This window comes from Streptomyces sp. NPDC058257 (assembly GCF_042881845.1).
Taxonomy (GTDB): domain Bacteria; phylum Actinomycetota; class Actinomycetes; order Streptomycetales; family Streptomycetaceae; genus Streptomyces.
The window spans coordinates 55,198-106,934 of the sequence record NZ_JBHVXJ010000007.1 but is presented as its reverse complement, the minus strand read 5'-3'; the positions used below and the strand labels follow the sequence as shown (position 1 = coordinate 106,934).

Below are 51,737 nucleotides of genomic sequence, written 5' to 3'. Positions count from 1 at the left end.
TGCCGGGCCGGGCGAACAAGGCGAACGCGACCACGTCGGCCGCCGTCGCCGCCGTCTTCGGAGTGCCGCCACAGGTCGCCCTGGAGCGGATGTACCAGGTGCAGGCGGTCGCCGGACGCTATGACGTCGTGCAGTTCCAGGGCCGCGATCTGCGTCTGCTGCTCGCGAAGAACCCGGCGGGCTGGCTCGAAACGTTTTCGCTGATCGACCCGCCGCCCACCCCGGTGGTGCTCTCCGTGAACGCCCGTGGCGCCGACGGCACCGACACCTCCTGGCTGTGGGACGTCGACTACACCCGCCTGGCGGGACACCCGATCTTCGTGCTCGGCGACCGCAAGCTGGACCTCGCCGTGCGTCTTGAGGTCGCGGGCCTGGACTTCCGGGTCTGCGAGTCCCTCGACGAGGCCGTGCAGCTCGCGCCGCCCGGACGGATCGAGACGATCGCGAACTACACCGCGTTCCAGGACCTGCGCCGCCGCGTCGGCAACTGACCCCACCGGACCCTCTAGACCCTCGTAGGGACGAATGAGCATGAGCGACAACAGCCTGCGGCTGGTGTGGGTCTACCCCGACCTGCTGAGCACGTACGGAGACCAGGGCAACGCCCTGGTCGTGGAGCGCCGCGCCCAGCAGCGCGGCCTCCAGGTCGAGCGCTACGACGTGCGCAGCGACCAGCCGGTGCCCACCTCCGGCGACATCTATCTGATCGGCGGCGGCGAGGACCGCCCGCAGCGACTCGCGGCCGAGCGCCTGCGCCGCGACGGCGGACTGCAGCGGGCCGTGGGCAACGGCGCGATCGTCTTCTCGGTGTGCGCGGGGTACCAGATCCTGGGCAACGAGTTCATCAACGACCTCGGCCAGCGCGAGCCGGGCCTCGGCCTGCTCGACGTGATCTCCACCCGCGGCGAGGGCGACCGGTGCGTCGGCGACGTCCTGGGCGACATCGACCCGCAGCTGGGCCTGCCCCCGCTGACCGGCTTCGAGAACCACCAGGGCATCACGCACATCGGCCCGTCGGCGCGGCCGTTCGCACGCGTCTCGCTCGGCCGGGGCAACGGCACGGGTGACGGCACCGAGGGCGCGTTCAACGGCACCGTCTTCGGCACGTACATGCACGGCCCCGTCCTCGCTCGCAACCCGCTCATCGCGGACCTGCTCCTGAAGCTGGCCCTCGACGTGAACGCGCTGCCGCCGACGGACGACCGCTGGTACGAGGCGCTGCGCGCCGAGCGCATGAACGCCGCACAGCAGCCCGCCTGATGCCCTTGCCGCACAGGTGAGCGGCACAGTCCAGCAGTCGGACGCCCGGTGCTGCCCCGCCCCCTCCCGCCTATAGGGTGGCGGGGTTCCCGCCGGACGACGTGGTCCGGACTTCGGCCCACGTTGCAGAGGGCCCCTCTCTATGAAAGACGTTGGCGGGCTATGCGCATTGGTGTCCTCACCTCCGGCGGCGACTGCCCCGGTCTCAACGCTGTCATCCGTTCGGTCGTGCACCGCGCCGTCGTCGACCACGGCGACGAGGTCATCGGCTTCCACGACGGCTGGCGTGGACTGCTCGAATGCGACTACCGCAAGCTCGACCTGGACGCGGTGGGCGGCATCCTGGCACGTGGCGGAACGATTCTTGGCTCATCCCGTGTCCAGCCCGCGCATCTGCGCGACGGCGTCGAGCGGGCCAAGGGCCACCTCGCCGACCTGGGCCTGGACGCGGTCATCCCGATCGGCGGCGAAGGCACGCTGAAGGCGGCCCGGCTCCTGTCGGACGCGGGTCTGCCGATCGTCGGGGTGCCCAAGACGATCGACAACGACATCGCGGTGACCGATGTGACGTTCGGCTTCGACACCGCGGTCGGCGTGGCGACCGAAGCCCTCGACCGCCTCAAGACGACCGCCGAGTCGCACCAGCGTGTGCTGATCGTCGAGGTCATGGGCCGGCACACCGGCTGGATCGCGCTGCACTCGGGCATGGCCGCGGGCGCGCACGCGATCGTCGTGCCTGAGCGGCCCTTCGACATCGAGGAACTGGCGCGGAAGGTCGGCGAACGGTTCTCCGCGGGCAAGAAGTTCGCGATCGTCGTGGCCGCCGAGGGCGCCAAGCCCCGCGAGGGCTCCATGGCCTTCGACGAGGGCGTCAAGGACATGTACGGCCACGAGCGGTTCGCCGGCATCGCCCGGCAGCTCTCCATCGAACTGGAGCAGCGCCTGGGCAAGGAGGCGCGTCCGGTGATCCTCGGGCACGTCCAGCGCGGCGGCACCCCCACCGCGTACGACCGCGTGCTCGCCACCCGCTTCGGCTGGCACGCCGTGGAGGCCGTGCACCGCGGCGAGTTCGGCAAGATGACGGCGCTGCGCGGCACGGACATCACGATGGTCCCGCTCGCCGAGGCCGTCGAGACGCTGAAGACGGTGCCGGACGAGCGCTACGCCGAGGCGGAGTGCGTCCTCTAGACCAGGCTTCAGACCGGACGTCAGGTCAAGACTGATCGAGCTTTAGATCAAGACTCAACGAACGGCCCCCGGACGCGTCGGCGTCCGGGGGCCGTTCTAGTCTGGTGCGGACACACAGCGCACAACCGCACGAATCAGGAGCCAGCGGATGGATCACAGCGGGCACGGCATGAACATGGATCTGCCGCCGTTCACGCTGGGGCGCGGGCTCGAACTCTCGGCCGACCCCTTCTTCCTCATCGGCTCCCTGGTGGCCCTCGCCCTCTATGCCTGGGGCGTGGTGCGGCTCGTGCGACGCGGTGACAAGTGGCCGGTCGGCCGCATCATTTCCTTCGTGGTGGGCGTGCTGACCATCCTGCTCGTGATGTGCACCAAGCTGAACGACTACGGCATGGTCATGTTCAGTGTGCACATGGTGCAGCACATGGTCATCAGCATGCTCTCGCCGATCCTGCTCCTGATGGGCGCCCCGATCACCCTCGCCCTGCGCGCGCTGCCGGTCGCGGCCCGTCGCGGTCACAAGGGCCCGCGCGAGTGGCTGCTGTGGGTCCTGCACAGCCGCTACATGAAGATCATCACGCACCCCGCGTTCACCATCCCGCTCTTCATCGCGAGTCTGTACGCCCTGTACTTCACGCCGATCTTCGACACCCTGATGGGGTCCAAGGTCGGCCACATCGGCATGATGCTGCACTTCCTGGCGGTCGGCCTCGTCTTCTTCTGGCCGATCATGGGCGTCGACCCGGGCCCGCACCGGCCCGGCTACATCATGCGGATGCTGGAGCTGTTCGCGGGCATGCCCTTCCACGCGTTCTTCGGCATCGCCCTGATGATGGCGTCCGAGCCGATGGTCGGCACCTACAAGAACCCGCCCGCCTCGCTCGGCATCGACGCCCTCGCCGATCAGACGGCCGCGGGCGGCATCGCCTGGGCGTTCAGCGAGGTGCCGTCGGTGCTCGTGCTGCTCGCGCTCCTCTTCCAGTGGTACCGCTCCGATCAGCGCCAGGCACGGCGTACGGACCGGGCCGCTGACCGTGACGGTGACAAGGAGCTGGAGGCGTACAACGCCTATCTCGCCTCACTGGCCGCGCGCGGGCGCTAGCGGCGAAGGGTATTCGCGGGTCAGGATGGCCTTAGGCCGCGGTCCTGGCGTCAAGGCGTCGGGGCTGCCGGGAGGAGGCAGGGCGATGCCTGATTCGACGAAGACGATGGGTGTGTTCACCATCGGAGGCTTGGTGGCGGTGACCGCCTACACGGTCGCGCTCGGTAGCAACGGCTGGCTGTGGTTCGGCTGGGTCGTCATCGGGATGCTCACGCTGGCGATGGTGCTCTCGCGCAGCACCCCCTGAGGGGCGCCGCGCGGCAGCGAGGAGAGGTGCGGGGCGCGGCGACGCCCGCCCGGAAACGGTCAGAAACGGAAGACGGCGCCTGTCGAGAACCCCATCTCGCAGGCGTTGCCGTACGTCTTCTGCCAGCTGACCGGCTTGCCGCGGTGGGTCCCCGTCGCGCTCACGGTGACCGGGGCGTACTGCTTGGTGCAGATCCCCTTCTTCGCCGGCAGCGCGTCGAAGTCGCCGCCCGCCGCGTCGATCGCCGCGCAGGCCTCGGCCATGTGCGGATGGTGTCCGGGCTGCTGCGTCACGCAGTCGAGCAGCACCCCGCGGACCCAGGCGTTGTGGTCCCCGGTGACGGTGAGGAAGACGCCGCTCGACCGGGCGGGGGCCGTCTCGTCGGCCGCGTGGGCGGGCGCGGCCGCGGCGAGGGAGATCAGCGCGGCGGCGGTGGCCAGGGCCGGGTTCAGGCGGGACGTGGGGCGGGACCTCATGGGACCTCCTGGGACGGTGACGTGCTGCGTCGGAGAGAGGCCAGGCCACCCCCGCGGCAGCCGCTCACCGAGCCGGCACGCCGGGCGGTCACCCGTACGAGTCCGGCGCGGGGCCCGGATGGGCCTTCCGCCGGGCGAAGGGTCCGGGCCACTGGCTTCGTCGCTCCCTTCTCCCGTCGGGACGGCGCACCTAAACTGACCGCTGCGCGAGGACCCGTGACCTGCGACGACGCAGCACCCAGGCCGGTCCACCTACGTCAAGGAGCAACGGGTGTTCTACTACCTGCTCAAGTACGTCGTCCTGGGGCCGCTGCTGCGGCTCATGTTCCGGCCGCGTATCGAGGGGCTCGAGCACATACCGGATTCCGGCGCGGCGATCGTGGCGGGCAACCATCTCTCGTTCGCGGACCACTTCCTGATGCCCGCCATCATCAAGCGGCGGATCACCTTCCTCGCGAAGGCCGAGTACTTCACGGGGCCGGGACTCAGGGGCCGTCTCACGGCCGCGTTCTTCCACAGCGCCGGGCAGATCCCGGTGGACCGTTCCGGCAAGGAGGCGGGCCAGGCCGCGATCCGCGAGGGCCTGGGCGTGCTGCGCAAGGGGGAGCTGCTCGGTATCTATCCGGAGGGCACCCGCTCGCACGACGGGCGCCTCTACAAGGGGAAGGTCGGCGTCGCCGCGATGGCGCTCAAGGCGCAGGCACCGGTGATCCCGTGCGCGATGATCGGCACGTTCGAGGCGCAGCCGCCGGGTCAGAAGGTGCCCAACTTCCAGCGTGTGTCCGTCCGCTTCGGCGCCCCGCTGGACTTCTCGCGCTACGCGGGCATGGAGAACGAGAAGGCGGTCCTGCGGGCGGTCACCGACGAGATCATGTACGCCATTCTCGGGCTCTCCGGGCAGGAGTACGTCGACAAGTACGCAGCGGTCGTCAAGGCGGAGGAGGCCGAGCGGGACGCCGCGGCGAGGAGGCGGAAATTCCCCCGGATGCCGCTGAGTTGATGCCCTGACATACGGCCCTGCCGACATCGGGGGCGAGCACGGGCCGGCACGGGCGAAGAAGCGGACGAGCGAAGACAGCTCCAGGCGGCACAGCGAAGGGGCGACCGGGTGGACCCGGTCGCCCCTTGCTGAGATGCCTAGCGGCGGGCTGTCACGGCTTGGGCGTGGCGTGCGGGGTGCACGTCACGTCCTTGCTGTCCAGCTTGCCGGTGAGCAGGTAGGCCTCGACACGGTCGTTGAGGCACGGGTTGACCAGGTTCGTGATGCCGTGCGAACCGGCGTCCTTCTCCGTGATCAGACGCGAGCCCTTGAACCGCTTGTGCAGCTCGACAGCGCCCTCGTACGGCGTGGCGGCGTCACGGGTCGACTGGGCGATGAGGACGGGCGGCAGGCCCTTGCCGGTCTTGACCTCGACCGGCTCGTGCTGCTTGCTCTTCCAGGTCGCGCAGGGCAGGTTCATCCAGGCGTTGGACCACGTCATGAACGGGTTGTCACGGTGGATGCGGGTGTTGTCGCGGTCCCACTTCTTCCAGCTGGTGGGCCACTTGGCGTCGGCGCACTCGACGGCCGTGTAGACGGCGTTGCCGTTCTCCGACGCGATGTTGCCCGCGGTGTCCGACAGGTCGGGGCTTGCTGCCTCGATCAGCGGCTTGGCGTCACCGGCGACGTACTTGCTGAAGTTCGTCGCGATCCCCACCCAGGCGGAGTCGTAGTACGGAGCGCTCTGGAAGTAGGCGGTGAGCTCGGCGGGGCCGACGACCCCGCCAAGGGGCGCCTTCTTCGCGGCGGCACGCAGCTTGTCCCAGTTCTTGCTGACCTTCTCGGCGGTGGTGCCGAGGTGGAAGGTGGCGTCGTACTTGGCGACCCACTCCATCCAGTCCTTGAGACGGATCTCGAAGGCGACATCCTGGTCGAGGTTGGCCTCGTACCAGATCTTCTTCTTCGACGGGTTGACCACCGAATCGACGACCATACGACGCACGTGCGACGGGAAGAGCGTCCCGTAGACCGCGCCGAGGTAGGTGCCGTAGGAGACGCCGAGGAAGTTCAGCTTCTTCTCGCCGAGCGCGGCCCGGATGACGTCCAGGTCACGTGCGGTGTTCGGCGTCGTCATGTGCGGCAGCATCTCGCCGCTGCGCTCGGCACAGCCGTCCGCGTACTCGGCGGCCAGCTTGCGCTGGGCGCGCTTGTCCGCCTCGGAGTCCGGCACAGGGTCCTGCTTGGGGGCCTTGACGAACTCCTGCGGGTCCATGCAGGAGATGGGCGCCGAGTGACCGACACCGCGCGGCTCGAATCCCACGAAGTCGTACGCCTTCGCCGTCTTCTCCCAGAGCTTGGCCTTGGTGACCACGCGGGCGGGGAAGCGGAGGCCGGAGGCGCCGGGGCCGCCCGGGTTGTAGAGAAGGGCGCCCTGACGCTCCTTCTTCGTCCCGGTGTTGCCGATGCGGTCGACGGCAAGCTTGATCTTCTTGCCGTTGGGCTTGGCGTAGTCGAGCGGGACGCTGACCCAGCCGCACTTGATCGCCTTGTCCAAGCCCCAGTCGTCGGGGCACGCCTGCCAGTCGATACCGGCCTTGGCGGCACGCTGCGCGGCGAGCGCGACACCGCGCGCCTCCGAGCTGGTGCGTTGGCGGGCGTCAGCGTTTCCGCCGCTCCGGCGGGCGTCGGCACTGGCGACGGGCGCCAAGATCGCGCCCGCTATGAGCGAGCCCGTGATCAGCGTGCCGGCTGCGCCGAATGCTGTGGTGCGTCTCAACTGGTTCCTCCCCCTGTCGATTTACCTGTCGATTTTCGAACAGTAGGAGGATCCTGTCGTTCAACAGGTTCAGTGCGACAGACTGGGCGGGTATTTCTTTACCAATCCGATAGACGGTGCACGGAACCCCGCTGAGCGGTTATGCCCCTGTTCAGGTGAGTGTGCGCAGCGCCTGATCGAGAGTGCGCCGTACGCGCAGCGCGTCGGGAGCGACCGCGGTGACGAGCACGGCGGGTCCGGCGAGCGGGGTGAGCGCGGCCGCTTCGCCGAGCAGCGCGGGCTCGGGACGGCTCTGCTCGAACTCAGGGCGTACGACGACGAGCTGCCCGATGGCGCGATTCCCCGCCAGGACAGCGGGGCCGTCCCATCCGCCGGGTGCGCCGGGACCGCAGGAGAGCTCCTGATCCAGGAGCAGCCGGCCGGCACGGCGCACGGTCAGGCGGCTGGTGAGACGTCCCGATTCCTCACCGGTCCGGCCGAGCACCTGCTCCTCCCGCAGCACGAGGCTCGCGCTCCCCGCGAGCTCGGCCCGCGTGGTGACCCGCAGATCGCTCTCGCGTACGGAGATCAACTGCTCCGGAAGCCAGCACAGTTCGGCGTCCTCACCGACCGTGAGCCGCACGTCGTACCGCGCCTGCTCCTTCGACTGCCCCGGCAGGGCGAGCGTGGCGGCGGCCGAGCCGATACGCAGCCGGGCCCCTTCGTGGGCGGCGGCCTCGACAGTGAGGTGATCACCCCCGAGGGGGCCGCTCATCGCCCCGACGAGGGTGACGTGGGCGCCTGCTCCGGCCGACCGGGTGCGGCGCGGGACGATCGGCCCGTGACCGTCGAGCACGGGCAGGGCGGTGCCGCCCCGCCCGTCACCTCGCGCGGTGATGCGGGCTGTGCCGCGCACCCCGGATGCCGCGACGGCGTGCACGGTCATGCGGACGCGGTCCAGGCGGCGTACTGGGCACGCACCCAGGCGGCGACGGGGGCGATGCCCTCGTCGGACCTCAGCGACTGGAAGATCACGGGCAGTTCGGCACGCTGGGCCTTGGCGTCCGCGGCCATCCCTGCGAGGTCGGAGCCGACGTACGGGGCGAGGTCGGTCTTGTTGACGACGAGCAGATCGGCGGTGGTGACGCCGGGGCCGCCCTTGCGCGGGATGTCGTCGCCGCCCGCGACGTCGATCACGAAGATCTGCGCGTCGACGAGTCCCTTGGAGAAGGTGGCGGTGAGGTTGTCCCCGCCGGACTCGACGAGGATCAGGTCCAGCGGCCCGACCTCGTCCTCAAGGTCCTCCACGGCCTCCAGGTTGGCGGAGATGTCGTCACGGATCGCGGTGTGCGGGCAGGCGCCGGTCTCCACGGCGGTGATCCGCTCGGGCGGCAGCACGGCCTCGCGCAACAGGAACTCGGCGTCCTCACGGGTGTAGATGTCGTTCGTGACGACGGCGAGGGCACGCTCGTCCCGCAGCTCCTTGCAGAGCGCGGCGACGGTGGCGGTCTTGCCGGACCCGACGGGCCCGCCGAGCCCGATCCGCAGGGCACGACGGCGCCCGTCGGGGCGGTGGGCGTCGGCGCTCACGGCGGCGGATTCGTCGTGGGAGTGGTTGAGGTGCATGGTGCGACTCCTATGGTTCAGCAATTCGTTTCGCCCTGTACGACAGGGCATTGCGGCGGGTGCCGCGCGAGGGGAGCCGGAAGCTTCCCTAGGACGCGAACAACCGCGCGGGCCACCCCGCATGCGCTTCCGCCCCGACCTCGAGCAGCGGCGCGGAGGCCGCGGGCAGCGCGTCGACCCCGTCGACCAGCGCCTCTCGCGCCGCGTCCGCCGCGGCCCGCGCCACGAGGTCGAGCTCGGGCGCGAGGCGGGCAAGCACGCCCGTCGCGTCGAACGGGTCGAGACTCAGCAACCGGACGGTCGCCGTCGCGGGCCCGCTGACGCACTCGTACACCGAGCAGTAGGCGGCGTCCTGCGCATCGAGCCCTGCCGCCCGGGCGGCGAGCCCGAGAACGACGGGCTGATGCGCTCCCTTGGGCCGGGCAGCCGCCAGCCGGTCCAGCGAGGGATCGGGCCACGCGGCTCGCGCGGCCCGCATCATCTGCCGCCCGAGCCGCCGCCCGGCGACCCGCAGCGCGGCCGAGGGTGTCCGCGCGTCGGCGGCCTCGTCAAGCTCCAGCGGGTCGGACCCGAGCGCGGCCGCCGCCGCCAGTGAGGCCGACACGAGCCCCGTCGTGTGCAGCCGGCCCCGGCAGAACTCCTCCAGGTCCCCGCCGCCGGTGATACGCCCTGCCTTGACGGCTTCCTCGGCCCCGCCGGAGTGCGCGTGCCCTCCGGCGGGGAACCGGCCGTCGGCCAGCACGAGTAGTGCGGCTCTGGACATAACGGCGCCCGTCAGAACAGGAAGTACCGCTGCGCGAGCGGCAGTTCGGCGGCGGGCGACGGCTCGACCAGCTCACCGTCGATGGCGACGGCGAAGCTGTCGGGAGCGACCTCGACCCTCGGCAGAGCGTCGTTCTCGCGCATGTCCGCCTTGGTGCGCCCGCGCGTCGAGCGGATCGCGGTGAACTCCTTGGCCAGACCGAGCCGTTCCGGCAGCCCGTCGTCAAGCGCCGACTGGGTCACGAAGTTGAACGAGTTGAGCCCCGGTGCCTTGCCGCGCGCACCGAACATGGGCCGCGGAAGGACCGGCTGCGGCGTGGGGATCGAGGCATTGGCATCGCCCATCTGCGCGTATGCGATCTGCCCGCCCTTGATGACCACCAGCGGCTTGACGCCGAAGAAGACCGGGTCCCACAGCACCAGGTCGGCGAGCTTGCCGCTCTCCACCGAGCCGATCACGTGGTCGACGCCCTGCGCGACGGCCGCGTTGATCGTGTACTTGGCGACATAGCGACGCGCACGCCGGTTGTCCGCACGCGAGTCCCCCGGCAGGAAGCCACGCCGTCGCTTCATCACGTGCGCGGTCTGCCACGTACGCATGACGACCTCGCCTATGCGCCCCATGGCCTGCGAGTCCGACGACATGATCGAGATGGCACCGAGGTCGTGCAGGATGTCCTCGGCCCCGATGGTGGTGGGCCGGATCCGCGACTCGGCGAAGGCGAGGTCCTCGGGGACCGCCGCGTTGAGGTGATGACAGACCATCAGCATGTCGAGGTGTTCCTCGATGGTGTTGACGGTGTGCGGCCGCGTCGGGTTGGTGGAGCTCGGCAGCATGTTCGGCAGGGACACCGCCGTGATCATGTCCGGGGCGTGCCCACCGCCCGCGCCCTCGACGTGGAAGGCGTGCAGCGTGCGGCCCGCGACGGCGTCGAACGTGTCGCCGACGAAGCCCGCCTCGTTGAGGGTGTCGGTGTGGACGGCGAGCTGGGCCCCCGTGTCCTCACAGACGTTCAGGCACGCGTCGATGGTGGCGGGTGTCGCGCCCCAGTCCTCGTGGATCTTGAAGCTGACGGCTCCGGCCCGCAGTTGGTCGTGCATGGACTCGGTGGAGACCGTGTTGCCCTTGCCGAGGAAGCCGATGTTGACCGGGCTCGACTCCATCGCCGCGAACATCCGGGCCAGGTGCCACGCGCCGGGGGTGATGGTGGTGGCCTTGCTGCCCTCGGCCGGTCCGGTGCCGCCGCCGATGAGGGTGGTGACTCCGGAGGCAAGCGCCTCGTCGACGATGGTCGGCGAGATGAAGTGGATATGGGTGTCGATGGCGCCCGCGGTGAGGATCTTGCCGTTGCCCGCGAGCACTTCGGTCTCGGGGCCGATGACGAGATCGGGGTGTACGCCGTCCATCGTGTCCGGGTTGCCGGACTTGCCGATGCCGGTGATCCGGCCGTCGCGTATGCCGACGTCGGCCTTGACGATGCCCCAGTGATCGATGATCACGGCGCCGGTGATGACGGTGTCGGGGGCTCCTTCGGCGCGCGTCGTGCGCGACTGCCCCATCGATTCACGGATGACCTTGCCGCCGCCGAACACCGACTCGTCGCCGGAGAGTCCGGGGCCGCCGGAGCGGTCCTCCTCGATCTCGACGAGGAGATCGGTGTCGGCGAGCCGGATCCGGTCGCCCGTGGTGGGGCCGAACAGGTCCGCGTACGCGGCACGGGACAGCTCAGGCATCGAGAGCACCTCCGGTCTCGCCGCGCAGGCCGGGCACGATACGCAGACCGGCCAGGGGGACGAGTTCGACGTCGACGGGGATTCCGGGCTCGAAGCGCACGGCGGTGCCGGCGGCGATGTTGAGCCGTTTGCCGTGCGCGGCGGCACGGTCGAAGTCGAGACCGGGGTTGGCCTCGGCGAAGTGGTAGTGGGAACCGACCTGGACAGGGCGGTCGGCGGCGTTCAGGACGGTGAGGGGGGTGACCTCGCGGCCTTCGTTGTAGGCGACGGGCTCGTCGGCGAAGAGAATCTCGCCAGGGATGACGGGTTGCGCGGAACTCATGTCTGGGCCCCCGTCAGACGATCGGATCGTGGACGGTGACGAGCTTGGTGCCGTCCGGGAAGGTGGCCTCGACCTGGACGTCGTGGATCATCTCGGGGATGCCGCCCATGACGTCGTCGCGGGTGAGCACCTTGCGCCCCGATGACATGAGTTCGGCGACGGTGCGGCCGTCGCGGGCGCCTTCAAGAATGTGGGACGTGATGAGAGCGATCGCCTCGGGGTGGTTGAGCCGCAGCCCCCGCGCCCTTCGCTTCTCGGCCACATCCGCGGCCACATGGATGAGCAGTCTCTCCTGCTCGTGCGGGGTCAGTTGCACGCGTCCCACCTCACAGTCCTCGCTCCGGACCGTGCGGGGTCCGGCTGCCGCGGCCACCGCGACGGGTATAGATGTAACACACAGGCAGTACGCTTGATCTTGCGCACCCCGGTTACGAAAACCCCTGGTGGCGTGGCTTTGCAGGCTAGTTGGGAGGAGTTTCAACGAGGTTAACCAGCGCTTGACCGCTTCATGACCATCAGCTGGGCTCCCCCATACCTACCGGCCGGGCTTCCCCATGCTCATCAGGCCGCGCAGACCGTCCGGCAGGGCTTCCGCCGGCACCTCGTCGAACAGCGCGAGCTGCGCGACGAACCCCTGGGCCGCGGCGACCATCATCCGCGCGACATGGTCGGCCGGGATGTCGTCACGCATCATGCCCGCCGCCTGATACCCCTCGACGATCTTCACCCAGGCCACGCGCACCCGTGGCGTACCCCTGCCTCATCAGGGCGGCCAGCTCTTCGTTGCGCAGAGTCTCCGCCCACACCTGGACGATCAGCCGCGGGAAGTACGAGGACTCCCCCCTCCTCGCCCCCCCCGGCCTCCGACTGAGCACCTGAGTCAGGGCGCGACCGACCAGCACGTCCGGCGGTGGCGGCGGGGCCTCCTCGGCAGCGGCCTCGAAAGTCGCCTGGATCCACTCCAGAACCTCGCCGACGATCGCCCCGATCAGCTGACCGCTGCGTGCTTACTCCGTCGGCGAGGACCGTCGCCAGAACAGGTGGTGCGTCACGCCGCTCGGGCTTGGTACGACCTCCAGGTGGAACCGGTCGAGCAGCTCATCGGGGGAATCCCAGAGGCGAAGCCCGGACCCGAGCTTCACCGGCGAGACCGCCACATGCAGGGTGTCAACGAGGTCGGCATCGAGGAACTGCCGGATGGAGGTGACCCCGCCGCCGAGCCGTACGTCCCTGCCCTGTGCCGCTTGCCGTGCCCGTTCGAGGACCGTGGCCGGGTCGCCGTCGACGAAGTGGAACGTGGTGTCGGAGAGCGTGAACGACGGACGCTCGTGGTGGGTCATGACGAACACCGGCGTGTGGAACGGGGGCTCCTCCCCCCACCAGCCCCGCCACTCGTGGTCCGGCCAGGGCCCGCGCTGCGGCCCGAACTTGTTGCGGCCCATGATCTCGGCGCCGATGTTGCGGGCGAAGTCTCGCGTGAAGTAGTCGTCGAGGCCCCGGCTTCCTCCGGAATCCGTGCGCATGGGCCAGCTCGCTGTGGCTCCGGCCCAGGCGAAGAGCCTCTCGGCATGATCGAGGCCGAACGGCAGGTCGAGCCTCTGGTGCTCACCGGCACCGATCCCGTCGGCCGAAACGTTGAAGTTCATGACTCTCAGCAGTTGATCCACGTGTTCCCTCGTCAGGTCCTGTCGCGTCATGGTGTGCGGCGGGGCGCCACACACCATGACGTCGAACGAGAGGTGGCCGGATCGACAGCGGCCCACAACTATTTTCCACAGCGCGCCGAAAGCGGCTCTCTTCAGGGCATGAGGGGGAGCTTGCCGACGATCTTGTCGACCGGGTTGCGGGGGCCGACGATGCTGACCGCGCAGTAGTCCATGTCCTCGGTCCGGGTCTCGCCCACGGCCGCGACGAAGTCGCTGTAGACGCGGGTGCTCTGGGCGGCGGCGGGCACGTCGGCCATGAAGGTGTCGGTGCGGGAGGCCGCCTTGGCGCGGATGGTGCGCAGCGTGGCGGAGTCGGCGACGAGCACGGAGCAGCCGGCCCAGGGCAGGCCCGGGTGGATGGTGCCTTCCTCGTCGGTGGCGTCGGCGCCGAGGAGGCCGGGTACAGCGGTCACCGTGGGGGCGGCGGCGCAGATGGCGGCGTTGGCGGCCCGGCCGGGAGGCAGGTCGGCGTTGACGACCACGACCCACTTCAGCCGGGCCTTGCGGGTGGACAGACTGAAGTCCACCTCTTCGGGCGAGAAGCCCACTGTCGCCGCGCTCGGTGCGTTCATCACAGACATGCAAATCCTCTTTACTCATGCGGGAAGACGCGAGAATGCTAGGCAGAAATGCTGGACCGAGGCGTCGTATCCGGATTTTGTTCGGCCTGAGAGGCGCTGGCGGGGGATCCGGCGCACGTGATGCGGCGATCGGGCACAAACTCCGTCGCTCGTGTGGCGGAGCGACCCCGCGGCATCGCGGGCAGGCAGGTGGTGATCATTCCGGCGAGGATCAGTGCGCAGCCGGCCCACGCCGGCGGCGGAAGGTGCTCGTTGAGAAGCAGCACGCCGATCAGAGCCGCGGCCAGAGGCTCGGCGAGGCTGAGCGTCCCGGCCACGGTCGCCCGCACTCTGACGAGACCCGCGGTGAAGAGCCAGTACGCGGCAGCCGTGGTGGCCACACCGAGCCAGCCGATCAGGGCGAGCGTGGAGCCGTCGCGCAGCGGGGTGGTGTCGGTGATCATCCAGGGCAGCAGCGGGAGCGAGCCGAGGAGCAGGGAGAGCGCGGAGAGCGTGGGCAGGTCGGCGGCGCGGTTGGCGGCGGCCATCTGCTTCGCGAAGACGGTGTACAGGCCGTAGCAGGCACCCGCGGACACCGCCAGAAACAGGCCGAGCAGATCCACGCGGCCTCCGCTGCCCGGTGCCAGCAACAGGGCGCAGCCTGCGACGGCCGCGACGGTGCCGGCCATCCAGCCGGCGCCCATCCGCTCGCCGACGACCAGCCGGGCACACACGCCGGTCACCGCGGGCGCGGTGCCCAGGGCGATCACCGTGGCCAGAGCCGCCCCCGTCCGCGACACCGAGGAGAGGAAGGCCGCCTGGTAGACGCCCGTCGAGACCGCGCAGACCAGGAGTGGGCGCAGGACTCTGCCCTCGGCGAGAATCCGGAGCTTCCCCGGGCGGAGCGCGGTGAGCGCTCCGAGGATCAGCCCGCCCACGACCAGCCGCCAGCCGCCGAGGGCCGCCGGCTCCATGGGATCGTCCGCCAGGACCTGAGCAGGGCCGACCGTGCCCCACAGCACCGCCGCCGCAAGCACAAGACCCGCGCCGAAGGCCGGGCCGTTCTTCCGTGTATCCATGGCGGCGAGACTAGGCAGGAATCCGGCAGGTAACGCCGCTTGCCGAACTTCGTCCGACATACAGTGGATTTCATGGAACTTGATGCACTCGACCGGGCCCTGCTGCGGGAACTGCAGAACGATGCACGGCAGACCAACCGCGAGCTGGCGGCCAGGACCGGGGTCTCCCCCTCGACCTCACTGGAACGCGTCAGGCTGCTCCGCGAGCGCGGCGTCATCACCGGATACCACGCGGCCTTGGACCTCGACGCCGCCGGCCGACCCGTCCAAGCGCTCATCTCGGTGCGGATCCGGCCGCCGGCCCGCCCGGTCATCGAGGGATTTCGCGAGTGGGCCGCCCGACTGCCCGAGGTGATCGGCCTGTTCGTCACCTCCGGCGCTCACGACTTCCTCATCCACATCGCCGTCCCGGACGTCGACAGCGTGTACGCGTTCGTCATCGACCGTCTCACCGAACGCCGCGAAGTCGCCGACGTACAGACCACGATGATCTACGAGCACGTCCAGTCCCGCCGCATCGAGCCGACCAGCCCCGATCGGCCCCGCTCCTCGCACAGAACCCGCTGACGTTCTCAACATGCGTACAGCTAGGTCGCGTTGGGGCCCCGGTGTTCGGCGGCGATACCGAAGCGCTGCCGCTCCCCCGCGCCGGACGACGGGGCGGAGGTCGAGCGCAGCGACGAGACGGAGCTGACCACCTGCTCCTCGTCGGCCTTGGGCAACTGCTCGAGTCGCTCCAGGTCGGCGGCGGAGACAAGGGCCACGAGTGGCTTGCCATGACGGGTGACGACCACCCGCTCATCGCCGTAGACGACGCGGTTGATCAGATCGGCGAGCTCTGCCCGGGCTTGCGTCACCGGAATCTCGTAGGCCATGTTCCCCAGCTTAACCGGCACCCGGCACGGCCATCAGGCTCGCGCGGAACGGATTCGCCGCAGGTCAGAGGGGGGAGCACGACCCGTATCGGGAAAGTCGCTACCGCCTCGGGCCCTCGCCGTTCTCGGCGTCGTGCTGGGCCAGGAGCGTGAGGAGTTCCGCGACGGCGAGGCCTGATTCGGCCGGGTGCCGCAGGATGGTTCCCGCTTCGATGAGATACGCGTTGGAACGGCCCTGCCGTGTGTGGGAGAGATAGCCACCCCCCTCCAGATCAGCGACGATCTTCTGCACGGCCCGCTCGGTGAGCCGACAGCGTGCGGCGATGTCCCGGATGCGGGTGGCGGGATCGTCGGCGATCGCGGCAAGGACACGGGCGTGGTTGGTGAGGAACGTCCAACCGCTGTGTGGTTCAGGTACTTCACCCATCGCTCCAAGATAGGGCGTTTGATTCACGCATTCAAAAGGACGAACTACATTTCCGGTATCTCTTGACGGGTGAACCTCGACGGGCCGACTCTTGGTGAGGTGATGACGCACGGACGCCTACGGAGCTGCCGCCATGACAGAACGTGCACTTCCCGCGCGGCTGGCGCGGGACAGCGAAGCCGCTCCGGACGGCGAGACCGCTCCGGACGGCGAGGTCGCTCCGGACGGCGAGGTCGAGCAGTGCCCGAGCGCCGAACTGTGTCAGCTGCGGCGGGCCATGCAGACGCGGCCCGTCATCGACATGGCCCGCGGAGTGCTGATGGCCTCCTTCGGTCTGAGCCCCGAGCACGCGTGGGACGTCCTGGTCTCCGTCTCCCAGAACACGAACACCAAGCTGCACCTCGTGGCTGATGAGCTGGTCAGCGCCGTCACGGGAGGGGGGATTCCGAAGCCGTACCGGCGGCAACTGGCCGCGACCGTCGCCGAGCTCCACGGGCCACCGGCGGCATCTGGCACGGACGAGGGATGAGCCCGGCACAACACCGGCCCCTTCCGCCTCCCGGCACTCCTCGGTTTCCGTCCGCGTTGCGGGGGCACCCGTGGCAACTCCACCCCCGAATGGAGGCGTTGATGGAGTGGGTACACGGCGCGCTCTGCGCGCGCGAGGACCCCGAGTTGTTCTTCCCCGTCAGCGCGACGGGACCCGCGCTGCGCGAGGAGCTGGCCGCCAAGCGGATCTGCCTGCGATGCCCGGTGCTCCGGCCGTGCCTCGCCTGGGCTCTCGACAGCGGTCAGGCGTTCGGAGTCTGGGGCGGAGCCAACGCGGAGGAACGTGCGGTGCTGCGCCGAAAGGCTGACAGCTCCGCACGCGCACACCTCAGTTCCGCGGAGTCGCGGTAGCCCGCGGAGTCGCGGTAGCCCCACGGATTCACGGCAGTGCCGCGGGGCCGCGACCCTGCTCGGCGGGGCCGCGAGGATTCCGTCGAGCCGCGCCGCTGTCCAGCAGGGCGGCGACAGTTCCGCACCGCCGCGCCTCAGTTCCACAGAGCCGCGCCTCAGTTCTGCAGAGCCGCGATCCGCAGTGCCACTGCCGGCCGCGCCACCGGCCCGGCCAACCCCTCCCGCGCGCTGGCCTCCGCCCACCACGCCCCGCCGTCCTCCATGTGCCGCAGCAGGACGCCCTCACGGATGGCCCAGGGGCAGATGGTGACCGCCTTCACGCCCGTCAGCTTCATCGCCGTGTGCCCCACGATGGCCCCGGCCAGACTCTGCACGGCCCGTGGCGCCGAGACCCCCGGCAGCGCGGCTCGTTCGGCCGCCGGCAGTTTGGCGAGCCGGTCGCGGCACTCGCGCAGGTCCGCGCGGCTCAACTGACGTGCCATGAACGGCCCGTGGCGACCGGGTGCCGCGCCTCCGAGTCGCGCCAACTGCTGGAACGTCCGTGACGTCGCCACCGCGGTGCGCGGCCCCTCCCAGCGGATCCGCGCGGCGACGTCACGCAGCTGGTGGCGCACCTTGCGCCGCAGCTCCTTCACGCTCTGCTCGCTCGGCGGATCCTCGCCGTCGAAGAACTCCCGGCTCAGCCTGCGCGCGCCGAGAGGCAGCGAAGCCACGTAATCCGGCAGCCGCCCGCGCCCGAAGGCCACCTCGAGCGAACCGCCGCCGATGTCGAAGAGAGCGAGCGGTCCGGCCCGCCACCCCATCCACCGGCGGGCCCCGAGGAAGGTGAGCTCGGCCTCCACCTCTCCGGGCAGCGTGCACAGTCGTACGCCGGTCTCCTCGCCCACGGTCCGCAGCACGTCAAGACGGTTGGGCGCGCTGCGTACGACCGTCGTGGCGAAGGCCAGTGGCTCGGCCGAGCCCCACCGCCGGGCGGTCTCGGCGGCGGCGGTGACCGCCGTGACGAGCTGTCCCACGGATTCCTCGGGGATCACCCCGCTCGGCCCGACCTCCTCGGAGAGTCTCACCTTCCACTTGGCGGTGTGGACCGGCAAGGGCACACCGCCCTCGGCGTCCACGACGACCAGCCGGACCGCGTTGGCGCCCACATCCATCACACTCATTCGCATGTGACTCTGAGTACCCATTTGGCCACTGGTCAGTCACGGCGACCACTTTGGTTGACCTTGGTGGGACCAGGGAACCGGTGATCCGACCGTGCAACGCGCCACGGACGTGACCGTCCGGGGCCCGCGAGGAGAGTGAGCAACCATGCGTGTCGCATTCCTGATGGCGCCGGAGGGCGTCGAGCAGATCGAACTCACCGACCCCTGGAAGGCGGTGACCGACGCGGGCGGCGAGCCCGTCCTCGTGTCGACGGAGTCGGGCCGCGTCCAGGCCTTCGACCATCTCGACAAGGCCGACACGTTCCCCGTGGACAAGGTCGTCGGTGAGGTGTCTGCTGACTCCTTCGACGGGCTCGTCCTGCCGGGTGGCGTGGCCAACCCGGACGCCCTGCGCCTCGACGAGAGTGCGGTGTCCTTCGTACGCGGCTTCTTCGACAGCGGCCGTCCGGTCGCCGCCATCTGTCATGCCCCGTGGGTCCTCATCGAGGCGGACGTCGTCTCCGGCCGGGGACTCACCTCGTTCCCGAGCCTGCGCACGGACATCAGCAATGCCGGCGGCACCTGGGTGGACGAGCAGGTGAAGATCTGCCACGACGGGCCCAACGCCCTCATCACAAGCCGCAAGCCGGACGACCTGAAGGCGTTCTGCGAGGCGTTCCTGGCGGAGTTCGCGAAGCCGACCGCCTCCTGAGAGCTGACTGGCGGCCGAGGCGAGCTACTCCCTCGGGAGCAGCGGACCCAGCGGCCCGAGGTCCAGATTCAGGTCCTCGGGCCGCAGTCCGTAGCGCTCGCGCAGTTCGGCCATACGGTCGTCGAGGAGCATCAGCGTGAGCCCGATGCGCTCCTCCTGGTCCTCGTCGAGCTCCCCGGTGTCGAATCGGCGCACGGCCTGCCGCTCCATGAGCTGGCGCAGCAGTTCCACGACGGTCAGAACGAGTTTGATCAGGTCGCGTTCCACCGTGTCCGGTTCGAGTTCAAGGCGGTTCTTGCCCGGCGTCCGCTCGCTCACAGCAACTCCTCGAAGGGTGAGGGGACTTGCTCGTTCACCGAGCTGATGAGGGCGTTCAGGTCGATACGGACCAGATCGACGTCCGCGATGCGCAGGGTGAGGTCCCCGGTGATGACGACCCCACCCGCGAGCAACCGGTCGAGCAGGTCGACCAGGGCGACCTCCCGGCGTTCGACGACTGTCACAGTCCCGCCTCCCCCGCCACGGCGTCCCCGTCGGCCTCCAGGCCAGCGAAGGAGTACGCGGCCCACGGCCCGGTGAGCTCCACGCGCAGTCCGGACCCCTCGCCCTGGACGCCCTGCACCAGTTCCACGAAGGCCTCCGAGTCCGAACGCGGCACCAGATAGGACGCGTTGAGTACGTTGCGGCCCGATTCCCGGGAAAGCGCGGAGTTCTGAGGCGCGTGCAGTCGGGCATCCTCCGCGTGCCCGCGGAGCATGTCGTGCAGCCGGTCCGCGAACTTCTCGGCGCTCTGCCACCTCTCTTCATGGGCCCTGTTGCGCTGTCGGCGCTGGCGCAGGTAGTCCCGCCCCGTCGCGGCCTTCTCCGGCTCCTCGGCCGGGCGGGTCGTCTCGGCGTCGGCATGGATCTTGACGCCCCATTCCACACGGCCGTCGAGTCGGTCGAGCGTCCGGTGGAGCGCATCCTCCCGCTCCTCCATCATCGCCCGCACACCCGCGTCGTCCCGGAACACGGTGGCGAGCCGCAGCGGCAGCGGAGTGGTGACCACGGTGAGCGCGTCGATCACGGCCTGGTGGGCGCGCGCGGTCGCGCTCAGCCAGTCCAGGTCCTCCAGATGACGCCGGAGCGGCTCTTCCGCGAAGTCCCGCTCCGGCACGGTACCGACCACGGCGATCAGGCCGTGGTGCGGCAGCTGGCCGGGGGGCGCGCCGTCCACCCCGGCCACCTGGGTCTTGAGCGCGGCGTCGAAGGGGCGGCAGATGGCGTAGACGTACCGCAGTCCGCTCATGTGCTCTCCTCCGTGCTGCTCCGCTTCGCCCTGCCTTGAGCTGTTTTACCCTGAGCCGTTTCACCCTGTGACGTCTTACTCTGTTCCGTTTTACTCTGTTCCGTCTTTCCTCGCTCCACCGTGCGTCGCTCCGTCGGGCCTTGCTCCAGTTCGGCAACCTGAGCACGCAACTCGGCGTTCTCACGGGCGAGTTCATTACGGCGCGCACCTGAGGACAGCGCGGGGTCGTCCTCCCACCAGTCGATCCCCATCTCCTTCGCCTTGTCGACGGAGGCGACGATGAGCCGCAGCTTGATGGTCAACAGTTCGATGTCGAGCAGGTTGATCCGGATGTCCCCGGCGATCACGATCCCCTTGTCGAGCACTCTCTCCAGAATGTCGGCGAGGTTCGCGCCGCCGCCCTGCCCGTACGGCTCGGGCATCCGGCTTGGCATCGTCATCGGCGACTCCCGCTCACAGCGGGCTCTTCGTCGTTCGCCTCGTCCTCTTCGCCCTCGTCGTCCTCAGCCTCGTCGTCCTCGTACCTCGCCTCGTCCGCGCCTTCGTCCTCCTCGTCCTCTTGCTCGTCCTCATAGGACTCCTCCGGCTCCTCGGACTCCTCGGACTCCTCGGGCTGCTCCTCGTCGTCGCTCTCGTACTCGTCCTCGGCGACGTTCTCCGATTCGCCCGCCTCGCTCTCCTCGCCCTGCTCCTCCTCGAGCGCGTCCTCATGGCTCTGGACGACCTCGCCGTCGCGGATCTCGCCGCGCCAGCCGTCCTCCGCCTCACCCTTGATGGTGATGAACCGTGCGAAGTTCTTCAGGTCCAGCCGGGCCCGGCGGCCCTGCGCGCGCCAGATGTTGCCGGTCTTCTCGAAGAGCCCCTTCGGGTAGTACTCCAGGACCAGCAGGACGCGCGTGAGGTTTTCGGCCAGCGAGTGGAAGGAGACGACGCCCTTCGTCGTGCCCTTCGCGCCCTCCGAGGTCCAGGCGATCCGGTCGTCCGCCACCTGCTCGGTGGTGTGGGCCTTCCAACTCCGGTTGGACCAGAAGACCTTGGCCTGCCAGTCGGAGGTGGTGTCGTCGGCGCGGTTCGCGCTCTTGACGCCCTTGGCGAAGGTGCTGAACTCCTGGTACTGGGTCCACTGGTCGTACGCCGTGCGCAGCGGCACGCCGACGTCCACGAACTCCATGATGACCGTCGGCTTCTTGCCGGCCCCGCCCTTCCGGCGGCCCTTGCCGCCGGTCATGTTCTTGAAGGCGCCGACCACATTGTCCTTGGCCCGGCCCGCACCGACCTCGATGGCGGACCGCAGCGGGCCCTTGCCCTCGGCCATCTTGCGTCCGCCGTCGAGGGCCAGCTTGGCGAAGCCCGGACTGTTGCCCTCGGCGATGTCGTTGAGCTTGCCCGTCGTCTCGCCGAGCTTGTGGCCCACTCCGACCAGCAGACGCTGGGCCTGGGCACCGAGGTACTCCTGGACCTCCGACTTGAGCCGGTCGGCGGCTTCGCTCTGCGCGATGCCTGCGAGCGGATTCTCCTTCGCCCCGTTCTTCGCGGACTTCAGGGTGTCACTCATCACGACCGCCCTCCTTCGGCACCCGGGCTCCGGTGGCGCGGCGCGCGGATGTCTTCGCCGCGGCCCTGGCCGGAGCCTTGTCCGCCGTCTTACGGGCGGGGCTCTTCTGCGCCGCCGTCTTGCGGGCGGGGCTCTTCTTGGCCGGCGCCTTCTTGGGGGCGGCCCGCTGCTCGGGCGCCTTCTTCCGCGGCCGGGGCTTCTTCTCGGGCTCCTCGCGCTCCGCCTCCGCGGACTCTTCGTGATCCTGGTCGTCCTGGTCGTCCTGGCCGTCGTACGTGTCGTCCGGCTCTTCGGCCTCGTCCTCGCTGCCGCGTCCGGGTATGTCCGGTGTCACGCCGTCCAGTTGGTCACGCACATCCGCCGTACGTCCGTGCAGCCGGTCGGCGAGACCCGAGATCTGCCGCTCGACCAGTGCTCCGGTGGCGGCCTTTCCGACGCCGCGCAGGTCCCCGCGCAGCTGGTCGCCGATCTCCTTGAACTGCGGATTGTTCTGGAGCTGTTGGGACAGCAGGTCCCCAAGGGCACGCGGGCTGAGATTCATCCGCTTGCCGGCCACCATGGTGCCGACCGCGAAGGCCAGCTTCATCTTCTTCGTACGTCCCAGGACGTATCCGGCCCCTACGGCGAGGCCCAATCCAAGTCGATTCATCGTGTGGTCCCGTTGTCGGTTCCCGCGCCGGTGCGCAGGCCTATTTCCAGTCGGTCGAGCAACTCGTCCTCCTGGCTGTCGAATTCCTCCTCGCCGATCTCCCCCGACTCGAGCCGCTGCTCGAGAAGGGCGAGTTCGGAGCGGACGGTGGCCGGGTCGTAGTAGAGGCGCTCGGCCTCGGCGAGTACCTGGTTCACCGCCCAGAGGCCGCCACGCACGGGTGCGAACGGCAGCATCAGCACTTCGCCGATCAGTCCCATGTGCTTACTCCCGGCCGCTCTGCGAGCCCATGGCCTCCGGCGTGGCTCCCGCCGGCTCGGAGGGCCCGGGCTCCACGAAGCTGTAGGGCGGCAGCGGGCCGTTGACGCGCAGTTCGACGTGCGGATGGCTCTTGCGGGCCTCCTCGACGGCGGCGAGGAACACCTCGGCCGACTCGCGCTCCACCAGGAGCGACAGATTGGCCAGCCATCCCGTGGACTCGGGGCCCACGCTGACGGCGTGCGCCGTAGGCTCCAGGATGCGGTGCAGTTCCACCGCGTCCTGGGCCTCCCGGCTCTGGAGCGCGGCCACCACCATCTCGCCGAGCTGCAGCTTCTGGTCGTAACTGCCGCCGCCCGACTGCCGGTTGGCCTCGGCGAGATCCTGGACCTCGGGGTTGTCGGCCATCACACGGTGCAGGGCGGCCTGTTCGTCGTGACTGGCCTTGACGTTGTACTCGACCTTGCCCGCCAGCGTCGTGATCCGCTCCCGGTAGTGCTCGGCGCGTTCCGCGAGCACGCTCGCGACGGCCGTGTCGTCCGGGGCGATGTTGCCGAACCGCATGGGCAGGACCGGGCCTGCCGCGCCCGCCTCGTTCAGCACGTTCTGATGGGCCAGCAGGTCGTTGCGCTTGGCGCGCAGTCCTTCGGGCGCGTCGCTGACAATGGCAGCGAGGTCGCCTTCCTTGATGACGCGCACGGGCCGCGCCGGCTTTCCCACGCCGCCCATGCCTTCGGGGAGCGAGGGGTGCGAACTCTCGGTGATGCCATAGACGTACGTGCTCATTCCTGCTCCTCCTTCCTGCGCGCGGACGTGCTCTTGCGTGCGCGCGGGCGGGGCTCCGACTGGCCCTCTTCACGGGACTGCTTGAACGCGTCGGAGATGGTCTCTGCGGCACCGGACAGCGCGCCCTTGGACTTGCCGCGCGCACCGGATTCGGTCATCTCGCCCACCAGGTCGGGGAGTCCGGGATCCCGGTGCGGTCCGGCCTCCAGGTCGAGGCGGTTGCACGCCTCGGCGAAGCGCAGATAGGTGTCGACGCTGGCGACGACCACACGCACATCGATCTTCAGGATCTCGATGCCGACGAGCGAGACACGCACGAAGGCGTCGATGACGAGCCCGCGGTCGAGTACGAGCTCCAGGACGTCGTAGAGGCCACTTGTGCCTCCCGATCCGCCCGATTGCTGTGCAGGTACGACGGTCATGCCGACCGGCCCTCCTTGTCTGGGAAGTCTGGGGAGAGAGCCGCTCCGTGGAGAGAGCCGCTCTGTGCGAAGAACTGCGGAATCCCGCGTGGAACGGGCTCTAGCGGCCGCCGGGCTTGGGCGAGTCGGCGCGCCCGCGTTCGTAGCGGCGGACGCGCCGGTAGCCAAGGAGCTCACCCTGCGGGTCGCACTCCACCTGGTAACTCGCGAGGAGACTCATCGTGTCCGGGACCCGGGTGAGTTCCAGGACCTCGATCTCCAACGTCCAGCCGGCCTCGGTCTGTTCGAAGGACGACACGGACTCGGCGGTCATTCCGGTGAGCTCGGCGAGCTGGGTGCGCGCCGTGCGCAGCACCTCCATGGGGCCCGGCCGACGGTTCGCCCTGCCGTTTTCCGCGCGGTGGGTCTTTTCGCTCTCCGCGCGGTGGCTCTTGTCGCTCTCCGCGCGTTCGGTTGAAGTCCTCGAGTTCTGCGAACTCGTCTTCCTCTTCGCTGAATCTGACGGTGTGTTCAAGTTGGCCACCTCGTCTTCACGAGTGGCCCGCAATCCGTTGGCCAAACATCCACAGCGAGATGCCGCGGCTCACTGGCCCCAGCGGTGTGGCATCTCGGGATCCACGCCCGGATCCGCCGCGTCCACGGTCGGCTGTGTCACCGGACGTTCAGGGGTCGGCGGCGACATGGGCGGAGGGGTCGCGGACGGACCGGCAGTCGACGGACCGTCCGTGGAAGGGCGGGCCGTGGAAGGGCGGGCCGCGTCGCGCAGCAGATAGGCCACGCCCCCCAGTACCACCGCGGTGATCAGCGCGGACGCCCAGCCGGGCAGGCCGAGGGCGAGAGCGAGGCCGAAGGCGAGCGCCAGCGCGGCACCCGCGTAGAGGCCGACGGCCCCGGCCCCCGCGTACAGTGCCGCCGTCCGGCGCTGCTTGCGCGTCTGCTCTCTCAGCTCGTCGCGTACGGCCTCTCGGGCGGCACGCGTCAGTTCATCGACGAGGCCCTTGTCCAGATGATCCAGATGGTCCAGATGCTCCAAGCGATTCATGGCGCCCGAGTACCCGGCCGTCCGGACGCGTAACGCCACCCCACTCGGGCCTGCGCTCGCCGTGCCGAGTGGCCCGCTCGAAGGCGTGACCGATCTGCAGGACCCGTAGATCGGCACGGTGCGGCCCGACGATCTGCAGCCCGACCGGCAGTCCGGCCGGGGTGAATCCGGCGGGCACCGAAAGCGCCGGGCTGCCGGTCGCGGACACCAGATACGCCGAGCGCATCCATTCCAGGTAGTCGGACATCGAAACCCCGTCGACATCGGCCGGGTACTCCAACTCGACGGGAAAGGGCGCCACTTGGCTGGTCGGCAGGACCAGGGCGTCGTACCGCTCGAAGAACTCCCTCACCCGGTGGAACAGTTCGCCGTGCAGCACGGTGGCCCGCTCCAAGTCGATACCGGTGAGCGTTCGTCCCTGCCGTACGTTCCGCACCAGGCTGGGCTTCATGCGGTCGGCCGCGGTCTCCACGAGCTCGCCGAGCGCCAGGTGGAACTGCCAGGCGCGGAAGGTCCGGAACACCTCGTCGGCGCCGGAGAGGTCGGGGCAGGCCTCCTCGACCGAGCACCCCAGGTCGGCGAAGACCGTGACGGCGGGCGCGAACACGTCGGTGACCTCGCGGTCGACCGGCACCGCTCCCCCCAGGTCCGGCGACCAGGCGATCCGCAGCCCCGTCAGATCCCGTTCCAGCGATCCGCCGAACGCGCTCCCCGGCGTCTCCAGGGCGATCGGCGAGCGTGGGTCGGGCCCTGCGACGACGGACAGCAGCAGGGCCGCGTCGGCGACCGAGCGCGCCATCGGCCCCTGCACGGCCATCGTCGACCACGGGGTGGTGTCCGGCCAGCTCGGCACCCGCCCCGGCGAGGGGCGCAGGCCGACCACGTTGCAGAACGACGCGGGGTTGCGCAGGGAGCCGCCCATGTCGCTGCCGTCGGCCAGCGGTTGCATGCCGCACGCGAGCGCAGCCGCCGCTCCCCCGCTGCTGCCGCCCGCCGACCGCCGAAGGTCGTACGGGTTGCGGGTGGCGCCGAAGAGCGGGTTGAAGGTGTGCGAACCGGCTGCGAACTCGGGCACGTTGGTCTTGCCGACGGTGATCGCCCCGGCGGCACGGATGCGCTCGACGATCAGTTCGTCGCGGTCCGGGACGTTGTCGGCCAGGAGCGGCGTCCCATAGGTGGTCCGTATGCCACGGGTGTCGTGGGTGTCCTTGTGCGCGATGGGCAATCCGTGCAGCGGGCCGAGCGGTTCGCCGCGCGCCGCCTGTTCGTCGGCGGCGTACGCCTCGTCGAGCGCGCGCTCCGCCGTAAGGGTCACCACGGCGTTCACGGCGCCGTTGACCTGCTCGATCCGGTCCAGATGCGCCTGGACGACCTCGCGGGCGGACAGTTCGCGGTCGCGGATCCGGGCGGCGAGTTCGCGGGCGGTCAGGTGGACGAGCTCCGCGGCATCGGGGACTCGGTGGGCTTCAGGGCTCATACGACGCTTTCGGCTCGGGGCGGTTTTCGGGGCGGTCGGCGGTCGGCGTTCGTGGCCGCGTTCTCGGCATGCGCTTTCAGCGAGCGGCTGAAACGCGGTCCGTCTGTTGACTCCGGCGGATCACTCGAACATGCCCCCCATCACGACGTTACGTACGTCCTGTACATTTTTTACAGACACCTTGGGGGCAGCCGCCCCGCCGGAGGAGAGACGTGCCATGAACCGACCGTTCGCCCGCCATGTCCTGCCCAAGTTCACCGAGCGCACCTCCACGGGGCAGCGGACCCTCGATCCCTACTCGAAGCTGCTCGATGAGCGCATCGTCTTCCTCGGGACGCCGATCGACGACACCTCCGCCAACGACGTGATGGCGCAGTTCATGCACCTCGAATACCTGGCGCCCGACCGCGACATCTCGCTCTACACCAACTCTCCCGGCGGCTCGTTCAGCGCGATGACGGCCATCTACGACACGATCCGGTTCGTCACCTGCGACGTGGAGACGACCTGCTTGGGCCAGGCCGCGTCGGCGGCGGCCGTCCTCCTTGCCGCGGGCACCCCCGGCAAGCGATGCGCGCTGCCGGGCGCCCGGATCCTCATCCATCAGCCCTCGCTCGCCGAGCCGGTCCACGGTCAGGCGACCGACTTGGCGATCCAGGCCGACGAACTCCTGCGCACCCGGGCGCAGCTGGAGAGGCTGCTCGTCCAACACACCGGCCGGAGCCCGGAGCTGGTCGCGGCCGACATCGAGCGCGACAAGATCCTCAGCGCCTCCGAAGCGGTCGAGTACGGCCTGGTGGACCGGCTCATCACGAACCGCACATCATCCCTGCGCACCCCGGACGCGAGGTGAGCCACCGGTGTTGCCTCCCGAGCTTCCTCCGCTGCCCGCACTCACCCGCGCCGAGGGCGAGTTGATCGACCGGTATCTCGAAGTGGTCGACCTGGTCGGCCGGATCAATCCCGCCCGCGCCTCGGACACCTACGGCGGGCTGCGCGCCGCTCAGGCCTTGGTGAGCAGCGCGACCGCCTTGCGGGACGCCCTGACACTCATGCACCAGCGGGGCGAGAGCGCCGTGCACGCGCCGACGCTGGCCCGAGCGCTCCGCGTGCTGGACGGGGAGCGGCGAGCCGGACGGGTCACCGTGCCGCCTTTGTCGGCGTCCTGAGCCTCCATCACCCCGGCTCCGGCGTCCGAACCGTCCGGGGCAGGACTCAAACGAACCAAACGGGCTACCTCGTTCGGCGTAGACATTGGTAGTCATTCGGGCCGTCCGCGGTTGCGTCAGATGTGTACGCGATGGCCGGAATTCCTCGTTCCGGTGCTGGTCGAACGATCGTCGGGTGCCTCGCTCCGCTCCCGAATCAGACCTTGTCCACCCGAACGGTTCAGCCGTGAGGAGCCTCACAAAACGCCGTTTCGGCTCGGAATTCGCACCCTTGACGGGTCAAGATCCCTTCCGACGACAAGCCCCCGCCACAGCGGCGGGGCGGTCCGGGCGGACGCCGAGTCCTGCCGCCACCCGGATGACCGGTCGACATCGGTGCATCGGCAGGAGTGGAGGACCCAGGCATGACGGGTCGGTCCGGAAGGTCCGGACGCCGACCCTTGGGGTGAAGCCGCACACCGCGGCCGGGCAACTTCGCCAGCCCGAATCCGACAGGTCATCCTTCACAGGCGGCTGACGAAGGGTTGCGCATGACCGCGCTGAATCATGTTCCGTCGCTGCTGACCAGGGCCGGCTCCGTATCGGCCCTCACACTCGCCGTCGTAGGCGGCACCCTCGTGGGCCCAGGGCTCACGACGGAAGCAGAGGCCGCCACTCACGGGACCAAAGCGCTCAAGATCGCCGCCTCGAAGAAAGGCTCGCCGTACCGCTACGGAGCGATGGGGCCGCACAGGTTCGACTGCTCGGGCCTGACCCTCTACTCCTTCAAGCGCGCGGGCAAGAAGCTGCCTCGCACCGCCGCACAGCAGTACAACAAGACCCGCCACGTCTCGGCGTCGAAACGCTCCCGCGGCGACCTCGTCTTCTTCCACTCCGGCCGGAACGTCTACCACGTCGGCATCTACGCCGGTAAGGGCCGGATCTGGCACGCCCCGAAGTCGAACACCGTGGTGCGCCTCGAGAAGATCTGGACGAAGAGCGTCTGGTACGGCAGGGTGCGCTGATCACGCGCCACCGAACGTCGACTGTCGGACGGCGGCGGGAGCCTCACGGCTGCCGCCGCCGCTCGGCCGCCCCCGGCCGGGTCTCCGCCCGCCCCCGCCCGGCCCTCTGATCGGCGCGTCCGCCGGGCGTGGAAGGCGTCCACGCGGATACTCGTGCGCCATGGCCGAAAACAACAGTGCTCCCACCCCGGGCAACCCCCCGCCGCGCGACGAAACGAGCTTCGAGCGCGCCGACCGCAACTTCTCCGAGATCCTCCAGGAGCTGCGCGTCACGCAGGCCGGGGTGCAGATCCTCTTCGCGTTCCTGTTGACGCTCGCCTTCACCGAGCGCTTCCCCTCGCTGGACACCGTGCAGCGCGCCACGTACGTCACCACACTGCTGCTCGCCGTCCTGTCCGCCGCGCTGTTCACCGCGCCGGCCGCCTTACACAGGTCGCTGTTCGGGCAGCACTCCAAGCCGCGGATCGTGCGGGTGTCGTCCCGCCTCGCCGGTATCGGCATGGTGGTCCTGGTGTTCGCGCTCGCCGGTTCCGTGCTCCTGGTCGTGGACGTGGCGGTGGGCCGCACCGGCGGGATCATCGCGAGCGCGGGCACGCTGGTGGTGTGCGCGGGCCTCTGGGGCCTGCTTCCCGTCCTGGTGCGCGGCGCGGGCAAGGACGACCAGGCCGCCGGCACCGGCACCGGCGGGCCGGGCGGCGTCACGCCATCAGCGCCTCGGTCAGGAGCGCCAGACCGAGGACGCTGAGCGCGACACCCGTACCGCCCTCGATCGCACGGGCCGTACGCGGCCTCCGCAGCCAGCGGCCGAGCCGGTCCACCAGGAGCGCGACGACCGGGAACCACACGAGGGCCAGGGCCACGATGATGGACGCGAGCAGCAGGGTCCTGGGCATCGCGGGGCTGCCCGCGGGGACGAACTGGGGCAGCACGCTGAGGAAGGTGATGGGCGCCTTGGGGTTGAGGGCGTTGGTGAGGAAGCCCTGTCGCAGACTGCCCCCGGCCGCCGCCTCCACCTCACCGTCCGGTGCGCCGAAGCTCTCCGGCGCACGCGCCGCCGAACGCAGCGCGCGGTAGCCGAGGTACAGCACATAGGCGCCTCCCATGATCTGCAGGGCCCTAAAGAGCGTGGGAACCGCCGCCAGGACGGCCGCGACCCCGGCCACCGCGAGCACCGTGTGCACCACGAGCCCGCCCGCGACACCGATCGCGCAGGCGACTCCGGCGCGGCGGGAGGTGAGGGCGTTGCGCACCACCACGGCGAAGTCGGCGCCCGGCATGGCGACCATGCCCGCGGCGACTCCGGTGAAGGTGACCAGTTGTGCGTCCATGGCCTCCAGGCTGCCGCCCTTCTGCCTTCAGCAGGTATGTGGAATATCCTGGGTCTGCCTTAAGCAGGCGTTTACCCCCACGCCGACGGACGGCACCACACGCCCTCACGGCGCCCGTCGGCTCCCGCACGCTCCTGAACCGGGAGACTTCCATGTACGACCCGACGCGGCTCGCCGCACTGGTGGCGGTCTCCGAGGCCGGGTCCATCACCCGCGCCGCCGAACGCCTTGGCTACACCGTGCCCGCTCTCTCCCAGCAGCTGGCCAAGCTCGAACGGGAGGCGGGCACCGCGCTCCTGGTCCGGCATCACCGCGGGGCACGCCTCACCGGCGCGGGCGAGCTCCTTCTCGCGCGGGCGCGCCGGGTCCTGGACGAGATGGAGCAGGCCCGCAACGAACTGGCCCGGCTCACGGGCCTGTCCGGCGGCAGACTGCGCGTGGGGACCTTCACCACCGCCGGGATCCATCTGATGCCGCCCGCGCTCACCGCGTTCCGCCGCGCCCATCCGGACATCGAACTGACGGTCCGGGGCTATGAACCGCCGCTCGGCGTCGCGGCCGTGGCCGCGGGCGAGGTCGACCTGGCCCTCACCCACACCTACGAGCCCGCGGACGCGCAGCCGCTGCCCGCCTCCGTGTCCGCGGAACCGGTCCTGGTCGAGGAGCTGGTCCTGGTGACCTCGCCCGGCCACGCGCTCGCGAGCGCCTCGTCACGGCTGCCGCTGAGCGAGCTGGCAGGTCAGCCGCTGATCAGCATGGCGCCGACGCATCCACCCCGGCAGGGCGTGGAGTCCGCACTCGTCCGGGCCGGGGCGACGCCCTCGGTCCTGGTCGAGACTCCGGGTTACGCGCTGGTGTGCGCCCTGGTCAGCGCCGGTCTCGGGGTCGCCGTCGTACCGGAGATGGTGGCGCGGACGGCGGTCACCCCGGTGGGAGTCAGGCCGCTTGAGCCGGGGAATCTGCGCCGTACGATCTCGGTCGTCCACCGCTCCGACGAGTCACATCCCGCGGCGGACACCTTCCGGGCGCTGCTCCGGGGGGCCTTCGGACGCTCGGCGGGGTGAGGGCGAAACGCTCAGCGGGGTGAGCGCGAGCGCGAAGCCGAGGGAGCCGCTGTCGTGTCACCGCGGATCGTCGCGGTCCACGGCAGCGCGATCCAGACCGTCTTGCCGCCCTCGGGGGTGGGCGTGACCGACAGCCTGCCGCCGCACTCCATGGCCAGCCAGCGGATGATCACCAAGCCGCGGCCGTTGTCCTGCTGGACCGCGGCGGGCAGCCGCTTGGGGTAGCGGGGGTGGCTGTCGGTGACGCCGATGCGCAGCTGCTCCTCCCGGTCGAGCTCCATCTCCACCGTGAAGGTGGGCGACTGGCCCCGGGTGTGCTGGACGGCGTTCGTGGCGAGTTCGGAGACGATGAGCCGGACTGTGTCGGCCACCTCCGTGTCGTCCGGGAGGCCCCACTCGGTGAGGACGGTCAAGACGTACTTCCGGGCCGCGGAGACCGAGGCAGGATCGCTCGGCAGGGTGACGGATGCTTCCTGAAGGTCTGCCATGGCGACGCTGTCCCTTTCCCACCGGGGCTCGGCTCCGACTCGTAACGGAAGGCACGAGGACAGTCCCGGAATGGTGCTTTGCGCCAGCCTGCCACTCTCGGGGCGCTCACAGGTGGCCATCCAGCAAGATGTGCATATATCTGTCGCTCGAAGCGGTGAACTCTGCTACGGAAGACCGTATTTGGGCGCGAGGACGACGCTTCCTCTACTGTCGCCGGTGAAAGGCCTGAGGAGTCCGGGAAAGAGGCTCCGTCGGGAAGGAGACGGACATGCGGTACGGCCCCGCGGTGCGCCGCCGGAAACTCGGTGCCGAGCTCCGTGCGCTGCGCACGCACGCCGGACTCACCAGCGGCCAGGCGGCGGACCGGGTCGGCTGGCATCAGTCGAAGGTCAGCCGGATCGAGACGGGGCGTAGCGGTGCCAAGGCGACCGACGTACGCCTGCTGCTCGAGGCGTACGAGGTGAAGGACCCGCACCTGCGCCAGTTGCTGGTCGCGCTCGCGGGCCCGGAGGACGAGGGCGGGCGCCGCCACTGGTGGCATGCCTACCGCGAGCTGCTGCCGCCCGCCTACCGCGACTTCATCAGCCTGGAGTCACAGGCCTGCCGGGTCCGCACTCTGGAGACCACCGTCGTGCCGGGCCTGCTGCAGACCCCGGACTACGCGCGTGCGGTGACGCGGGCAGCGCTCGGCGGAAGGCCGGACGAGCTGGTGGACGCGCTGGTCGAGGTGCGTCTGGCCCGTCAGGACGTGCTGCGCGCGGCTCCTCCGCTGCACCTGAGCGTGGTCCTGGACGAGGCGGTGCTCCACAGGCCGGTGGGCGGCAGTCAGGTCCTCGCGGGTCAGTTGAAACGGTTACTGGAGGCCTCACAACTGCCCCACGTGCGGATTCAGGTGCTGCCGTTCGCCGCCGGGGAGCACATCGGCCTTATCGGCTCTTTCGTTATCTTCTCCTTTCCGAACATTGCTGATCTGGATGTGGTTGTTCTCGACCACTTGACGAGTAGCCTCTACCTCGAACGGAGAGAGGACCTCCAGGCGTACACGGATGCCTTCAACTCCCTTCGAAGACAGGCACTTTCACCCGAGGAATCAACGGATCACATCGCCGGGATACGTGACGGCGCGTAAGGGGGCACCATGACTGCACTGCCTCGGCACGTACCTTCAAGCACGTCTCTGCACGACGCACGGTGGTATCGCAGCAGCCGCAGCAACGGCATGAACAACTGCGTGGAAACAGCTCCGCTCGCTTCGGGGCCGAAGCGGGGGCTGCTCGCCGTGCGCGATTCGAAGAACACGGCAGGGCCCGCCCTGCTTTTCTCGCCCGCCACCTGGGAGGCCTTCGTCCACGGCCTCCGGTGACTATCGCGGTGCGGTGCGGCTGATCACTCGGACGGCATCGGCGATCTGCGCGCCGGTGAGATCCGCCCGTGCGGTCAGCCGCAGCCGCGAGATGCCGTCGGGCACCGACGGCGGACGGAAGCAGCCCACGGCGAGGCCCGCGCCCCGGCAGTCGGCGGCCCACCGCACGGCCGTTTCTGGCGACGGCGCGCGCACGGAGACGACGGCGGCGTCGGGCCGGACCGCCAAGAGGCCTTCCGCCGTGAGGCGTTCATACAGTTCGGCCGCGACCTCGCGAGCACGTGCGGCGCGCCCGGGCTCCCCGCGCAGCAGGCGCAGAGCAGCGAGAGCCGCACCCACGGCGGCCGGGGCGAGTCCCGTGTCGAAGATGAAGGTGCGGGCCGCGTTGACCAGGTGGTCGATGACCTTGGCGGGGCCGAGGACCGCGCCGCCCTGGCTGCCGAGGGACTTCGACAGGGTGACCGTGGCCACCGTGCGGGCGTTGCCCGCGAGCCCGGCCGCCTGCGGGGCACCCCGCCCGCCGTCGCCGAGCACCCCGAGCCCGTGGGCGTCGTCGACGATGAGACCGGCACCGAACTCCGCACAAACGGAATCCAGTTCGGTCAGTGAAGCCGCGTCACCGTCGACCGAGAAGACCGTGTCCGACACGACGACCGCGGGACCCGCGTGCCCGTCGAGCGTCTTGCGCACCGCTGCGGGATCGGTGTGCGGCACCACCTGCGTCGTACCGCGCGCGAGGCGGCAGCCGTCGATCAGCGAGGCGTGGTTGCCCGCGTCCGAGACGATCAGCGAACCGTGCGGAGCGAGGGCGGTGACCGCGGCGAGGTTCGCCGCGTATCCGGAGGAGAGGACGAGGGCCGCCTCGAAGCCGCAGAACCCGGCGAGTTCACGCTCGAGTTCCGCGTGCAGCTCGGTGCTGCCCGTCACCAGGCGGGAGCCGGTCGCTCCGCCGCCCCAGCGCCTGGCCGCGGCCGCGGCGCCCTCCGTGATCACGGGGTGTCTGGCGAGGCCCAGATAGTCGTTGCTCGCCAGGTCGAGGAGGCCGCCGGCGTCGGCGGGGCGGGGGCGCAGGGTGCGGACGAGTCCGGCCCTGGCGCGCAGGCTCGCCTGCTCGTCGATCCAGTCGAACGGCGAGCTCGCCATGGCGGTTCCTCCGGGTCGTCATCACTGGCCGATTTGTAGACAGTGCACAGACCCTAGCCGTCCGACCACCGGGCCAGGATGTGGCAATACCCACACCTCTCAGCGTTTCTGTTGTGCGAAGTCTCCTTGGAAAGGGAGGCTCTCGTACGTAAGGATCAGCGCCATGGATCTGCTGAACACGCTGGTGGACAAGGGGCTTCGGCGCGAGCTGCCGACCCGCGAAGAGGCGCTGGCCGTGCTGGCCACCTCCGACGACGAGCTTCTCGACGTGGTGGCCGCCGCCGGGAAGGTGCGGCGGCAGTGGTTCGGGCGGCGGGTGAAACTCAACTATCTGGTCAATCTCAAGTCAGGCCTCTGCCCGGAGGACTGCTCGTACTGTTCGCAGCGCCTCGGCTCGACGGCGGGCATCCTCAAGTACACCTGGCTGAAGCCCGACGAGGCCTCGCAGTCCGCGGCGGCCGGGGTCGCGGGCGGCGCCAAGCGCGTCTGCCTGGTCGCGAGCGGCCGCGGACCGACCGACCGTGACGTCGACCGGGTCTCGCGGACCATCGAGGCGATCAAGGAGCAGAACGAGGGCGTCGAGGTGTGCGCGTGCCTCGGGCTGCTCTCCGCGGGCCAGGCGGACAAACTACGCACGGCGGGCGCGGACGCGTACAACCACAATCTCAATACGTCCGAGGCGACGTACGGCGAGATCACCACGACCCACACGTACGCCGACCGCGTAGACACCGTGCAGCAGGCGCAGGCCGCGGGCCTCTCCGCCTGTTCGGGGCTGATCGCGGGCATGGGTGAGACGGATGAGGACCTGGTGGACGTGGTCTACGCGCTGCGCGGCCTCGACCCCGATTCCGTGCCGGTCAACTTCCTGATCCCCTTCGAGGGCACCCCGCTGGCCAAGGAGTGGAACCTCACGCCGCAGCGCTGCCTGCGCATCCTGGCGATGGTCCGCTTCGTCTGCCCCGACGTGGAGGTGCGCATCGCGGGTGGCCGCGAGGTGCATCTGCGCACGATGCAGCCCCTGGCCCTGCACCTCGCCAACTCGATCTTCCTTGGCGACTATCTGACCAGTGAGGGCCAGGCGGGCAGGACCGACCTGGAGATGATCGCGGACGCCGGTTTCGAGGTCGAGGGCGCGGGCACGGTGACGCTGCCCGAGCACCGCGCGGACGCGATCGCGGCGGCGGGATGCGGGTCGCACGGGGACGGCGGGGGCGGCGGGGGCGGCTGCGGGCCGTGCGGCTCGTCCGAAGCGGCGCCCGCGCCCACTGACGCCACGGAGACCGGGGCGCGCACGGATCTGGTGGCGGTACGCCGACGGGGCGCGGGAACGGATCTGGCGCCCAATGCCTGACCCTTCCGGCCTCTCCGTGCCCGAACTGCTCGACCTGGACCGACGCCACGTGTGGCATCCGTACGGCCCCATGCCCGGCCGCCAGGAGCCCCTGGTCGTCGAGTCGGCGAGCGGCGTACGGCTCCGTCTCGCGGGCGGCGGGGGTGAGTTGGTCGACGGCATGTCGTCCTGGTGGTCGGCGATCCACGGCTACAACCACCCCGTGCTCAACGACGCGGCGCGCGGTCAGCTGGACCGGATGAGTCATGTCATGTTCGGCGGGCTCACCCATGAGCCCGCCGTGCGCCTCGCGAAGCACCTTGTCGACATATCTCCGGACGGCCTCGAGCATGTCTTCCTCGCGGACTCCGGTTCGGTGTCGGTCGAGGTCGCGATCAAGATGTGCCTGCAGCACTGGCGTTCCCTGGGCCGCCCGGCCAAGCGGCGGATGCTGACCTGGCGCGGCGGCTACCACGGGGACACCTGGCAGCCCATGTCGGTGTGCGACCCCGAGGGCGGCATGCACGAGCTGTGGCAGGGGGCGCTGCCCCAGCAGGTGTTCGCGGACATGCCGCCCGCGGGGTACGAGGCGTACGACGACGCGTACGCCGACCACCTGCGCGAGGTGATCGGACGCCACGCCGACGAGCTCGCCGCGGTGATCGTGGAGCCCGTGGTGCAGGGCGCGGGCGGTATGCGGTTCCACTCCCCCGCTTATCTGCGGGTGTTGCGGGAGGCCTGCGACGAGCACGACGTGCTGCTCGTGTTCGACGAGATCGCCACGGGGTTCGGCCGCACGGGCGCGCTGTTCGCCGCGGACCACGCGGGGGTCACGCCCGATGTGATGTGCCTGGGCAAGGCGCTGACCGGCGGCTATCTGACGCTGGCGGCCACGCTGTGCACGCCTCGGGTCGCGGACGGCATCTCTCGGGGTGAGGTGCCTGTGCTGGCCCACGGGCCGACGTTCATGGGCAATCCGCTCGCCGCCGCGGTGGCCTGCGCCTCGATCGAGCTGCTGCTCGGGCAGGACTGGCGGACCGAGGTCAAGCGCATCGAGGCGGGCCTGCGCGGCTCGCTGGCCGAGGCTGCCGGACTGCCGGGCGTACGGGACGTACGCGTGCTCGGCGCGATCGGCGTCGTGCAGCTTGACCACGACGTGGACATGGCGGCGGCCACGCGCGCCGCGACGCGCGAGGGGGTGTGGGTGCGGCCGTTCCGCGACCTCATCTACACGATGCCGCCGTTCGTCACGAGCGACGACGACGTGGCACGCATCGGGCGCGCGGTGTGCGCGGCGGCGAGGGAGGGCTGAGCAGACATGACAGTCATCGTGGTGTCCGGGACCGGCACCGAGATCGGCAAGACGGTCACGACGGCCGCCGTCGCCGCCCTCGCGCTCGCCGCGGGGCACAGTGTCGCGGTGCTCAAGCCCGCGCAGACGGGGGTGGTGCCAGGCGAGCCGGGCGACGCGGAAGAGGTGACGCGTCTCGCGGGGGACGGGATCACCACCCTCGAACTCGCCCGCTTTCCCGAGCCGCTCGCGCCGAACACCGCCGCGCGGCGGGCAGGCATGGCGCCGGTCCGGCCTTACGAAGTGGCCGAGGCGGCGCAGAAGTTGGCGGCCGGGCATGACCTGGTCCTGGTCGAGGGCGCGGGCGGCCTGCTCGTGCGCTACGACGACGAGGGCGCCACCCTCGCCGACGCCGCACGCCTCCTCACGGCCCCGGTCCTGGTGGTCACGCCGGCGGGCCTCGGCACCCTGAACACGACGGCGCTCACCGCGGAGGCGCTGCGGGCCCGCGGCCTGGAGCCGCTGGGGGTGACGATCGGCAGCTGGCCCACCGCACCGGATCTGGCCGCACGCTGCAACCTCGCGGACCTGCCCCAGGCCGCTGGCGCACCGCTTCTCGGCGCGGTGCCGCAGGGCGCGGGCGCACTCGCGCCGGGCGACTTCCGCACCCGAGCCGGGGCCTGGCTGGGACCGGAGCTGGGGGGCGCCTGGGACGCTGCGGCTTTCACGGCACGGGAGACCGCGGGGGCTCGGGAAACTCCGGGGCTCTGAGGACACCGGAGCACTGAGCCCGCCGGAGCGACACCGGCGGGCTCCGCTGCCGCTCCTCCAGGGGGCCTCCCGCAGTTCCCGTGCGGCTGACTCCTCATAGGGGCCTCCCGCATTTCCTGTGCGGCTCCCCGCAGATCCCGTGCGGCTCCCCGCAGATCCCGTGCGGCTCCCCGCGGGTCCGTGCGGCTCCCCCGCGGTCCTTGGCCCCGCTCCCCGCAGCCCCCGCGCAGTTCCCCGCAGCCTTCGTGCGGCCCCGGCGCGGCGAACCTCAGCGCTCCCCCGTCGCACCACCGCCCGACACGCCGCGCACCGGCACCTCCGGCACTCCCGGGAAGGCCCCGGAGCGGTCGACTCACGCGCGTCCGTGTGGGGGAAAGCGGCGCTGCCTGGGCACCATTGCGGTATCCGCTCGCCCCGTCGAGGAGGGCCCATGTCACCTCGTTCCGCCAAAGCCGCGTCCCGGGACACCGTGCACCACCCCGTCTTCGCCCGCTTCTACGCCCGCCAGAGCGTGGCCGCCGAGCGGGTGATCGCCGCGTACCGCAAGGAGCTTCTCTCCGGTCTCTCCGGTCGTGTGATCGAGGTCGGCGCGGGGAACGGTCTGAACTTCGCGCACTATCCGTCGGCGGTGTCCGAGGTCGTGGCCATCGAACCCGAGCGCACCCTGCGGCACCTGGCCGCGTCCACGGCCGTACGGGTCGACGTACCGGTCGACGTCGTGCCCGGCGTCGCCGAGGCACTGCCCGTCAAGAGCGAGGCCTTCGACGGCGCCGTGACGTCACTGGTGCTGTGCAGCGTGCGCGACGTGCCCCGCGCCCTCGGAGAGCTTCGGCGCGTCCTGCGCCCCGGCGGCGAACTGCGGTTCTTCGAGCACGGCGTGGCTCCGGGTGCGGCGATGGCGACCGCGCAGCGCGCCTTGGACCGCACGGTCTGGCCCCTGCTCTTCGGCGGCTGTCACGTCGCCCGCGACACGGTGGGCGCCCTGCGCGCCGCTGGATTCGAAATCGGCCCGTACCGAAGGCTGTTGGTGCCCCCTAAAGGCCCGCGGCTGCCCTCTTCGTACTGTGTGCTCGGTACGGCCCGGCGGCCCGAGAACGACTGACTCCCCCGTACCCACGGGCGCCCGGCGCCAGGCGTCAGATCGCCTGCGTGAGGTTGACCGCGTTGCCGTCCGGATCCTTGATGTGCGCGACACGCTGCCCCCACGGCATGTCGTTGGCAGGACCGAGCGCCTCGCCGCCGAGTGCGTCCACCCGCTTGAGGAGGTCGTCCACCGCCTCCACCGCCACGCTCAGCACAATGCGCTGCGGCGTGCCGAGCGGCACGCTCGCGTCCGAGACGACGCCGAGCTGCGAGTCGCCGATGCGCAGGTCCACGAAGAAGGCGGGCCCCTCCTCCGGACTCCTCGACACCTCCCGCGCCCCGAACAACTCCTGGTAGAACCGCAACAGGCGGTCGAGCTCCGGGGTGATGATCATCGGCTGGATGGCGGCAGGCATGGACGTCCTCCTGGGGTGCGGCTCTCTCACCCCGAACCTATCCTCGCCGCATGATCAGTTGTGGGTGAACTGACCTCAGGGGGCCAGGAGTTCACCCACCCGGGCACCGGCTGGGAGTTCACCCACCCCGGCACCGGCTCCGGGTGACGGTCAAAGACTCCATCTCCGCAGCTCCTCCGCGATGGTGTGCACGCTCGCCCCGTCCTCCTTCACGAGCCGGGCCAGTTCCCGCACCTGCTCGGGCGAGGTGACGACCTTCATGCCGCTGGCGACCAGATAGGCGTAGGCGACGGACGAGGCGAAGAGGGCGTTGGAGCGTTCCAGGGCGGGGATGTGCAGGAGTACCTGGAGCAGGGCGGCGGCGCGGTCGTGGGGACTTTCGTAGACGGGCACGCCGAAAATCTCCGCCTCGTGCCGACTGACGGCGGCCACCAGGGCACCCCAGTCGGTGACCTGCGGGTCTCCGGGCGTCTTGTGTTCGGCGATCATCAACAGCCAGGCAAGATCGATTCTGAGGTTCAAAGGCTCAACGACGACCCTCGCGCTCGGGACCGAACTCTTCGGCGAAGACGGATTCGTACTGCTTCATAAAGTCGGCGGCGGCCTCGACGAAGGTGTGCCCGATCTCGCCGGCGTCCTGTTTGACCAGTTCCTCGATGTAGCGGTTCACGCTCATCCCGCGGGCGAGCGCGCGCTCACGAGCGGCCCGGGCGGTGCCTTCGTCCACCCGCACGTTCAGCTGAGTCTTCGCCATGCTGTCAAGCTAGCGCCGCAGCGCTAGCACCGACAAGAGGGCGCGGCAGGGCGCGGGAGGGCGCAGGAAGGCTCAGGGGCGCACGGGAGAACCGGGGGACGACAGGGCCAGTGCCCCTTACATACGTATCCGGTCCACGACCTCGGAGGGATACCGGCGCCCGCCCCAGCCCTCTACTCTCGGCAGAATCAAGGGAGTTGGGATTACGGGAGTTGAACAGCCACGACCCAGGAGGCGGCCTTGCCCACACCTGCTTCGGTATCGGCCACAGGCCTTGCGGAGCCCGCCGGGGTCGCCGCCCGCGCCCGCGCTCTGACCAAGGCCTACGGCTCCGGCGAGACCACCGTGCTCGCCCTCGACTCGGTCGACGTGGACATCGCACGCGGCCGTTTCACGGCGGTCATGGGCCCGTCCGGTTCGGGCAAGTCCACGCTCATGCACCTGCTCGCCGGGCTCGACACGGTCTCCGCGGGGCAGGTGTGGATCGGTGACACCGAGATCACGGGGCTCAAGGAGCGGGAGCTGACGCGGCTGCGGCGGGACCGCGTCGGGTTCATGTTCCAGTCCTTCAACCTCATCCCCACCCTGAACGCCGTCGAGAACATCACGCTGCCGATGGACATCGCGGGCCAGCGCCCCGACCGCGAGTGGCTCGAGTACGTCATCGACACGCTCGGCCTGCGCGACCGCCTGAAGCACCGGCCCGCCCAGCTGTCCGGCGGCCAGCAGCAGCGCGTCGCCTGCGCGCGGGCGCTCGCGGCGCGCCCCGAGCTGATCTTCGCGGACGAGCCGACCGGCAACCTCGACTCCCGCGCGGGCCTCGAAGTGCTCGGATTCCTGCGCGAGGCCGTCGACAAGCTGGAGCAGACCGTCGTCATGGTCACCCACGACCCGGGCGCGGCCGCCCACGCCGACCTGGTGCTCTTCCTCGCGGACGGCAGGATCGTCGACCAGATGCCGCACCCGACGGCGGAGTCGGTCCTGGAACGCCTCAAGCGGTTCGACGCGGCTCACGCGCTGCCGCGGGAGAGCCGTGCCGAGTCCGACGGGGGTCCGGACCTCGACAGTGACGGCAAACCGGACCGGGACTGAGGCGGTCAGGGGCCATGCTGAAGGCGACCCTCAGGAGCTTCCTCGCGCACAAGGGCAGGCTGCTGCTCTCCGCACTCGCCGTGATCCTCTCGGTGGCGTTCGTCGCGGGCAGCCTCATCTTCTCGGACACGGTCGCCCGCACCTTCGACCGGCTCTTCGCCTCGACCTCCGCCGATGTGACCGTCGAGCCGAAGGAGAACCTCGACGAGGCGGTGCCCTCGGGGCAGACGCCGACGATCCCCGCGAGGCTCGCCGGCCGCCTGGCCGAGGTCGACGGGGTGGCCCGTACCCGTGTGGACGCGGCCGTCGAGAACATCACGATCGTCGACAGCGAGAACGACTCCGTGGGGCCCACCACCGGCGCCCCCACCATCGCCACCAACTGGCAGGTCACCGACCGCAGCCCCGTCGATCTGACCTCGGGACACACCCCTCGCGGCAAGCACCAGGCACTGCTCGACGCGGACACGGCCGACAAGAAGGACGTGAAGATCGGCGACACCCTCACGGTGCTCGCCGCGCCAGGCTCGTTCAAGGTCAAGGTCGTCGGCATCGTCACCTTCACCACCACCAACCCCGGTGCGGCCCTGGTCTTCCTGGACACTCGGGCCGCCCAGCGTGAGCTCCTGGGCGACAAGGACGCGGCGACGGGCATCTCGGTGGACGCCGCTCCCGGTGTGAGCGACATCGAACTGAAGCGACGTATCGCCGCCGAACTAGGCTCGGGCTACGACCTGAAGACCGCCGACGAGCAGGCGGATTCGGCGGCGTCCGACCTCGGCGGTTTCCTGGACGTCATCAAGTACGTGATGCTCGGCTTCGCGGGCATCGCCGTCCTGGTCGGCATCTTCCTGATCGTCAACACCTTCTCGATGCTGATCGCGCAGCGCACCCGCGAACTGGGCCTGCTGCGCGCGCTCGGGGCCGATCGAAAGCAGGTCCGCCGCTCCGTCCTCACCGAGGCGGTCCTGCTCGGCGTGGCCGGTTCGACGGTCGGGCTCGCGGCGGGGATCGGGCTCGCGGCCGGGCTCATCGAGCTGATGGGCCTGCTGGGGATGAACCTGAAGTCGACCGAGATGGTCATCGGGTGGGGAACTCCCGTCGCCTCGTACGTCGTCGGGGTCGGCGTCACCTTCGTCGCGGCGTACCTCCCCGCCAGGCGCGCGGCCCAGGTCTCGCCGATGGCGGCGCTCGCCGACGCGGAGATCGCGGGCGTGGGCAGGCCGTTGAAGATCCGCGCGACCGTCGGTGTGGTCGTCGGTGCGGCGGGCGCCGCCGCACTCGTGGGCTGCGCCACCTCGGAGAAGACGTCCACGGCCGCGTCCCTGCTCGGCCTAGGCATCGTCCTCACCCTGATCGCCACCGTCATCGCGGGTCCGCTCCTCGTCCGCCCCGTGATCCGGGTGCTCGGTGGCGCGTTCCCCGCCCTGTTCGGCTCGGTCGGCCGGATGAGCCAGCGCAACGCGCTGCGCAACCCGCGCCGCACGGGCGCCACGGCCGCCGCCCTCATGGTGGGCCTCGCCCTGGTGAGCGGCATGTCGGTGGCGAGCGCGTCGATGACCAAATCCTTCGACGAACAGATCGACAAGACGCTCGGCGCCGACTTCGTCGTACAGAACAGCAACTTCGTGCCGTTCTCACGGGAGATCACCGAGAAGGTGCGGAAGACCGGGGGCGTCGGGCTCGTCGTGCGCCAGCGGTTCGCTCCGGTGAAGGTGTCCACGCCGGACGGCAAGAGCGTGGAGACGACCGCGGCGGGCTACGATCCGCGCCTCGACGACGTCGCCCACGTCACGTACGTCTCAGGCGACACGTCCACGGCGCTCGCGCCCGGAAACATCGCCATGCAGCGGGATTTCGCGCGCGACCACAAGATCCGGACGGGTTCGAAGCTGCCCGTGGAGTTCCCCGGCGGGCGCAAGACGGAACTGACGGTGGGCGCGCTCACCGATCAGCCGGGAGCCGAGGGGTTCGGCGTCGAGGGCGGGCTCTTCTTCGGCATGGAGACCGTCGAGGAGTTCGTGCCGGGTGGTCAGGACTCCGCGCTGTACGTCAACGCGGCCTCGGGCACGGGTCCCGACACGTTGCGCGAGCGGCTGGAGAAGACACTTGATCCGTTTCCACAGGTTCAGGTCCGCGACCAGGCCGACTACAAGGATCTGATCCGCGAGCAGATCGCCGTGATGCTCTACCTCGTCTACGCGCTGCTCGGCCTGGCGATCATCATCGCGGTCCTCGGCGTGGTCAACACCCTGGCCCTCTCGGTCGTCGAGCGCACCCGCGAGATCGGCCTGCTGCGCGCCATCGGGCTCGCCCGGCGGCAGCTGCGCCGGATGATCCGCCTGGAGTCGGTGGTGATCGCGGTGTTCGGCGCGCTGCTCGGGCTCGCACTCGGCCTGGTGTGGGGTGTCGCGGCACAGCAGGTGCTCGCGTTGCAGGGCATGACGGCGTTCGCGATCCCCTGGACGACGGTGATCGCGGTGCTGGTCGGATCGGTGATCGTCGGCCTCGCCGCCGCACTGCTGCCCGCGCTGCGCGCATCGCGCATGAATGTCCTGGCGGCCATCGCGCACGAGTGATGGACTGGGGCCGCCGCGCCCAACTGTCCATCCGCATGAGGAGAGTTCATGGCCCGCCCGTTCCGCTTCGGGGTCAACATGGTCACCGCTTCCACCGGCGACGAGTGGCGCAAGAAGTGCCGCAAGGCAGAGGCACTCGGCTACGACGTCATCCTGGTCGCCGACCATCTCGGCATGCCCGCACCGTTCCCGTCGGTCGTCGCCGCCGCCGAGGCCACTGAGCGGCCCCGCGTCGGCACGTTCGTCCTGAACGCCGGATTCTGGAACCCCACACTGCTCGCCCGCGAGGTGGCGACGGCGGACGCGCTCACGAACGGGCGCCTCGAACTGGGGCTCGGCACGGGATACGTCAAGCCGGAGCTCGACGCCGCCGGACTTCCCTGGGGCACGCCCGGTGAGCGCGTGGCTCATCTCCGGCGCACCATCGAGAAGTTGGACGGACTCCTCGGCTCCGACGAGCACCAGCCGGGTGCCCTGCAGAAGCCCCGGCCGCCGCTTCTTGTCGGCGGCAACGGCGACCGCATGCTGAAGCTGACCGCCGAGCACGCCGACATCGCGGCGTTCACCGGCGCCAAGGTGGCTCCGGGCGACAGCAGCGGAAGGATGAGCCACCTCACGCCCGAGGAACTGGACGATCGGATCGCCGCCTACCGGCGCTTCGCAGCGGGCCGCTCCGAACCGGCGGAGCTGAACCTGCTGATCCAGCTGGTCGAGGTGACCGGCGACCGTCGGGGAGCGATCCAGCCCGTACTCGAATACATCCCGCACCTCACCGAGGACGAGGCCCTCGGCCTGCCGATCCTCCTCATCGGCACAGTCGAACAAATAGCCGAGCAGCTGCGCGCCCAGCGTGAGCGGTACGGCTTCTCGTACATCACCGTCCTGGAGCCCGTCATGGACGCGTTCGGCCCGGTCATCGAGCAGTTGCGCGGCGAGTGAGGAGAGGCGCCCGGGACGGTGCACGGCCGCCCGCGCACGCGGAAACCACTCGCCAGACAGGCGGACGCACTGCTTACATCTCCCCCATGAGCGATCTCCACATCCGCGGTGCGACCCCTTCGGACATCGACACCGTGCTCCGGTTCTGGCGTGCGGCCGCGGAGGGTACGAGCATCAGCGACGACCACGACGGCGTGGCCCGCCTCGTCGCACGGGACCCCGAGGCCCTGCTGATCGCGGAGCGCGAAGGAGTCATCGCCGGAACCGCGATAGCCGGATTCGACGGCTGGCGCTGCCACCTCTACCGTCTCGCCGTACATCCCGACCACCGCCGCCAGGGCATCGGCTCGGCGCTCCTCGCCGCGGCCGAGGAGCGTTTCGTGGGCCTCGGCGGCCGCCGCGGCGACGCCATGGTCCTGGACCGCAACGAGCAGGCCCATCACGCATGGCGTGCCGCGGGCTACGCGCCCCAGCCGCAGTGGAGCCGCTGGGTGAAGCATCTCGCCGACTGAGCGGCCGAACCATGGGTACCCGGGGACGATCCGCCGGAGTGGACCTTTGATCCGCAGGAGCAGACTGTCCTGATCCCTTAAAATGAACGGACCACTCGAACGTCAACGAAAGGTGTGACCGTCCGCCCATGGGCGAGCCTCCCAGTACCCGACATCGCGCGTTCCCCCGGTCCCTGCCCGATCATGGGACGGAGGTGACCCGATGACCGAAGTGCTCCTGCTCCTCGTGGCGGTGCTGCTCTCGCTGGCGTGCGGCGTCTTCGTCGCGGCCGAGTTCTCCCTCACGACGGTCGAACGCAGCGAACTGGAGCGAGCCTCCGAACGCGGCGAGCGCGGCGCCGCAGGCGCCCTCAAGGCCGTCAAGAACCTCACTTTCCAGCTCTCCGGGGCCCAGCTGGGCATCACCGTCACCAATCTGGTCGTCGGCATGCTCTCCGAGTCCTCCATCGCCAAGCTGATCGCGGGCCCGTTGCGCTCGGTGGGCATCCCCTCGTCGGCGGCCTCATCGGTGGCCCTGGTGATCGGTACGGCCCTGTCGACCGTCTTCCTGATGGTCGTCGGCGAGCTGGTCCCCAAGAACTGGGCGATCTCGTCGCCGCTGGCCGTCGCCAAACGGGTGGCCACCGTGCAGCGCCTGTTCAGCTCCCTGTTCCGCCCCTTCATCGCGCACCTGAACAACACCGCGAACCGCTCCGTCCGCCGCTTCGGCATCCAGCCCACCGAGGAGCTGGCCTCCGCGCGCAGCCCCAAGGAGCTGGTGGCGCTCGCCAGGCACTCCGCCAAGGAGGGCTCCCTGGAGGCGGACACCGCCGAGCTGTTCGTCCGCACCCTGAACCTCGCCGACCTCACCGCGGAGAACGTGATGACCCCGCGCGTCCAGGTCATGGCCCTCGATGTGATGGCCACCTGCGAGGACGTCGCGAACGCCACCCGCGCGACGGGCCTGTCCCGCTTCCCCGTCTACCGCGGCAACCTCGACTCGGTCGTCGGCGTCGCGCACATCAAGGACGTCCTCGCGGTACCCGCCGAGCGCAGGGCCCGCCACCCCGTCGCGGAGCTGATGCGCCAGCCCCTCCTCGTACCGGAGACACTGACCGTCGACCGCCTGCTCGACCGGCTCTCCGGCAAGCGCACGATGGCCGTGGTCATCGACGAGTACGGCGGCACGGCGGGCGTCGCGACCCTGGAGGACATCGTCGAGGAGGTAGTCGGCGAGGTGCGGGACGAGCACGACCCGCACGAGACGTCCGACATCGCCGCCGCGGGCACGGACGACGACGGCCGGACGCAGTACTCCGCCGACGGCTCGGCCCGCACCGACCAGCTCGCCCGGGTCGGCCTGCGCGTGCCTGACGGGCCCTACGAGACCCTTGCCGGGCTCGTCGCGACCGAGCTCGGCCGTATCCCGGCCGAGGGCGACAGCCTCGACGTGGGCGGCTGGCGGCTCGACGTGGTGGACGCGCGTGGCCGCCGCGCGGCCCGCGTCCTGCTGCACGCGCCCCTGAACGACGACCACCAGGAGGAGGAGCGATGATCGCCGTCCAGTTGTTGATCGGCCTTGCGACCCTCGTGGTCAACGGCTTCTTCGTGGGCGCCGAGTTCGCCCTCATCTCCGTACGAAGGAGCCAGATCGAGCCGCACGCCGAGGACGGCGACCGGCGTGCCAAGAGCGTGCTGTGGGGTCTTCAGCACGTGTCCGCGCTGCTCGCCGCCGCGCAGCTCGGCATCACGCTGTGCACACTGGTGCTCGGCATCGTCGCCGAGCCCGCGATCGCGCATCTCCTGGAGCCGCTGTTCGACGGGGTCGGGGTGCCGCACGGCATGGTCCACCCGATCTCGTTCGTCATCGCCCTGACGGTGGCGACGTATCTGCACATGCTGCTCGGAGAGATGATCCCCAAGAACATCTCGCTGGCCGAGCCGGTGCGCACGGCGCTGCTGCTCGGCCCGCCGCTCGTCGCGATCGCGCGGGCGCTGCGCCCGGTCATCTTCGCCATCAACGCGTTCGCCAACGGCCTGCTGAAGCTGCTCAGGGTCGAGGCGAAGGACGAGGTGAGCGCGTCCTTCTCGGACGACGAGCTCGCCCGGATGGTCAAGGACTCCAGCGAGGCGGGGCTGATCGACGACCGCGCCCAGGAGCGGCTGCACGACGCCCTGGAGCTGGGCCGCCGTCCCGTAAGGGATGTGGTGCTCCCGCTGGAGAGCGTGGTCTACGCCCGGGTGGGCGTGACGCCGGAGGAGCTTGAGCGGCTTTCGGCGGAGTCCGGTTTCTCGCGCTTCCCCGTCGTGGACGACGGCCTTCGTATCGTCGGCTATCTGCACGTCAAGGACGCGCTCGACCGGATGCCGCGCGATCTTCCGTTCCGGGTGCCCGACATGCGGAAGATCGCCCAGGTCCGCGAGACCACACCGCTGGACGACGTGCTGACCGCGATGCGCCGCAGCCGCACGCATGTGGCGGCGGTGCTCGGCTCGGACGGCAGGCTGGCCGGCATGGTCACGATGGAGGACGTACTGCGGGAGCTGTTCGGTCAGCCCGTGTGACCGAGGGGGCGACCCGTACAACCGAGGGGCAACCCGTTGATCCGAGGGGGATGCGCACTGTGAGTCAACTCGTCCTGCGCGACGTGTCGTACGGGTATCCGGAGCGGCCTGTGCTCGAACAGGTCTCCTTGTCGGTGCGGCCCGGCGAGAAGGCCTGTGTCATCGGTGAGAACGGCTCGGGGAAGTCGACGCTCCTGCGCCTGATGGCGGGCGAGTTCGTGCCCGCCGACGGCGAGGTGGCCGTCGTGTCGGACGGCGGCACCGGCTATCTCGCGCAGACCCTGCGCCTTCCGCCGCACGCCACCGTGCGGGACGCGGTGGACGACGCGCTCGCCGAACTGCGGGACCTGGAGCGGCGGATCCGGCGGGCCGAGGAGTCGCTCGGCTCGGCGGGAGAGGCCGAACTCGCCGCGTACGGAGACCTCATCGCCGCGTTCGAGGCGCGTGACGGCTACCGCGCCGACGCGCGCCTCGACGCGGCCCTGCACGGCCTCGGCGTGCCCCACCTGGAGCGTTCCCGGAGCCTGGGGTCGCTGTCCGGCGGCGAGGCCGCGCGCCTCGCGCTCGCCTGCGTCCTGGCCCCGCAGCCCGAACTGCTCCTCCTGGACGAGCCGACGAACCACCTGGACGACCAGGCCCTCGGCTGGCTGGAGGAGCGGCTGCGTGCCCACCGGGGCACCGTCGTCGCCGTCACCCACGACCGGGTCTTCCTCGACCGGGTCGCCGAGGCGATCGTCGAGGTCGACGGCGACCGCCGCGGCGTGGCCCGCTTCGGCGGCGGCTGGCACGGCTATCTGGAGCAGCGCGCCACGGCCCGGCGGCGCTGGGAGGAGCGCTACCGGGAGTGGAGCCAGGAGGTCGAACGCCAGGAGCGGCTCGCGGAGGGCGGTTCCGAGCGGCTCTCGGTGGGCTGGCGGATGAGTGACAGTCCTCGGTTCGCGGGCCATCAGCGGTCCGTGGAGGGCCAGATCTCCGGTGTCGTGCGCAACGCGCGCGAGCGGCTGCGCAGGCTGCGCGCGGAGCCGGTGCCGCGCCCACCCGACCCGCTGCACTTCACGCCCGGTGAGGGCATCGAGGGCGGCGACCACCCCTTCGTACGCCCGGCAGTCCTGACGGACGTCGTGGTGGGCGAGCGTCTCGCCGTCGAGAGCCTGCTCCTCGAACCGGGTTCGCGCACGCTGGTGACCGGCGTGAACGGCGCGGGCAAGTCGACGCTGCTCGGTGTCCTGGCCGGGGTGCTCACTCCGGATCGCGGGGAGGTCCACCTCCCGTCCCGCGTCGGCTACTTGCCGCAGGAGACCGAGTACATCAGCGGGTCCTACGAGGACACGGCGAGGCCGCTCCTCGACGCCTTCGCCGCGGGGCTCGCGGGGCTGCCCGATGACCACGCGGAGGCACTTCTGTCCCTCGGTCTCTTCCGCGAGGAGGACCTGGTCGTGCCGGTGAAGGGGCTCTCCGTGGGACAGCGCCGCCGCTTGGCCCTTGCCCGCCTGGTGACACGTCCGGCCGACCTCCTCCTGCTCGACGAGCCGACGAACCACCTCTCCCCCGCCCTGGTCGAGGAGCTCGACCAGGCGCTCGCGCAGTACCGGGGCACGCTGGTCGTCGTGTCGCACGACCGGAGGCTTCGGGAGCGCTTTTGGGGCGAGCGGATCTCGGTGGAGGCCGGCCGGGTGGTCAGGACCTGACTCCTGTCAGGGCGCGGTGTGTTCCCTGTGGGGGGTCGGCGTCTCCGTGACGCCCGGCCCGCGCGCCCCTACGTTCGCGGCGCCGACCGCCGTGAGGACGGCGAGCAGCGTCGCCATCCCCGCGGTGGCGAGCGCCACTTTCCAGTCGACGTCCAGGAGGGTCGTCGCCCCGGCGATCAGGACAGCGGCGAGCGACTGCGCGAAGGTACGGAGCGCGCGCTCCGCGGTGGCCTTCCAGAATCCAGCGGTCCACATGTCTGGCCCACTCTCTCGTGATTGCGGGGTCAACACCTGGCATACCGCTGTCAGGTACCGGTGCCCAGGGGGTCACCGGGGTCACTCTCAGGGATCGAGGCTGTGACCCGTCGTCGCGTCGACGTGATCCGGGATCTCCTCGTGCCGGTCACCGACCGTCGGGGTGCCCGTGGGCTCGAAGAGGAGGATCTTGGCACCGGACGGGGCAGACGGCTTGTGTTCCGTGCCGCGCGGGACCGTGAAGACCGTGCCCGCGGGGAGGTCGACCGTGCGTTCGCCGGACGGCTCGCGCAGGGAGATGCGCAGTTCGCCTTCGAGGACCAGGAAGAACTCGTCAGTGTCGTCATGAACGTGCCACAGGTGGTCGCCGTCCGCCTTCGCCACACGTACGTCGTAGTCGTTGACGCGGGTGACGATGCGGGGGCTCCACAGGGCGTCGAAGGAGGCGAGGGCGCTGCCCAGGACGATGGGTTCGTTGCTCATGTGTCCAGCCTCCGGCGTTCGCCGCCGACTCCGTGAGTGGTAGAAATGGCGTATGCCGCAAGGATCCTCTCAGGCTGCCGGAGCGGGGACTCCGCACCGCGTCGTCGTCATCGTCGACGCGAACTCCAACCCCTTCGAGCTCGGCTGCGCCACCGAGGTGTTCGGCCTTCGCAGGCCCGAACTCGGGCGTGATCTCTACGAGTTCAGCCTCTGTTCGCCCGAGCCGCACACCCTGATGCGGGACGGGTTCTTCACGCTGACGGGCGTCGCCGGACTGGACGCTGCCGATTCGGCGGACACCCTGATCGTGCCCAACCGTCCCGACATCGAGGTCCCTCGCCGCCCGGCCGTCCTGGATGCCGTTCGCCGGGCGCACGCCCGGGGAGCCCGGCTCGTCGGCTTCTGCAGCGGCGCCTTCACGCTCGCGGAGGCCGGAGTGCTCGACGGTCGCCGCGCCACCGCGCACTGGCAGTGGGCGGACGACTTCCGGGCCCGTTTCCCCGGCGTACGGCTCGAACCGGACGTGCTCTTCGTCGACGACGGCGACATCCTCACCGCCGCGGGCAGTGCCGCCGCACTCGACCTCGGACTCCACCTGGTCCGCCGCGATCACGGAGCGGAGGTCGCCAACGCGGTCAGCCGCCGCCTCGTCTTCGCCGCCCATCGGGACGGCGGACAACGGCAGTTCGTGGAGCGCCCGGTGCCCGAAGTACCGGACGAGTCCCTGGCCCCTGTACTCGTCTGGGCCCAGGAACGGCTCGACTCGGCCCTGTCGGTGCCGGGTCTCGCGGCGCGCGCCGCACTCAGCACCGCGACCCTGCACCGCCGCTTCCAGGCCCAGCTCGGCACCACGCCCCTGGCCTGGCTCACCGGCGAACGCCTCACGCTGGCCTGCCGGTTGATCGAGCGGGGCGTGGCCCCCTTCGAGACGGTCGCGCGGCGCAGCGGGCTCGGCACCACCGCCAATCTGCGCGCCCTGATGCGTCGCGAGACGGGACTGACTCCTTCGGCCTACCGACGCCGATTCGGGCCCGCGCCCAACTGACGCGGGCCGACCACACTCTGATCTGGGGGAATCATGACGGCTGCGGACGCACCGCCCATCGTCTTCGTACACGGGACTCGGTTCAGCGCGGGACAGTGGAGCCCGCAGCTCGCCGCGCTCCACATGGAGTTCCCGGTGGCCGCCGTCGACCTGCCGGGCCACGGCGCCCGCTGCGCCGAACCCTGGAGTCTGAACGCGGCGACGGAGATCATCGCCTCAGCGGTGGACTCGCTCGGCCACGGCCCGGCGCTGGTCGTCGGACACTCGCTCGGTGGGTACGCCTCGCTGGAGTTCGCGCGGCGCTGCCCGCAGCAGCTGCGGGGGTTGGTCCTCGCGGGCGCCAGCGCCTCGACTCGTGGTCCGTGGGCGACGCCGTACCGGTGGGCCGCCGGGCTCGTCCCCCGCATACCGGCGGACCGGTTGACGCGCTGGAACGACAGGCTGCTGCGTCGGCTCTATCCGCCCGAGGTGGTGGACGCCACCGTCCGCTCCGGCTACGCCTTCCACACGCTGCCGGCCGCCTGGGGCGAGGTCCTTGGCCGCTTCGACGCGGATGCGATGCGTCATGTGGCGGCTCCCGTCCTGATCCTGAACGGCGAGAAGGACAGCGTCTTCCGGTCCGGCGAGAGGGACTTCGTCCGCGCGCATCCGCACGCCCGCGTCGAATTGATCCCACGGGCGAGACATCTCGCGAACTTCGACGACCCTGCCGCCTTCACCGAGGCCGTCCGCCGCTTCGCCCTGCAACTACCCGCTCACAGCTGAGCGCGCCGAGGAGGTAGTCGCAGGGCCCGGCACTTGTCCCTCAGCGCCGGCGCGTGCCCCGCTCGCGGGCCAGCGCCTTCGCGTCCTTCTTGAACGCCCACTCCATGTCGGGTTCCATCGCGAACCGGAAGAGACGTTGCACCGGCGGTGTGCACAGCGCCGTGATGACGGTCGCCGCGGCGAGCGTGACCGTGATCTCGCCCAGCGGCGTGTGCAGCCAGTCGAGCTCGTACCAGTCCCAGAAGCGGGAGCCCTTGGCGAGGAAGCCGTGCAGCAGATAGCCGTAGAGCGTGC

66 protein-coding genes and 1 riboswitch (2 of these 67 only partly in view) are annotated in these 51,737 nt (G+C 70.3%); of the genes, 30 read left to right on the top strand and 36 right to left on the bottom strand.

The genetic code is table 11. The features are described 5' to 3' along the window. The 5 genes from ACFVXC_RS19095 to ACFVXC_RS19075 form a co-directional block, all read left to right on the top strand. Positions 1-491, top strand: the end of a protein-coding gene (locus tag ACFVXC_RS19095) for a MurT ligase domain-containing protein (protein WP_389906589.1). The gene continues 748 nt to the left of window position 1, outside the view; the window shows 491 of its 1,239 coding nt (coding positions 749-1,239); its start codon lies beyond the left edge, outside the window; it ends in the stop codon at positions 489-491. A gap of 40 nt (positions 492-531) precedes the next feature. Further along, positions 532-1,260, top strand: a complete 729-nt coding sequence (locus tag ACFVXC_RS19090) for a type 1 glutamine amidotransferase (protein ID WP_389906588.1) — start codon at positions 532-534, stop codon at positions 1,258-1,260. Positions 1,261-1,422: 162 nt separating this feature from the next. After that, positions 1,423-2,448, top strand: coding sequence for a 6-phosphofructokinase (locus ACFVXC_RS19085; RefSeq protein ID WP_351164320.1), 1,026 nt, complete (start codon positions 1,423-1,425; stop codon positions 2,446-2,448). A 148-nt stretch (positions 2,449-2,596) separates the two neighbouring features. After that, positions 2,597-3,550, top strand: a complete 954-nt coding sequence (locus ACFVXC_RS19080; protein WP_389906587.1) for a cytochrome c oxidase assembly protein — start codon at positions 2,597-2,599, stop codon at positions 3,548-3,550. 85 nt (positions 3,551-3,635) lie between these two features. After that, entirely contained in the window at positions 3,636-3,797 is a 162-nt protein-coding gene (locus tag ACFVXC_RS19075; RefSeq protein WP_190078913.1) for a hypothetical protein, read from the top strand. Positions 3,798-3,856: 59 nt separating this feature from the next. On the opposite strand, the gene ACFVXC_RS19070 is transcribed toward ACFVXC_RS19075, so the two are convergent. Further along, the gene (locus ACFVXC_RS19070) at positions 3,857-4,273 is read right to left on the bottom strand and encodes an SSI family serine proteinase inhibitor (RefSeq protein ID WP_389906586.1); all 417 of its coding nucleotides are present in this window, start codon (positions 4,271-4,273) and stop codon (positions 3,857-3,859) included. Positions 4,274-4,544: 271 nt separating this feature from the next. On the opposite strand from ACFVXC_RS19070, the gene ACFVXC_RS19065 reads away from it, so the two are divergent. After that, a complete protein-coding gene (locus tag ACFVXC_RS19065; RefSeq protein ID WP_389906585.1) occupies positions 4,545-5,273 on the top strand; it encodes a lysophospholipid acyltransferase family protein in 729 nt (242 codons plus the stop codon). A gap of 151 nt (positions 5,274-5,424) precedes the next feature. Here the strand turns inward: ACFVXC_RS19065 and ACFVXC_RS19060 are convergent, their stop codons facing one another. The 11 genes from ACFVXC_RS19060 to ACFVXC_RS19010 all read right to left on the bottom strand — a co-directional run bounded on the left by ACFVXC_RS19060 (position 5,425) and on the right by ACFVXC_RS19010 (position 14,797). Next, the gene (locus tag ACFVXC_RS19060) at positions 5,425-7,029 is read right to left on the bottom strand and encodes an alpha/beta hydrolase (RefSeq protein WP_389906584.1); all 1,605 of its coding nucleotides are present in this window, start codon (positions 7,027-7,029) and stop codon (positions 5,425-5,427) included. Positions 7,030-7,180: 151 nt separating this feature from the next. After that, a complete protein-coding gene (locus ACFVXC_RS19055) occupies positions 7,181-7,954 on the bottom strand; it encodes an urease accessory protein UreD (protein ID WP_389906583.1) in 774 nt (257 codons plus the stop codon). Continuing rightward, complete coding sequence (ureG, locus tag ACFVXC_RS19050) at positions 7,951-8,634, bottom strand: urease accessory protein UreG (protein WP_389906582.1); 684 nt, start codon at positions 8,632-8,634, stop codon at positions 7,951-7,953. Before ureG ends, ACFVXC_RS19055 begins: the two co-directional genes overlap by 4 nt. An 88-nt stretch (positions 8,635-8,722) precedes the next feature. Further along, the gene (locus ACFVXC_RS19045) at positions 8,723-9,397 is read right to left on the bottom strand and encodes an urease accessory protein UreF (protein ID WP_389906581.1); all 675 of its coding nucleotides are present in this window, start codon (positions 9,395-9,397) and stop codon (positions 8,723-8,725) included. A gap of 11 nt (positions 9,398-9,408) precedes the next feature. Further along, a complete protein-coding gene (locus ACFVXC_RS19040) occupies positions 9,409-11,130 on the bottom strand; it encodes an urease subunit alpha (protein ID WP_389906580.1) in 1,722 nt (573 codons plus the stop codon). Beyond that, the gene (locus tag ACFVXC_RS19035; RefSeq protein WP_389906579.1) at positions 11,123-11,452 is read right to left on the bottom strand and encodes an urease subunit beta; all 330 of its coding nucleotides are present in this window, start codon (positions 11,450-11,452) and stop codon (positions 11,123-11,125) included. The genes ACFVXC_RS19040 and ACFVXC_RS19035 overlap by 8 nt, the downstream gene beginning before the upstream one ends. A 13-nt stretch (positions 11,453-11,465) precedes the next feature. Further along, positions 11,466-11,768 (bottom strand): urease subunit gamma, encoded by a 303-nt coding sequence (locus ACFVXC_RS19030; protein WP_389906578.1) that lies wholly within the window; start codon positions 11,766-11,768, stop codon positions 11,466-11,468. A 219-nt stretch (positions 11,769-11,987) separates the two neighbouring features. Continuing rightward, positions 11,988-12,194 (bottom strand): hypothetical protein, encoded by a 207-nt coding sequence (locus ACFVXC_RS19025; RefSeq protein ID WP_389906577.1) that lies wholly within the window; start codon positions 12,192-12,194, stop codon positions 11,988-11,990. A 265-nt stretch (positions 12,195-12,459) separates the two neighbouring features. Beyond that, positions 12,460-13,119: a dihydrofolate reductase family protein gene (locus ACFVXC_RS19020; protein ID WP_389906576.1), complete on the bottom strand. Its 660-nt coding sequence runs from the start codon at positions 13,117-13,119 to the stop codon at positions 12,460-12,462. Between the two features lie 131 nt (positions 13,120-13,250). Continuing rightward, positions 13,251-13,730: a DUF2000 domain-containing protein gene (locus tag ACFVXC_RS19015; protein WP_389906575.1), complete on the bottom strand. Its 480-nt coding sequence runs from the start codon at positions 13,728-13,730 to the stop codon at positions 13,251-13,253. 47 nt (positions 13,731-13,777) lie between these two features. Beyond that, positions 13,778-14,797 (bottom strand): DMT family transporter, encoded by a 1,020-nt coding sequence (locus tag ACFVXC_RS19010; protein ID WP_389906574.1) that lies wholly within the window; start codon positions 14,795-14,797, stop codon positions 13,778-13,780. 72 nt (positions 14,798-14,869) lie between these two features. Between ACFVXC_RS19010 and ACFVXC_RS19005 the strand changes: the two genes are divergently transcribed. Further along, the gene (locus tag ACFVXC_RS19005) at positions 14,870-15,364 is read left to right on the top strand and encodes an Lrp/AsnC family transcriptional regulator (RefSeq protein WP_389906573.1); all 495 of its coding nucleotides are present in this window, start codon (positions 14,870-14,872) and stop codon (positions 15,362-15,364) included. Between the two features lie 20 nt (positions 15,365-15,384). On the opposite strand, the gene ACFVXC_RS19000 is transcribed toward ACFVXC_RS19005, so the two are convergent. Continuing rightward, the gene (locus ACFVXC_RS19000; RefSeq protein ID WP_389906572.1) at positions 15,385-15,672 is read right to left on the bottom strand and encodes a type II toxin-antitoxin system Phd/YefM family antitoxin; all 288 of its coding nucleotides are present in this window, start codon (positions 15,670-15,672) and stop codon (positions 15,385-15,387) included. Between the two features lie 100 nt (positions 15,673-15,772). After that, positions 15,773-16,099, bottom strand: a complete 327-nt coding sequence (locus ACFVXC_RS18995; RefSeq protein ID WP_389906571.1) for a MarR family transcriptional regulator — start codon at positions 16,097-16,099, stop codon at positions 15,773-15,775. 133 nt (positions 16,100-16,232) lie between these two features. Here ACFVXC_RS18995 and ACFVXC_RS18990 point away from each other — a divergent pair, with 133 nt between their 5' ends. Together ACFVXC_RS18990 and ACFVXC_RS18985 are read left to right on the top strand one after the other, a co-directional pair. Beyond that, positions 16,233-16,628 (top strand): ANTAR domain-containing protein, encoded by a 396-nt coding sequence (locus tag ACFVXC_RS18990; protein ID WP_389906570.1) that lies wholly within the window; start codon positions 16,233-16,235, stop codon positions 16,626-16,628. A 101-nt stretch (positions 16,629-16,729) separates the two neighbouring features. Then, positions 16,730-16,999, top strand: a complete 270-nt coding sequence (locus tag ACFVXC_RS18985; protein ID WP_389906569.1) for a WhiB family transcriptional regulator — start codon at positions 16,730-16,732, stop codon at positions 16,997-16,999. A 155-nt stretch (positions 17,000-17,154) separates the two neighbouring features. Here ACFVXC_RS18985 and ACFVXC_RS18980 read toward each other — a convergent pair whose 3' ends face one another. Next, on the bottom strand, positions 17,155-18,168 hold the full coding sequence (locus ACFVXC_RS18980; RefSeq protein ID WP_389906568.1) for a Ppx/GppA family phosphatase: 1,014 nt from the start codon (positions 18,166-18,168) through the stop codon (positions 17,155-17,157). A 142-nt stretch (positions 18,169-18,310) separates the two neighbouring features. Here ACFVXC_RS18980 and ACFVXC_RS18975 point away from each other — a divergent pair, with 142 nt between their 5' ends. After that, positions 18,311-18,856 carry a type 1 glutamine amidotransferase domain-containing protein gene (locus ACFVXC_RS18975; protein ID WP_389906567.1) on the top strand — a complete coding sequence of 182 codons (546 nt, stop codon included), beginning with the start codon at positions 18,311-18,313 and terminating at the stop codon, positions 18,854-18,856. A 24-nt stretch (positions 18,857-18,880) separates the two neighbouring features. On the opposite strand, the gene ACFVXC_RS18970 is transcribed toward ACFVXC_RS18975, so the two are convergent. The 12 genes from ACFVXC_RS18970 to ACFVXC_RS18915 form a co-directional block, all read right to left on the bottom strand. Beyond that, the gene (locus ACFVXC_RS18970) at positions 18,881-19,174 is read right to left on the bottom strand and encodes a gas vesicle protein K (protein WP_389906566.1); all 294 of its coding nucleotides are present in this window, start codon (positions 19,172-19,174) and stop codon (positions 18,881-18,883) included. Next, complete coding sequence (locus ACFVXC_RS18965; RefSeq protein ID WP_160509195.1) at positions 19,171-19,359, bottom strand: gas vesicle protein; 189 nt, start codon at positions 19,357-19,359, stop codon at positions 19,171-19,173. Before ACFVXC_RS18965 ends, ACFVXC_RS18970 begins: the two co-directional genes overlap by 4 nt. After that, positions 19,356-20,144, bottom strand: coding sequence for a GvpL/GvpF family gas vesicle protein (locus ACFVXC_RS18960; protein ID WP_389906565.1), 789 nt, complete (start codon positions 20,142-20,144; stop codon positions 19,356-19,358). Before ACFVXC_RS18960 ends, ACFVXC_RS18965 begins: the two co-directional genes overlap by 4 nt. Beyond that, positions 20,141-20,584 (bottom strand): gas vesicle protein, encoded by a 444-nt coding sequence (locus ACFVXC_RS18955; protein ID WP_389906564.1) that lies wholly within the window; start codon positions 20,582-20,584, stop codon positions 20,141-20,143. Before ACFVXC_RS18955 ends, ACFVXC_RS18960 begins: the two co-directional genes overlap by 4 nt. After that, positions 20,581-21,699: an SRPBCC family protein gene (locus ACFVXC_RS18950; RefSeq protein WP_389906563.1), complete on the bottom strand. Its 1,119-nt coding sequence runs from the start codon at positions 21,697-21,699 to the stop codon at positions 20,581-20,583. The genes ACFVXC_RS18955 and ACFVXC_RS18950 overlap by 4 nt, the downstream gene beginning before the upstream one ends. After that, the gene (locus tag ACFVXC_RS18945; protein WP_389906562.1) at positions 21,692-22,348 is read right to left on the bottom strand and encodes a DNA primase; all 657 of its coding nucleotides are present in this window, start codon (positions 22,346-22,348) and stop codon (positions 21,692-21,694) included. Before ACFVXC_RS18945 ends, ACFVXC_RS18950 begins: the two co-directional genes overlap by 8 nt. After that, positions 22,345-22,608 carry a gas vesicle protein GvpG gene (locus tag ACFVXC_RS18940; protein ID WP_389906561.1) on the bottom strand — a complete coding sequence of 88 codons (264 nt, stop codon included), beginning with the start codon at positions 22,606-22,608 and terminating at the stop codon, positions 22,345-22,347. The genes ACFVXC_RS18945 and ACFVXC_RS18940 overlap by 4 nt, the downstream gene beginning before the upstream one ends. 4 nt (positions 22,609-22,612) lie before the next feature. Further along, the gene (locus ACFVXC_RS18935) at positions 22,613-23,392 is read right to left on the bottom strand and encodes a GvpL/GvpF family gas vesicle protein (protein ID WP_389906560.1); all 780 of its coding nucleotides are present in this window, start codon (positions 23,390-23,392) and stop codon (positions 22,613-22,615) included. Beyond that, on the bottom strand, positions 23,389-23,814 hold the full coding sequence (locus ACFVXC_RS18930) for a gas vesicle structural protein GvpA (protein ID WP_389906559.1): 426 nt from the start codon (positions 23,812-23,814) through the stop codon (positions 23,389-23,391). The genes ACFVXC_RS18935 and ACFVXC_RS18930 overlap by 4 nt, the downstream gene beginning before the upstream one ends. Before the next feature lie 100 nt (positions 23,815-23,914). Beyond that, entirely contained in the window at positions 23,915-24,337 is a 423-nt protein-coding gene (locus tag ACFVXC_RS18925) for a gas vesicle protein (protein ID WP_389906558.1), read from the bottom strand. Positions 24,338-24,397: 60 nt separating this feature from the next. Continuing rightward, the gene (locus ACFVXC_RS18920) at positions 24,398-24,847 is read right to left on the bottom strand and encodes a phage holin family protein (protein WP_389906915.1); all 450 of its coding nucleotides are present in this window, start codon (positions 24,845-24,847) and stop codon (positions 24,398-24,400) included. Further along, positions 24,798-26,333: an amidase gene (locus ACFVXC_RS18915; RefSeq protein ID WP_389906557.1), complete on the bottom strand. Its 1,536-nt coding sequence runs from the start codon at positions 26,331-26,333 to the stop codon at positions 24,798-24,800. Before ACFVXC_RS18915 ends, ACFVXC_RS18920 begins: the two co-directional genes overlap by 50 nt. A gap of 217 nt (positions 26,334-26,550) precedes the next feature. Here ACFVXC_RS18915 and ACFVXC_RS18910 point away from each other — a divergent pair, with 217 nt between their 5' ends. From ACFVXC_RS18910 to ACFVXC_RS18895, 4 genes are all read left to right on the top strand, one after another. Further along, the gene (locus ACFVXC_RS18910; protein WP_389906556.1) at positions 26,551-27,186 is read left to right on the top strand and encodes an ATP-dependent Clp protease proteolytic subunit; all 636 of its coding nucleotides are present in this window, start codon (positions 26,551-26,553) and stop codon (positions 27,184-27,186) included. Between the two features lie 7 nt (positions 27,187-27,193). After that, positions 27,194-27,502 carry a hypothetical protein gene (locus ACFVXC_RS18905; RefSeq protein ID WP_389906555.1) on the top strand — a complete coding sequence of 103 codons (309 nt, stop codon included), beginning with the start codon at positions 27,194-27,196 and terminating at the stop codon, positions 27,500-27,502. Between the two features lie 354 nt (positions 27,503-27,856). Beyond that, a riboswitch (cyclic di-AMP (ydaO/yuaA leader) is annotated at positions 27,857-28,029 on the top strand. A gap of 3 nt (positions 28,030-28,032) precedes the next feature. Next, the gene (locus tag ACFVXC_RS18900) at positions 28,033-28,506 is read left to right on the top strand and encodes a C40 family peptidase (RefSeq protein WP_389906554.1); all 474 of its coding nucleotides are present in this window, start codon (positions 28,033-28,035) and stop codon (positions 28,504-28,506) included. Positions 28,507-28,666: 160 nt separating this feature from the next. Then, the gene (locus ACFVXC_RS18895; RefSeq protein WP_389906553.1) at positions 28,667-29,251 is read left to right on the top strand and encodes a DUF6328 family protein; all 585 of its coding nucleotides are present in this window, start codon (positions 28,667-28,669) and stop codon (positions 29,249-29,251) included. Here ACFVXC_RS18895 and ACFVXC_RS18890 read toward each other — a convergent pair. Further along, positions 29,205-29,834 (bottom strand): LysE family translocator, encoded by a 630-nt coding sequence (locus ACFVXC_RS18890; RefSeq protein ID WP_389906552.1) that lies wholly within the window; start codon positions 29,832-29,834, stop codon positions 29,205-29,207. The two genes, ACFVXC_RS18895 and ACFVXC_RS18890, sit on opposite strands and share 47 nt — an antisense overlap. A gap of 152 nt (positions 29,835-29,986) precedes the next feature. On the opposite strand from ACFVXC_RS18890, the gene ACFVXC_RS18885 reads away from it, so the two are divergent. Beyond that, a complete protein-coding gene (locus ACFVXC_RS18885; RefSeq protein WP_389906551.1) occupies positions 29,987-30,898 on the top strand; it encodes a LysR family transcriptional regulator in 912 nt (303 codons plus the stop codon). 11 nt (positions 30,899-30,909) lie between these two features. Here ACFVXC_RS18885 and ACFVXC_RS18880 read toward each other — a convergent pair whose 3' ends face one another. Further along, positions 30,910-31,386, bottom strand: a complete 477-nt coding sequence (locus ACFVXC_RS18880; protein ID WP_389906550.1) for an ATP-binding protein — start codon at positions 31,384-31,386, stop codon at positions 30,910-30,912. A 269-nt stretch (positions 31,387-31,655) separates the two neighbouring features. Here ACFVXC_RS18880 and ACFVXC_RS18875 point away from each other — a divergent pair, with 269 nt between their 5' ends. Together ACFVXC_RS18875 and ACFVXC_RS18870 are read left to right on the top strand one after the other, a co-directional pair. After that, the gene (locus tag ACFVXC_RS18875) at positions 31,656-32,516 is read left to right on the top strand and encodes a helix-turn-helix domain-containing protein (protein WP_389906549.1); all 861 of its coding nucleotides are present in this window, start codon (positions 31,656-31,658) and stop codon (positions 32,514-32,516) included. Positions 32,517-32,525: 9 nt separating this feature from the next. Next, complete coding sequence (locus ACFVXC_RS18870; protein ID WP_389906548.1) at positions 32,526-32,750, top strand: DUF397 domain-containing protein; 225 nt, start codon at positions 32,526-32,528, stop codon at positions 32,748-32,750. On the opposite strand, the gene ACFVXC_RS18865 is transcribed toward ACFVXC_RS18870, so the two are convergent. After that, positions 32,751-33,893 (bottom strand): 8-amino-7-oxononanoate synthase, encoded by a 1,143-nt coding sequence (locus ACFVXC_RS18865; RefSeq protein ID WP_389906547.1) that lies wholly within the window; start codon positions 33,891-33,893, stop codon positions 32,751-32,753. Positions 33,894-34,056: 163 nt separating this feature from the next. Here ACFVXC_RS18865 and bioB point away from each other — a divergent pair, with 163 nt between their 5' ends. The 4 genes from bioB to ACFVXC_RS18845 all read left to right on the top strand — a co-directional run bounded on the left by bioB (position 34,057) and on the right by ACFVXC_RS18845 (position 38,390). Continuing rightward, positions 34,057-35,247, top strand: a complete 1,191-nt coding sequence (bioB, locus tag ACFVXC_RS18860; protein WP_389906546.1) for a biotin synthase BioB — start codon at positions 34,057-34,059, stop codon at positions 35,245-35,247. Beyond that, positions 35,240-36,538, top strand: coding sequence for an adenosylmethionine--8-amino-7-oxononanoate transaminase (locus ACFVXC_RS18855; RefSeq protein ID WP_389906545.1), 1,299 nt, complete (start codon positions 35,240-35,242; stop codon positions 36,536-36,538). Before bioB ends, ACFVXC_RS18855 begins: the two co-directional genes overlap by 8 nt. Positions 36,539-36,544: 6 nt before the next feature. Next, positions 36,545-37,288, top strand: a complete 744-nt coding sequence (gene bioD, locus ACFVXC_RS18850; RefSeq protein ID WP_389906544.1) for a dethiobiotin synthase — start codon at positions 36,545-36,547, stop codon at positions 37,286-37,288. A 430-nt stretch (positions 37,289-37,718) separates the two neighbouring features. Continuing rightward, entirely contained in the window at positions 37,719-38,390 is a 672-nt protein-coding gene (locus ACFVXC_RS18845; protein WP_389906543.1) for a class I SAM-dependent methyltransferase, read from the top strand. Positions 38,391-38,424: 34 nt separating this feature from the next. Here ACFVXC_RS18845 and ACFVXC_RS18840 read toward each other — a convergent pair whose 3' ends face one another. The 3 genes from ACFVXC_RS18840 to ACFVXC_RS18830 form a co-directional block, all read right to left on the bottom strand. Then, positions 38,425-38,787: a VOC family protein gene (locus ACFVXC_RS18840; RefSeq protein WP_389906542.1), complete on the bottom strand. Its 363-nt coding sequence runs from the start codon at positions 38,785-38,787 to the stop codon at positions 38,425-38,427. Between the two features lie 150 nt (positions 38,788-38,937). Continuing rightward, positions 38,938-39,309, bottom strand: coding sequence for a fic family toxin-antitoxin system, toxin component (locus ACFVXC_RS18835; RefSeq protein ID WP_389906541.1), 372 nt, complete (start codon positions 39,307-39,309; stop codon positions 38,938-38,940). Between the two features lie 4 nt (positions 39,310-39,313). Further along, on the bottom strand, positions 39,314-39,541 hold the full coding sequence (locus tag ACFVXC_RS18830) for an antitoxin (RefSeq protein ID WP_383272256.1): 228 nt from the start codon (positions 39,539-39,541) through the stop codon (positions 39,314-39,316). Positions 39,542-39,781: 240 nt separating this feature from the next. Here ACFVXC_RS18830 and ACFVXC_RS18825 point away from each other — a divergent pair, with 240 nt between their 5' ends. The 7 genes from ACFVXC_RS18825 to ACFVXC_RS18795 all read left to right on the top strand — a co-directional run bounded on the left by ACFVXC_RS18825 (position 39,782) and on the right by ACFVXC_RS18795 (position 48,895). Beyond that, entirely contained in the window at positions 39,782-40,633 is an 852-nt protein-coding gene (locus ACFVXC_RS18825) for an ABC transporter ATP-binding protein (protein ID WP_389906540.1), read from the top strand. A 14-nt stretch (positions 40,634-40,647) separates the two neighbouring features. Beyond that, entirely contained in the window at positions 40,648-43,212 is a 2,565-nt protein-coding gene (locus ACFVXC_RS18820) for an ABC transporter permease (RefSeq protein WP_389906539.1), read from the top strand. A gap of 48 nt (positions 43,213-43,260) precedes the next feature. After that, positions 43,261-44,151: an LLM class F420-dependent oxidoreductase gene (locus ACFVXC_RS18815; RefSeq protein ID WP_389906538.1), complete on the top strand. Its 891-nt coding sequence runs from the start codon at positions 43,261-43,263 to the stop codon at positions 44,149-44,151. An 86-nt stretch (positions 44,152-44,237) separates the two neighbouring features. Beyond that, positions 44,238-44,663 carry a GNAT family N-acetyltransferase gene (locus ACFVXC_RS18810; RefSeq protein WP_389906537.1) on the top strand — a complete coding sequence of 142 codons (426 nt, stop codon included), beginning with the start codon at positions 44,238-44,240 and terminating at the stop codon, positions 44,661-44,663. Positions 44,664-44,865: 202 nt separating this feature from the next. Beyond that, on the top strand, positions 44,866-46,197 hold the full coding sequence (locus tag ACFVXC_RS18805) for a hemolysin family protein (protein ID WP_389906536.1): 1,332 nt from the start codon (positions 44,866-44,868) through the stop codon (positions 46,195-46,197). After that, positions 46,194-47,207: a hemolysin family protein gene (locus ACFVXC_RS18800; RefSeq protein ID WP_389906535.1), complete on the top strand. Its 1,014-nt coding sequence runs from the start codon at positions 46,194-46,196 to the stop codon at positions 47,205-47,207. The genes ACFVXC_RS18805 and ACFVXC_RS18800 overlap by 4 nt, the downstream gene beginning before the upstream one ends. A gap of 50 nt (positions 47,208-47,257) precedes the next feature. Beyond that, on the top strand, positions 47,258-48,895 hold the full coding sequence (locus tag ACFVXC_RS18795) for an ABC-F family ATP-binding cassette domain-containing protein (RefSeq protein ID WP_389906534.1): 1,638 nt from the start codon (positions 47,258-47,260) through the stop codon (positions 48,893-48,895). A 6-nt stretch (positions 48,896-48,901) separates the two neighbouring features. Here ACFVXC_RS18795 and ACFVXC_RS18790 read toward each other — a convergent pair whose 3' ends face one another. Next, positions 48,902-49,150: a holin gene (locus tag ACFVXC_RS18790; protein ID WP_389906533.1), complete on the bottom strand. Its 249-nt coding sequence runs from the start codon at positions 49,148-49,150 to the stop codon at positions 48,902-48,904. A gap of 87 nt (positions 49,151-49,237) precedes the next feature. Next, positions 49,238-49,633 (bottom strand): cupin domain-containing protein, encoded by a 396-nt coding sequence (locus tag ACFVXC_RS18785; RefSeq protein ID WP_389906532.1) that lies wholly within the window; start codon positions 49,631-49,633, stop codon positions 49,238-49,240. Between the two features lie 52 nt (positions 49,634-49,685). Between ACFVXC_RS18785 and ACFVXC_RS18780 the strand changes: the two genes are divergently transcribed. Both ACFVXC_RS18780 and ACFVXC_RS18775 read left to right on the top strand, forming a co-directional pair. After that, positions 49,686-50,678 carry a GlxA family transcriptional regulator gene (locus ACFVXC_RS18780; protein ID WP_389906531.1) on the top strand — a complete coding sequence of 331 codons (993 nt, stop codon included), beginning with the start codon at positions 49,686-49,688 and terminating at the stop codon, positions 50,676-50,678. Positions 50,679-50,711: 33 nt separating this feature from the next. After that, positions 50,712-51,443 carry an alpha/beta fold hydrolase gene (locus tag ACFVXC_RS18775; RefSeq protein ID WP_389906530.1) on the top strand — a complete coding sequence of 244 codons (732 nt, stop codon included), beginning with the start codon at positions 50,712-50,714 and terminating at the stop codon, positions 51,441-51,443. 40 nt (positions 51,444-51,483) lie between these two features. Here ACFVXC_RS18775 and ACFVXC_RS18770 read toward each other — a convergent pair whose 3' ends face one another. Continuing rightward, a protein-coding gene (locus ACFVXC_RS18770) for an acyltransferase family protein (RefSeq protein ID WP_389906529.1) crosses the window boundary here: on the bottom strand, positions 51,484-51,737 show its 3' portion. 901 nt of this gene lie beyond the right edge of the window; 254 of the gene's 1,155 nt are visible here — the last part of the coding sequence; its start codon lies beyond the right edge, outside the window — the gene reads right to left on this strand; its stop codon occupies positions 51,484-51,486.

What these genes read in the sequence shown, in the direction of transcription:
- ACFVXC_RS18930 (WP_389906559.1), bottom strand. Translation starts at nt 23,814, where the DNA reads ATGACCGTCGTACCTGCACAGCAATCGGGCGGATCGGGAGGCACAAGT.
- ACFVXC_RS18890 (WP_389906552.1), bottom strand. Translation starts at nt 29,834, where the DNA reads ATGGACGCACAACTGGTCACCTTCACCGGAGTCGCCGCGGGCATGGTC.
- ACFVXC_RS18820 (WP_389906539.1), top strand. Translation starts at nt 40,648, where the DNA reads ATGCTGAAGGCGACCCTCAGGAGCTTCCTCGCGCACAAGGGCAGGCTG.
- ACFVXC_RS18810 (WP_389906537.1), top strand. Translation starts at nt 44,238, where the DNA reads ATGAGCGATCTCCACATCCGCGGTGCGACCCCTTCGGACATCGACACC.
- bioB (WP_389906546.1), top strand. Translation starts at nt 34,057, where the DNA reads ATGGATCTGCTGAACACGCTGGTGGACAAGGGGCTTCGGCGCGAGCTG.
- ACFVXC_RS19070 (WP_389906586.1), bottom strand. Translation starts at nt 4,273, where the DNA reads ATGAGGTCCCGCCCCACGTCCCGCCTGAACCCGGCCCTGGCCACCGCC.
- ACFVXC_RS18960 (WP_389906565.1), bottom strand. Translation starts at nt 20,144, where the DNA reads ATGAGCGGACTGCGGTACGTCTACGCCATCTGCCGCCCCTTCGACGCC.
- ACFVXC_RS18815 (WP_389906538.1), top strand. Translation starts at nt 43,261, where the DNA reads ATGGCCCGCCCGTTCCGCTTCGGGGTCAACATGGTCACCGCTTCCACC.
- ACFVXC_RS18840 (WP_389906542.1), bottom strand. Translation starts at nt 38,787, where the DNA reads ATGCCTGCCGCCATCCAGCCGATGATCATCACCCCGGAGCTCGACCGC.
- ACFVXC_RS18885 (WP_389906551.1), top strand. Translation starts at nt 29,987, where the DNA reads ATGTACGACCCGACGCGGCTCGCCGCACTGGTGGCGGTCTCCGAGGCC.
- ACFVXC_RS18945 (WP_389906562.1), bottom strand. Translation starts at nt 22,348, where the DNA reads ATGAATCGACTTGGATTGGGCCTCGCCGTAGGGGCCGGATACGTCCTG.
- ACFVXC_RS19085 (WP_351164320.1), top strand. Translation starts at nt 1,423, where the DNA reads ATGCGCATTGGTGTCCTCACCTCCGGCGGCGACTGCCCCGGTCTCAAC.
- ACFVXC_RS18915 (WP_389906557.1), bottom strand. Translation starts at nt 26,333, where the DNA reads ATGAGCCCTGAAGCCCACCGAGTCCCCGATGCCGCGGAGCTCGTCCAC.
- ACFVXC_RS19090 (WP_389906588.1), top strand. Translation starts at nt 532, where the DNA reads ATGAGCGACAACAGCCTGCGGCTGGTGTGGGTCTACCCCGACCTGCTG.
- ACFVXC_RS18800 (WP_389906535.1), top strand. Translation starts at nt 46,194, where the DNA reads ATGATCGCCGTCCAGTTGTTGATCGGCCTTGCGACCCTCGTGGTCAAC.
- ACFVXC_RS18980 (WP_389906568.1), bottom strand. Translation starts at nt 18,168, where the DNA reads ATGCGAATGAGTGTGATGGATGTGGGCGCCAACGCGGTCCGGCTGGTC.
- ACFVXC_RS18910 (WP_389906556.1), top strand. Translation starts at nt 26,551, where the DNA reads ATGAACCGACCGTTCGCCCGCCATGTCCTGCCCAAGTTCACCGAGCGC.
- ACFVXC_RS18785 (WP_389906532.1), bottom strand. Translation starts at nt 49,633, where the DNA reads ATGAGCAACGAACCCATCGTCCTGGGCAGCGCCCTCGCCTCCTTCGAC.
- ACFVXC_RS18790 (WP_389906533.1), bottom strand. Translation starts at nt 49,150, where the DNA reads ATGTGGACCGCTGGATTCTGGAAGGCCACCGCGGAGCGCGCGCTCCGT.
- ACFVXC_RS18880 (WP_389906550.1), bottom strand. Translation starts at nt 31,386, where the DNA reads ATGGCAGACCTTCAGGAAGCATCCGTCACCCTGCCGAGCGATCCTGCC.
- ACFVXC_RS19010 (WP_389906574.1), bottom strand. Translation starts at nt 14,797, where the DNA reads ATGGATACACGGAAGAACGGCCCGGCCTTCGGCGCGGGTCTTGTGCTT.
- ACFVXC_RS18870 (WP_389906548.1), top strand. Translation starts at nt 32,526, where the DNA reads ATGACTGCACTGCCTCGGCACGTACCTTCAAGCACGTCTCTGCACGAC.
- ACFVXC_RS18975 (WP_389906567.1), top strand. Translation starts at nt 18,311, where the DNA reads ATGCGTGTCGCATTCCTGATGGCGCCGGAGGGCGTCGAGCAGATCGAA.
- ACFVXC_RS19040 (WP_389906580.1), bottom strand. Translation starts at nt 11,130, where the DNA reads ATGCCTGAGCTGTCCCGTGCCGCGTACGCGGACCTGTTCGGCCCCACC.
- ACFVXC_RS18780 (WP_389906531.1), top strand. Translation starts at nt 49,686, where the DNA reads ATGCCGCAAGGATCCTCTCAGGCTGCCGGAGCGGGGACTCCGCACCGC.
- ACFVXC_RS18955 (WP_389906564.1), bottom strand. Translation starts at nt 20,584, where the DNA reads ATGACGATGCCAAGCCGGATGCCCGAGCCGTACGGGCAGGGCGGCGGC.
- ACFVXC_RS18895 (WP_389906553.1), top strand. Translation starts at nt 28,667, where the DNA reads ATGGCCGAAAACAACAGTGCTCCCACCCCGGGCAACCCCCCGCCGCGC.
- ACFVXC_RS18990 (WP_389906570.1), top strand. Translation starts at nt 16,233, where the DNA reads ATGACAGAACGTGCACTTCCCGCGCGGCTGGCGCGGGACAGCGAAGCC.
- ACFVXC_RS18775 (WP_389906530.1), top strand. Translation starts at nt 50,712, where the DNA reads ATGACGGCTGCGGACGCACCGCCCATCGTCTTCGTACACGGGACTCGG.
- ACFVXC_RS19045 (WP_389906581.1), bottom strand. Translation starts at nt 9,397, where the DNA reads ATGTCCAGAGCCGCACTACTCGTGCTGGCCGACGGCCGGTTCCCCGCC.
- ACFVXC_RS19000 (WP_389906572.1), bottom strand. Translation starts at nt 15,672, where the DNA reads ATGGCCTACGAGATTCCGGTGACGCAAGCCCGGGCAGAGCTCGCCGAT.
- ACFVXC_RS18845 (WP_389906543.1), top strand. Translation starts at nt 37,719, where the DNA reads ATGTCACCTCGTTCCGCCAAAGCCGCGTCCCGGGACACCGTGCACCAC.
- ureG (WP_389906582.1), bottom strand. Translation starts at nt 8,634, where the DNA reads ATGCACCTCAACCACTCCCACGACGAATCCGCCGCCGTGAGCGCCGAC.
- bioD (WP_389906544.1), top strand. Translation starts at nt 36,545, where the DNA reads ATGACAGTCATCGTGGTGTCCGGGACCGGCACCGAGATCGGCAAGACG.
- ACFVXC_RS19055 (WP_389906583.1), bottom strand. Translation starts at nt 7,954, where the DNA reads ATGACCGTGCACGCCGTCGCGGCATCCGGGGTGCGCGGCACAGCCCGC.
- ACFVXC_RS18985 (WP_389906569.1), top strand. Translation starts at nt 16,730, where the DNA reads ATGGAGTGGGTACACGGCGCGCTCTGCGCGCGCGAGGACCCCGAGTTG.
- ACFVXC_RS18900 (WP_389906554.1), top strand. Translation starts at nt 28,033, where the DNA reads ATGACCGCGCTGAATCATGTTCCGTCGCTGCTGACCAGGGCCGGCTCC.
- ACFVXC_RS18950 (WP_389906563.1), bottom strand. Translation starts at nt 21,699, where the DNA reads ATGAGTGACACCCTGAAGTCCGCGAAGAACGGGGCGAAGGAGAATCCG.
- ACFVXC_RS19080 (WP_389906587.1), top strand. Translation starts at nt 2,597, where the DNA reads ATGGATCACAGCGGGCACGGCATGAACATGGATCTGCCGCCGTTCACG.
- ACFVXC_RS18855 (WP_389906545.1), top strand. Translation starts at nt 35,240, where the DNA reads ATGCCTGACCCTTCCGGCCTCTCCGTGCCCGAACTGCTCGACCTGGAC.
- ACFVXC_RS18795 (WP_389906534.1), top strand. Translation starts at nt 47,258, where the DNA reads ATGCGCACTGTGAGTCAACTCGTCCTGCGCGACGTGTCGTACGGGTAT.
- ACFVXC_RS18875 (WP_389906549.1), top strand. Translation starts at nt 31,656, where the DNA reads ATGCGGTACGGCCCCGCGGTGCGCCGCCGGAAACTCGGTGCCGAGCTC.
- ACFVXC_RS18865 (WP_389906547.1), bottom strand. Translation starts at nt 33,893, where the DNA reads ATGGCGAGCTCGCCGTTCGACTGGATCGACGAGCAGGCGAGCCTGCGC.
- ACFVXC_RS19035 (WP_389906579.1), bottom strand. Translation starts at nt 11,452, where the DNA reads ATGAGTTCCGCGCAACCCGTCATCCCTGGCGAGATTCTCTTCGCCGAC.
- ACFVXC_RS18940 (WP_389906561.1), bottom strand. Translation starts at nt 22,608, where the DNA reads ATGGGACTGATCGGCGAAGTGCTGATGCTGCCGTTCGCACCCGTGCGT.
- ACFVXC_RS19005 (WP_389906573.1), top strand. Translation starts at nt 14,870, where the DNA reads ATGGAACTTGATGCACTCGACCGGGCCCTGCTGCGGGAACTGCAGAAC.
- ACFVXC_RS18935 (WP_389906560.1), bottom strand. Translation starts at nt 23,392, where the DNA reads ATGAGCACGTACGTCTATGGCATCACCGAGAGTTCGCACCCCTCGCTC.
- ACFVXC_RS18995 (WP_389906571.1), bottom strand. Translation starts at nt 16,099, where the DNA reads ATGGGTGAAGTACCTGAACCACACAGCGGTTGGACGTTCCTCACCAAC.
- ACFVXC_RS18805 (WP_389906536.1), top strand. Translation starts at nt 44,866, where the DNA reads ATGACCGAAGTGCTCCTGCTCCTCGTGGCGGTGCTGCTCTCGCTGGCG.
- ACFVXC_RS19075 (WP_190078913.1), top strand. Translation starts at nt 3,636, where the DNA reads ATGCCTGATTCGACGAAGACGATGGGTGTGTTCACCATCGGAGGCTTG.
- ACFVXC_RS19015 (WP_389906575.1), bottom strand. Translation starts at nt 13,730, where the DNA reads ATGAACGCACCGAGCGCGGCGACAGTGGGCTTCTCGCCCGAAGAGGTG.
- ACFVXC_RS18830 (WP_383272256.1), bottom strand. Translation starts at nt 39,541, where the DNA reads ATGGCGAAGACTCAGCTGAACGTGCGGGTGGACGAAGGCACCGCCCGG.